Below are 55646 nucleotides of genomic sequence, written 5' to 3' on the forward strand. Positions count from 1 at the left end.
CAGGTGAGGACTTCCGGGCCGGAGCATTCCCCGAGGAAAGTCCAGCCGCGTATCCGCATCATGATGTCCAGCCCGGCGAACACCCGCAGGTCCGCTGAGGGCACGGAGTGACCGCAGGGGGTACCCAGCGCCTGCAGCACCGAGGACGGCGGGTATCGGCGATGCCAGATATGCGTGCGCATCGCCGCGATCCACCCCGCCTCACCGCGCGGTGAGACCAAAGACATGTCACCGCCGGATCGCCTGGCGCGGCGGCGGGCTGATTTCCTCTTCGCACCCGACATCGGCGTTCATGCTCGCAGCCGGGCCTACCCGCAACCCAGCAGACACGCCCGCCGCGTGTCGCCGGATCTTCCGGTGCGAGCACGATCCCTACGTGGCCAGTGGGTTCACCGGCCGGTCTGCTCGCTCGACGAGCGGGGTGGATACCTCGATGGTGATAACCGAGCCTTAAGGACTTCGTCAGCCCAACCAAAGATGATCACGGGGCAGAAACACGGCCGACGAACGGATCCCGATGTCGCACACCGAACACCCTGACAGCGCACAGCCAAGGCGTGGTGTCATGCCACGGACGGGCAAGCCACGCACACCGCGCCGTATCGTGTGGATCACCCTGCTGATTGCGGGAATCGTCGCGGTCGCCTTCATCGCGTTCGACTCGGTGTCCTCCGGCAAACTCCCCTGGACGAAGACGACCTACGCCGCGGAAAACGCGACGAATCCCTGCGGTCTCATCGACGGCTCGGTGCTGCGAAAATGGACCGACGCCGATTCGACCACGCGAGAACGCGACCACAACCCTGTTGTCGGCGATCGCCACCACGATTGCACCGCATCGAGCGCTATGCGCGGCCGGTATGCACAGGCCCCGGGAACGGCCATAGACGCAACGATCTCCGTCTCCGCCTCGGTATGGCCCTCACACCGCCGTGCCAGCACCCTCTATGAGAGCCAGGCGAACCCCGCGTGGGAGCCTCACATGGAGTACAGGTCGAGGGGGGACGTGCCGAATCTGGGGCAAAAGGCATACTACGAGCGCGAAGTCATCGAAATCGGGGAGACTACCTGGGTCAACTATCAGATCGGCGTCCTCGATGACAACCTCTATATCGAAGTGGCCATGAGGTTCGAATTCAGCCACTCCCATGGAGTCGCGCCCACAACCACCGCCGATATCGACGACATCCAGCGGACCACCGAACAGCAGGCCCGACGCGCAATGGACCACCTCCGGCGATAGTAGACGAATCGGGGACCCGCGAAGGCGCCTCGCCGAAGCGGGCAACGACCTGGCTTTGCTCGAGATTCTCGTCGTACCGAGCACATCGCATCGACAGACAGGACCTGGATGCCCTACCTGATACGGCCGACCCAGACCGTGGAGTGGATCGACCTCACGGTCGCCGGGAATCAGTCATGACCCGCGACGATGCTCCCGCCCTCCTGCGCGAACGCTTCGTCGTTGAAATCGGCATTCGGCAAGCGTGGCCGTACGTGACATTCGCCGATAATCGTGACGGAGCATCTCCGCGGGAAGTCCGGCTCTACATCGACAGCAGTTTTACTGTGATGCCGGACCCGGCTGTCGTGGTCTCAGCGGAATCGGACGACGAAAGACTAGCGCTGCTACGCCTGGCCGAAGTACTCGACCTGACCGTTCACGACGTCACCGTCGATGACGACGGGAGCTTGATGGTGAGTTTTCACGACAACGTCCGCTTACGCGTGTCTGGGCACAGCCCACCGTGGATTACACACGACGTCTGGTGGCTCACCCCGTACCCTGCCGGATAGCCGCCGCCGAGAACGCCGCGGCGAGCAGGATCGGCGCCACGCAGCAACCAACGCAGAGCAACGCGCCCGACCGATCGGCGCCACCAACGCCGCGAGCCGGTGGGTTCAGCAGTCGCAGTCGCCTCCAGCACCGGCGGCACTGTCGCGGTCGCGCCCTTCGCTGAAGGGCACCGGACAGCATGGGCTTTCACTGCACGCGATCAGGTCGTCGCACCCGGCCTCCAGTGCCGCGCGCAGGGTGTCGCGCACGGCGGTCAGCTCGGCGAGCCGCGCATCGACCTGCGCCAGCTTCGCCGCCGCGCGGGCCTGCAGTCCGGTGTCGGCTCGGCGGTGCCCGAAGTGGGTGACATCGAGCAGATCGGCGACCTCGTCGAGGGTGAATCCGAGCCGCTGGGCGGCCTTGATCACGCGCAGCACCGTCAACGCCTGCTCCGGATACAGCCGATGTCCCCCTAGCGAGCGGTCCGGTTCGGCGAGCAACCCGCGGCGTTCGTAATAGCGCAGCGTCTGGGCGTTCACTCCGGCGGCCGCGGCGAGCTGGCTGGTGCGCAGCCCGGTCAACGTCGGTTCCCGCCGATCGCGGCATCGACCCGGCTCGCGAGCGCGTCGAGGACTTCGACCTGGGTGTCGGGGACCTCGACGCGCAGCACAGGCCCGGTGGTGGTGGTTCGGAAGGTGAAGGCGAACAACGAGCAGCAGGCGGACTCGCGGGCGGCCAGATCGCGGCCGACAGGTTCGGCGTCGAGGTCCAACAGCAACTCCAGCCGCGTGCGTGTCGGCCGATCGGCGCGCCGCACCGACTCGGCGAAGAACCGGTCGAACTCCGCGACCCGCACCGGCTGCTCGGCGGTGGGCAGGGTGCACGAGTCCGGCACCCAGTCCCCGGCGGAGGGCGTGATCATCGTCATGACGCCACGGTAAGCCTGTACCCGGGTACCGGATGCAACCCCGGCCAGCAGCGATTCTCCGCACCTCATGTCGCCGCGGTGCGGGGGGCGGTGGTTTTCGTGGGCGAGCCGCGGGGGTATGTCGTGGACAAGGTGGTGCTGTCCGCATGGAGGCCGGTACCGCGGCGAGTGGAAGGAGGGGGTGCAAGGTGGGTGTTTCGACACTGGATCCGGTGCGCGCCGACGGCACTGTTGTCGAGTGGGATCTCGAGGTGGTGCCGTTGGGGCAGCTGCGGGCTGCGGTGCGGCGCCTGCTCGCGCCGCTCGCCGGTATCGGAGTCGAGGACGCCGTGCAGGTGTGTGACGAGTTGGCCAGCAACGCTGTCGTGCATGCCCGCGCGCCGCGTGGTTGCCGGTTGATGGTGGTCGACCGCGGCGACTGGTTGCGTGTGGAGGTCGACGACGCTTCGCCCGCGCCGGCACGGATCCGCCGACCGGATCACACCGGCGGGCGGGGGTTGATCCTGGTCGATCAGCTGGCCACCCGCTGGGGTGTGGGCTACCACGACCGCGGCAAGACGGTGTGGGCCGAACTGGGCACCCGCGGCCGCGGCTGATCGAAGCTCAGCTGTCGCGGTCCGGCCCGGGCGGGTCTTTCCGGGTGAGTTCGGCGTTGAGTTCGCGTGCTTGGGTGAGTTGGTCTTCCAGGACGATGATCCGGCACGCCGCCTCCAGCGGTGTGCCCGCGTCGACCAGCGCGCGGACCCGCGCGGCGATCCGCAACTGGGAGCGGGAGTAGCGGCGGTGCCCGCCCGGTGAGCGCTGCGGTGTCAGCAGTTCGGCGGCGTCGAGGCCGCGGAGGAAGGCGGGAGTGACGCCGAGGATTTCCGCGGCCCTGCCCATGCTGTAGGCGGGGTAGTTCTCGTCATCCAGCCGGTCGGCGGCACTGGAAGCGTCGGTCGGGTCAGCGGGGTCGATGGGGTCATTCGATTGCTGCACAACACCTCTGGGGTTCAACGTCGACAGGCCCCGGCGCGCGGTGCGCCGGGGCCTGGGATCGAGGGGGTTTCACGTCGATCCCGCCGGTCGGATGGTAGAGCCGACCGCGGGGACCGCGCCCGGCAACAGCCCGGGACGCGGAATCTGGGAAGAGCTGTTCAGTAACCACCTCCTGGGGCGCCGGACGTGTCTGCGGAGTTCGTCATCCCCTCCGGCGGCCCGGCCGACTGCACCGGATTCTCTTCTCCGCCGGAGGGGATGGTGGATCTTGCTTCCGGTGCAGTTCACCTGCCCGGCCAACCAGACTTCTCATCTCCAACACCAGTGAATGTACACCCCATCTTCCATAATGTCTACATCCTGCGATACAGATTTTTCCGTTTCGCGGGGAGGGGTTTTCTACACGCCGCACCTTGGGTAGGGGTGGGATGTGGACATCGAACAGCCCCTACCGCCCGGTGATGCCGATAGGTTCGCGTTCGAGGCCGGCCGCGCGGTGATCGAGCAGGCCAAAGGGATGCTGATGCTGGTGTACGGGATCGGCGAGCAGCAAGCGTTCGCGCTGCTACGGTCCTGCTCCCAGCACACCAACGTGCGACTACGCGAACTGGCTCAGCGGATCCTCACCGAACTACCGACCACGGGCGGGCAAGCCGCGCCAGCCCCGTTACGCGTCGATCTGAACCGCATCCTGGCCGGACATCCCCCGCCCTCCGCCCGATGAAGCCACTCGCGATCCTGCCCCAGCCGCGGCACCCGCCGCGCGGATCAGCCCGCCCGAGCTTGTGGACCCCACGCCCGAGCGGCGGAGCGCCCTACGACATCGAGCTCTTCTCGCGACGACGGTCACGATTTCCAGCAATCATGCGTACGACGTTCGCCTATGCGCACGTTGCTCTCACGTGTAATGAGCGTACGCACTGAGCGAACGACGTGCGCTATGGTGGCGGTCGACGGAAGGAGCGTTATGTCCGCGGAGAAACAGCAGGTGGCGTCGGTGTGGACACGCCCGAGGCGGGGCCGGGAGCAACCGGCCCTGAGCAGGGAACAGATCGTGGCCGAGGCCGTCGCGCTCCTGGACGCGGAGGGCATGGAGGCGCTGAGCATGCGCCAGCTCGGCGCGCGTCTGAACGCGGGCGCCACCTCGCTCTACCGCCACGTGGCCAATCGGGACGAGCTGATCGAGCTGGTGGTCGACGAGGTCTACGGCGAGATCAGCGTCCCGGAGATCGATGACCCGGCGAACTGGCGCAGCGCCACGCTGGAGTGCGCGCAGAGCCTGCGCGCGATGATTCTCCGGCATCCATGGATGGCCTCGACCCTCGGCCAGGTCGGGCTGTCGTACCTGGGTCCGAACGTGATGCGGCTCAACGACCGGATGGTGGGGTTGTTCGAAGCGGGCGGCTTCCCCACCGAGGAGGCGCCCGACGGCATCGGCGCCATGATCAGCTATGTGGTCGGCATGGGCATCACCGAAGCGGCTTATCTGACCATGCTGGCCCGCAGCGGGCAGACCGAGAAAGAGTGGCTGGACCGATTACGGCCTGCCGCCGAAGAAGCGGCGCGAGAGTTCCCCCGGATCGTGCAGGAGAACTGGGATCAAAACCCGGAACAGTTGCGCGAGCGAAAGTTCCGCTACGGGCTGGACCGGGTGCTGGACGGGCTGGCGGCGCGTCGCGATACCTGACCGCTACTTCACCTCCCCTGGTTGGCGACGAACGCCTGGACAGCGTCGAGGAACTCCGGGCCGCCCGCGGCGTATCCGCCGACGGTTCCACCGATCAGTACACCCACGGGGATGCTGACGCCCCAGATCAGAGGCATACACGCCCCGAGGAGGCCGCCCACGATGGCACCGCCGACGACGCCGGGCAGGTTCTTGTTGATCTGCTCCTTGAGCCGGTCGTAGGAGCTGATGTCTGCCGGTTGGGCGATATCCTCCGCCGTCGGAGTCGGTGTCAGGGTGCCGCCGTCCGCCTCGGTCTGCTGCGCGATCGCGATCGAACTACCGTCGACAGCGTCCCATTGCGGCACTTCGGTCGCCGTCGCTTCGGCGCCGGGCTCGAGCACCACCGCACCGTTGTCGATCACCGCAGTCGGCTGCTCCATTACGGACGGCTCTGCGTGGGCGGTCGCCGCCGTGATGACCACGGCCGAGAGGGCCATGACAACGGCGGCAGTGATTCTCTCGAACTTCATTCTTCGAATCCCTCCACTCAGCTGCCCCTGATGGGCGGACCGAGTCCGACCTTAGGCGTCGAATTCGGTGGCGTGTGGTACGCCACACGGACGGCTTCGGGATGAAGTCGTGGCCAATACACTCAGCCCATGCGACGACCGCGCGCCATGGTGCTCGATGAGGTGTGGCGCAAGCTCGGCGGTGTCGAACCGCTCAGCGGCCCGCACGGTGGTCCGCTGCGCCGGACCGTGAAGCTCCTGCTCGACCCGCTGGTGATCCGCCCGGTGCAGCATCCGCTGTGCGCCGGGCCGATCCTGACGGCGGACGGCGCGGTGTTGCTGGAGGCGCGGATCCATGCCGCGGCGGATGCGCTGCGGGCGACGGCGGCCTGGTTCACGGTGCTCAAGCAGGTGCGGCGCACCCTGCGGATCACCGAGGGGCATCCGCAGGATCTGTACTTCCAGCGCTGTTTCGAGCTGGCGACCACCTCGGGTATGCCGGACCCGGCGCGGGCTCGCGCGGTCGCGGAGGACGCGCTGCGCGAGATCCACGAGTACACCGCGGGACGCACCACGCAGGCGCTGAAGGAGTACCTCACCGACCACGACCGGGAACGGGAACTGGCCGGGCTGCTCGAGCTGGCCTGGCGACGGCGTCCGCTCACCGGTCCGCCGGGCGACCACGACGCCGAGGTGGACGGACTGCTGGAAGCCTGTGCGTCGGCACGGCTCGGCGCCGACGCCGACGGACAGCGGATCCTGGACCGGCTGGTCGCGACCCATGCCGGTACCCACATGGGAATCCGGTTGTGGCAGGACGCATCCGAGCAGTCCGCTCAGGAGCTGGGGTTGACCGCGCAGCCGGTGCCGCAGCGGCCCGCGATCGGCTCTTCGGCCTCGAAATCGACCCTCGGGCTCCCGTTCGATCGCACCGTGTACGAGCGGGTGTTCACGGTGTTGCAGGCGTCCACCGATCGTGCGGAGCTGCCGCCGATCCCCGAGTTGGTCGACGCCGAGATCGCCCGGAGTTGCGCACCGTGGGCGCTGCTGGACGAGTCGCTGCGGGTGACCGCGACGGCGGGAACCGCGCTGGCGAGCGGCTTGGCGCCCATCGAGCACCGCAGCGGACCCTCGACGGGACGACCGCGTCTGCGTCTGGCCGAAACCACACCCGAGACAACACGGTCCACGGCGCATCAGCTGGTCAACAGCCGGTGGCAGCGGGAAGCCTATGTGTTGCAGGCGCGGCGGCTGGTGGTGTCCGCCGAGCCGCGCACGGGCCCGTTGGCCGCCATCGCCGCCGAGCTGACCACGCCGTGGCGACCGTACCTGCGCCGATTGTGGGTGCGCCTGCACGGCAGGGATGTCCGGGAGTTCGCGATCTACGACCCGGACGAGTTGTGGGATCTGCTCGACGGGGTGGCGCGGTCGGTGATCCTGGACCATCGCACGCGGGTCAAGCGGGTGCTGAGCGTGCGGGCGAGCGCGGGTGAGCCGGACGCGGCGGAATCGAAGGCGAGCTGATGACCACCGTACGCATCCGCCGTCGAGACGGCCTGTGGATCATCGCGCCGGACGACGCGCCGACCGTCATGGACGACGCAGCCGGGGTGGACGTGCTCGTACTCGAGGTGGCGGGCGGCCACTTGACGTGGAGCCTGCTCAGCGAGCAGGTCACTCCGGCGGCCGTGATCGACGACTTGGCCCTCGCACAGGAGTGGGTCTGGGCGATGTACGGCGAGGAGGTCGCCCTCGCCCTCGATGAAACAGCGGGCGAAGGGGAATACCGGGCCGAGCCGGCGCTGCCGGATCTCGCCGCCCGCACGTGGCGGCTGGGTTACGCGCGCTGGGCGGCGCGCTGGTGGCCCGCGTCGGCGCTGGACGGCATCGCCCCACTGGACGAGCGCCTGCTCGAGGACGAGATCGCCACACTGAGCGAGGAATGCGACCTGATCGTCGACGGCGCCGACGCGGCTCCGGAAGAACGCGCGGCCGCCGAAACCCTCGGCCGCGCGGAGGATTACGCGCTGGCCGCCGGGCCCGCCACCCTCGCTGCGCCCGGCGCGCTCGTCCTGGCCAGGGGCACCGCGGGCTGGGATTGGCAGCGCTGCCCGCCCGGCCTGCTCGACGCCTCGGAACGCGCCGTGTCCTGGGAGGTGGTGCGCGAGGCCGGCGCGACGATCGTGCGGGTGAGCGCGGTCGCCGCCCCGCTCTCGGCCGAGGACGTTCCCGCGCACCTGCATCCCCGCGCCGGAATTCGCACCGCGACCGACGCCACCGAGGTGGCGTTGGTCCGCGAGGGCGAACTCTGGCGGGCCGAGACCGCGGCCCCAGCCGGTGCGGAAGCGGGCGTGAGCGTGCACGTCTACGTGCCGGGCGTCGGCGTGGACGAGCCGGAACCGGACGCCGAGAACCGGCGTGCACGGATTCGCGACCTGGTCACGGCACGGCTGCGCCGCACCGACGGCGCGCCCGACAACCCGGTGGACGCGCCGCTGCTGGCGGAGATAGCCGCCGCCGCGTCGGATTCGGACTTCTGACATGGCCGACGAGACACCGGACGACGGCCGGGAACTACTCGCCGCGGGCGCCGCCGCCTACACCGGCGGGGACCCGGCCGAGGCCAAGCGCCTGTTCGAGGACGCCGCCGAGCGCACCACCGGCGACATCCGGCTCGGCGCGATCATCAACGCCGCGAGCATGGCCGACGAGCTCGGCGACCACGCCGCCTCGCTCGCCCTCTACCGCTCGGCACTGGCCGAAATGCCCGTGGACGCCCCGCGATTGCGGCCGAACGCCCTGGTCAACATGTCGCAAGCGCTACAGCATCTCGGCGAGCTGGACGCGGCGCAGGCGGCGCTGGAACAGGCACGCGCCTTGCTCGCCGACAACACCGACACCGATCTGGGCGTGCTGCGCGTGGCCTGCCTGCTCTCGCTCACCGCCGTCGCGTTGCACCGCCAGAGCTGGGCCTACGCCGCCGAACTGGCCACCGAGTCACTCGCCGCGGCACGCCGTTTCGCACCGCAACTCGCCGGCCATCCACTGATGAACCTCGCGGCCACGTACTTCGAGACCGGCCGCCGTGACCTGGCGGTCGATTTCGCGCGGCAAGCCCTCGCCGCGTTCGAGTCCGCGGGCGATCGCAACGCGGTCGCGGAGACCGAACAGAACCTCGCCACCATGCTCGTCCGCCTCGAGCGTTACGACGAGGTGGAGGCGCCGCTGCGCTCCAGTCAGGCCTATTTCGAGCGAGCCGGGTTGGAGCACCGGGCCGGGATCGGTCTGAAGATCATGGGATTTCTCGCCGAGGGCCGCGGTGATCCGGCGAGTGCGCGGGACTGCTACGAGCGGAGCCTGGCGTATTTCGTGGCGTCCGGCGCGGTGCTCGATGCCGCAGACCTGCGCATTCGCACGGCGACCGTGGCGTTCAGGGCGGGGCAGGTCGACGAATGCGAGCAACTGCTCGCTGCGGCGTTCGCGATCTATGCCGAACGCGGCCTCGGCCTGCACTGCGCCCAGCTCGATTTCTGGCACGCGACGCTGCTGGAAGGCGCGATCAGCGCGACCGCGTCGCCGTCCGCGGAGTTGCTCGGGCGTGCGGTCGGCATCGCCGTTCCGGCCGCGCTGGCCATCGACGCCGTCCGTCACACATTGCCGAACGGCACGCAGCGCGAGCAGTGGAACCGGCAGATCGCCGACCCGGCGATGCGGTTGGCGTTCCGCTTCGCCTACCTTTCCGGCGATGGCGTCCTCGTCACCGACTTGATCGAAACACAGTGCGCTGGGACCGCTTTGGCGCTGGATCGGACGGAGCGGACCACTCCGACCCGGCTTCCGCTGGACTTGCCGGATCCGCCGGAGGACTTCATCGATCACCCCGGCAGCGCCGCCCTGCAGCTGGGCGCCGCCCTGGCCGAGGTCGCGGCGGGCGCGGGCCTGCCGGTCGCCCCGCCGCCGCGGCTGGCCCCGGCCGGGGAAGGACGGATCGCGCTCGCGCCGTTCATCGCCGCCGCCGAACAGCGCTACGGCCGGGTGATCCGCGACGACCGGGTGCTGACGGTATGACGCGACCGACGGTGCTCGTCCGCATGGCGGACGCGGGCGACATCTACGTGTCGTGGCGATGGGTCGACGACAGCGCACCCCGGGGCGCGGGCGTGCTTCCGGAAGACGCGGCGATGCGCGCGGTCGCCCTGCTGACCGGCGCGCTGCCGCACCCCGCCGAGCCCGGCGGCCTCGAGCGGGCTCTCACCACCGGCGCGTTCGCCGACTACGAGCGCGAATACTCCGTGGCGCAGGAGCTTTCCCGGGCGCTGCTGCCCTACGGCCTGGCCGCGCAGCTCTACGAGTTGTGGCAGCGCGGCGTGCGTCCGCATATCCGGCTGCAACCGTCACCGCGGGTCGCCCAGGTGCCGTGGGAAATCATCGCGCCGGACCGCGACGTCCGGTTGCTCGACATCGCCGACGTCAGCCTGCTCGCTGCGGCGAGCGTGGTGCAAGCGCCGGGCCGGATCGCGCGCACCTGGACGGACACCGCCGCGGGTCCGGTCGTCGCGGTGCTGGATCCGCGCGTTCCCGGCTTCCGCGCCGATTCGACGCTGGGCTCGGTGCTGGGCCGGATGACCGCCGAAGCCCCGCTCGCGCAACGCATGGCGGAGTACGCCGCGAACGGCCGATTGCGGCCCGCGGCACCGGACCCGGTGGCGGCTTTCCGGCGCACCGATGTCGATCGCCACTGGCTCGGCGCCGTCCTGCGCGCGGGCGCGAGCCGCTTGATCTACGTCGGGCACGTCTCCGCCGCCGCGCCCGAATCCGGTCGCAGCGAGGACGCCCAGTTGCACCTGGCCTGCACCGCCGACGCCGTCGGCTTCGCCGAACCGGCCCGCACACACCGGCCGCTCTCGGCCAAAGACCTGTTGCTCGGCACGCACACCCTGGACGCGGATCCCGTTGCCGGCGCGCGGCTGTGGCCGATGCCGAGCCGGGTCGCGCTGATCGCCTGTGAGAGCGGTGGCGACCTGCGGTTCAGCGAAGCGCTCGGCCTGACCGCCGCGATGATCACCGCCGGCGCGGAACTGGTCACCGCGGGCCGGTGGGCGCTGCCCACGGATTTCGCCTTCCAGCGCGTCGCGGGCGCGCCCGCGCACGCCCTCCCGCTGCAGGAAGCCGTCTGCGCCATCGACGCGGCGCACGAACAACCCGACCCGGTGACCGCCCTCGCCGCATGGCAGCGCGACCGCATGGCCGCATGGCGCGACACCGGCCGGATCGAGCACTCCCCGGTGCTCTGGGCAGCCTTCGCCACCGTGTGCGCCTGATTCGGGCAAACCATGCCCTCCGGTCTCCATATAGCTGTCTACGTGCGGCGATGCCGTGAGAACGAATCGGAAACGGGTAACGCTACTGATGCGCAAACCGACACTCAGCATCGAACGTGTGGATAAGCTCGAACGCCTCAGCCATCACGATTCGCGAGCAGGAGACGTAGTCAAACCAGTCGGATGACCGCCTCGACCGGCCTCTGAGGAGCCCACCACAATGCGCTACTACGCCGTCTACGACAACGACGGAAACATCGCCACCATCCTCGGACAACCCGACGACGCGCCGCCGTTGCGCCCCGCCGCCTTGCACCGGGGACAACGGCTCACCGAACTGGCCCTACCGGAAGGGGTCCTCGACCCTGCCGACCCGGACAACTTGACCGTTCTGCTCGACCTGGTCGCCGACCGGCGAGTGGACGCGACTGCCTGCGCTCGCTCCGACACGCACGCGAGCCGCTAGCCACCGGCAGGGCGACGCGCGGGTCGTCACGCCCGAGTCAGCGCGACCACCGGGATGATCCGGGAAGTCTGCATCTCGTGTTCGGCGAAGAACGGATAGGTGCTCTTCAGCATCGCCCAGGTGCGGGCACGGTCGTCGCCGGTCAGCGTGGTGCCCCGCGCCGGATAGTCCTCACCGCCCACCTCGACGGTGACGCGCGGGTCCGCGCGCAAGTTCAGGTACCAGTCGGGATGTTTCGGCGCGCCGATATTGGACGCGACGATCAACAGCCGATCGCCGTCGCGGTGGTACATCAGCGGAGTGGTGTACGAGACGCCGGTTCTGCGACCGGTCGTGGTCAGCAGGATCAGTCGGTCGCGTTGCATGCCGTCGATCGCGCCGCCCGCGCGGAATTGCGCGATGGTTCGCCGGTTGACTTCCTGGACGTCCACGGTTCACCTCCCTCGGCCTCGATGCACGAGCCTCAGCCTTCCCTCTGGTCGCAGCCCTGTCCGGGAAACGCCGGGATCGGCAGCGCACCAGCGCATTCAGTCCCGATGGGCGAGCAGGTGCTGGATCAGCAGCCGGGTCAGCGCCTCGGGCGCCTCCTCGGGAACCCAGTGCGAGACGTCCTCGAGCATCTCGAACCGGTACGGGCCGGACACGTATTTCCCGGTGGTCAGCGCCGCCGTGGGGCCGACGGTCGCGTCCTCGGTGCCCCAGACGTACAAGGTGGGCACGCACGCCGGACCGGTCGGACCCCCGAGATCCATGGCGCGATACCAGTTCAGCGCCGCGGTGAGCGCGCCCGGCCGCGCCAGCCTGCGCACGTACTCATCGACGCGTTCCTCCGGGATCTTCCACTCGAAGATCCGGCGCAATGCGGCGCAATCGTCGGCCAGCAGGGCCCGCTCCGCGGTCCGTGGCCGGCGCAGCTCGATCAGGTGGCGCGAGCGCTGCGCTTGGTCCTCGTCCTCGGCCATCGCCTGCTGGAGTGCGGCGGGATGCGGATGCGACACCGCGGCGAAGGTGCGGATCCGCTGTGGCAGTTCCGCCGCCACCGCCCATCCGACCAGCGCGCCGCAGTCGTGGCCGATCAAGTCGAAGCGGTCCCACCCCAGCGCGTCGGCCACGGCGATCACATCGCCGGCCAGCTCTTCGATCCGGTAATCGGCCGCACGTTCGGGCCGGACACCTGGGGAATACCCGCGCTGGTCCGGCGCGACGACGTGGCACCCGCCTCCGCCGAGCACACCGAGCTGGTACTCCCACTCGCGCGCTCCCTGCGGAAACCCGTGCAGCAGCAGCACCTCCCGGTCACCGGGAGCACCGGCGGCCAGTACGTCGAAGGTTCCCGCCGCGGTGCGAAGCTCGAGTTCGTCGATCACCCGCCCGACTCTAGAACCCGGTACCGACGCGACTCAGTGCTCGTCGAAGTGGCCGTCGTGCGGGGCGTGGCGGTGGCCGTCGTGCACGTAGTCGACGTGGTCCCCGTGCTGGACGGACTCGTGGCCGCAGTTGGGACCGTGCTGATGCGGATGGTCGCGGCATTCGGTGTGCTCGGAGTGCTCGCACTCGTCGTAGTGACCCTGATGTTCGCGATGCAGATGACCATCGTGGGCGTAGTCGATGTGATCGCCGTGCTGGAACGCCGTGTGCCCGCAGTCCGGGCCGTGGACATGGTCGTGGCCGGTGTGCTGCGCATGTGCTGTGGTCATCGAATTTCCCTCTTCCCTGATGCGGATAGCTGGAATCGTGATGACAAATACATTAGCAGATGCGCATCAATCAAGATTGCCTCGAGTGCGCTGTGGGCTCAGAGCACCTGGGCGAGGAACCTCTGCAAACGCGGCGTCTGCGCGTCGTCGAACAAGGCGTCGGGCGTACCGGTCTCCACGACCTGCCCGCGGTCCATGAACACCACGCTGTCGGACACCGTGCGGGCGAAGCCCATCTCGTGGGTCACCACGACCATCGACATGCCGCCGGAGGCGAGGTCGGCCATCAGCGCGAGCACCCCCTTCACCAGCTCGGGGTCCAGCGCCGAGGTGGCCTCGTCGAAGAACATGATCTCCGGCCGCATGGCCAGCGCCCGCGCGATGGCGACGCGCTGCTGTTGCCCGCCGGACAGGTTGGCCGGACGCGCGTCCGCTTTGTCGGCCAGGCCGACGATCTCCAACTGTTCGACGGCCAGCGCCCGCGCCTCGTCCTTGGACAGGCCGCGCAACTTGCGCGGACCCAGCGCGACATTCTCCGCGACCGTCTTGTGCGGGAACAGATTGAATTGCTGGAACACCATGCCGATGCGCTGGCGCAACCGGTCCGGGTTCTCGGTCAGCACGGACTTGCCGTCCAGCAGCACGTCGCCCTGATCGGGCTCGTAGAGCCGGTTCAGCACCCGCAGCAGGGTCGACTTACCCGACCCGGACGGCCCGATGACGGTGGCGGTCTTGCCCGCGTCGACGTGGATGTCGATCCCGCGCAGCACGTGGTTGTGCCCAAGCGTGAGATGCAGTCCGGTACCGGTGAGGGAGGCACTCATCTATCCGCGCCCTTCCGTGATCGTGGCCGCCTCCACCTGGTCGATCGGCCGGTCGGGTCGGCCGGTGCGCATCCGGCGGTCGATGTAGTTCACCAAGTGGGTGAGCGGGATGGTCAGGATCAGGTAGACCAGGCCCGCGGCCACCAGCGGCGAGAGATTGCCGGTCTGCGCGTTGAGATCGCGGCCGACGGCGAACAGCTCGCGCTGGGTGGCGAGCAGGCCGAGGAAGTAGATCAGCGAGGAATCCTTGATGAGGGCGATGAACTGGTTGACCAAAGCCGGGAGCACTCGGCGCACGCCCTGCGGGATCACCACCAGCGTCATCGCCTGGCGGTAGCCGAAACCGATGGCGCGCGCCGCTTCCAGCTGCCCGGTCTCGACCGACTGGATGCCGGAGCGGAAGATCTCGCCGATGTAGGCCGAGGCGAGCAGCGCCAGCGCCACCGCGCCGAGCCAGTAGGGGTTGTTGCCGGTGAGGTTGCGCACCACCGGGCCGACACCGAGACCGATCAGCAGGATGATGACCACGGCGGGCAGACCGCGGAAGATGTCGGTGTACACCCGCGCGGGCCAGCGCAACCAGCGAGTACGCGATATTCCGGCGACCGCGAGGAGCATGCCGAGGACGGTGCCGAGCGCACCCGAGACCACCGCCAGGATCAGCGTATTGGGCAGACCGGTCTGGAGCAGGTCGGGAAATGCCTTGCGGTACAGCGACCAGTCGAAGAACGTGTCCTTCAACTGCTGCACCGTGGATTTCGGCGCGTTCTGCGCGGTTTCGTCCTTCTGCTTGCCCGCGGCGAGCGCGGCGAAGTCCGGCAGCTGTGGCGCGGGGGCGGCCTTCGAGCCCGGCTTCCAGCCCGGCGGCAGCTGGCGGGGCACCCAGTCGGTGTACAGCTTGGCGTAGGTGCCATCGGCGATCACCGCGTCCAGGCCGCTGTTCAGCGCGTCGATCAGCGGCTGGTTGTTCTTGGCGACCGCGTAGCCGACGAAATTGTCCAGACTGAAGGTGTTCTGCGACACCGACGTTCCGTCACCGGGCTTGATCGCGCCCTCGGCTTGGGCGGAGGGGGCGACCCAGGCGTCCACCTGACCGGACTTCAGGTTGGCGTAGGCGGTGTTGTAGTCCGGGAACTTCACCGGGTCCAACCGCAGTTGGTTCACCACGAATTCGTCCTGCACGGTGCCCTGCACCACCGCGATCCGGGTGTTCCGGTTCAGGTCGGCGAATCCTTCGACCGCGCTACCGGTCGGCACCACCAGGGAGAAGTAGCCGAAGTCGTAGCCGTTGGTGAAGCCGACCAGCTGGCGGCGCGCGTCCGTGGTGGTGACGTTGGACGAACCCACGTCGAAGCGGCCGCCGGACACTTGAGCGAGCAGCCCGGCGAACTCGGTGCCGGAGAATTCCACCTGGAGGCCGAGCTTGGCCCCGATCGCCTTCAGCAGTTCGTTGTCGAAGCCGGTGAACGTGCCCTGCCGGTCGACGCAGATGCTCGGCGGCGCGTCCGACAGCGTGCCGACACTGAGCTTGCCCGGCGTGATCAACCCGAGTTTCGAGACGTCGATCGAGCTCAGCGGCACGGTGGCAGCGGTGGTATAGCGGTCGCTGCCCGCGGCGGCCGAGGAGGCCAGGTTGGTGGGCGCGGCGGAGGCCGCGGCCAGGCCGGGCGGTGCGCAGAGGTTGCGCTCGGTGACCGCGTCGTCGGAGCCGGAACCACACGCCGTCGCGCTGAGACCGACGGCAAGCAATATCACGGCGATCAACGCACGAGATCGCACAGCGGGCAGAACAGCCATGACGGACAACCCTAGCCGTGGAAATCTGCTATTCCACAGCTACCCCGAGGCGGTCACCTCCGAAACCATGTGCCCCCGGCGGTCCCAATTTTCGATCATCGTGATCGGAATTGCGGAACCCACCGGATCGACCCGCAGGCAATCCGGCTCAGGCCAGACCGCTGACCGGCTCCGGATTGACCTCGTCACGCCATCGCACGGCCTTCGCGACCTCGCTCAGGTCGTAGTCGGGCCCGCTGGCTCCGATGGTGAAGGTCGTCACGCCCGCCTCGACGAAGGCGGGCGCCTTCTCCAGACCCGGCCACTGCACCGAGCGCTCGATGCGCGCCTGATCGGTGCCGACGGCGGCGCAGTGCTCGGCGAGCACTTTGTTCTTGTGCGCGAGCACGTCCAGGTCGGCGAAGGTGTGCCACATGTCGGCGTACTGCGCGACCAGCCGCAAAGTCTTCTTCTCGCCACCCCCGCCGATGAGAATCGGCAGATCGCGGGTCGGTCGCGGGTTGAGCTTCGGCAACCGGGCGCTGATCCGGGCCAGGGCCTCCTTCAGCAGCTCCAGCCTGCTGCCCGCGGTGCCGAAGTCGTAGCCGTACTCGTCGTAGTCCCGCTCGAACCAGCCCGCGCCGATGCCGAGAATCAGCCGGCCGCCACTGATGTGGTCGACGGTGCGCGCCATGTCGGCCAGCAGATCCGGATTGCGATAGCCGCCGCCGGTCACCAGCGCGCCGATCTCCACCCGCTCGGTCTGCTCGGCGAACGCGCCCAGCATCGTCCAGCACTCGAAGTGCGCACCGTCGGGATCGCCGGTGAGCGGGTAGAAGTGGTCCCAGTTGAAGACGATGTCGACACCCGCGTCCTCGCAGCGCAGCACCGCGTCGCGGATGAGCCGGTATTCCGGCGCGTGCTGCGGCTGTAGCTGAACTCCGATACGCACTGGACGACTCATGGGCACTCTCCTCGTCGCTCGGTCCGCCTCGCCCCGCCCCGAGGCTACCGGGGCGGTGGGGTTCCCGCAGGCAGCCGCACCGGGCCTCCGGCGGGGGCTACGTTGGGGATGCGAACCGAGCCGGTGGATGGAGGTGTCGGCGTGGCCGGCGGCGAGAACGAGGTGGTTCGCGCGGTCGTCTCGACGATGCTGCGCGATCGCGACGACTTGATCGCCGAGTTGTCGGCGGTGATGCGCGCGCAAGTCGTGACGCTCGACTCCGACGCCCGGCTGCGGGGGTTGTTCGAAGCGGGCACCACCGACAACCTGATGTCCGTCCTGGACTTCGTGCAGAGCGACGCCGCCGAGGGCGACGTGCACGCGCCCGACCGGGCCTTGGTGTACGCGCGCACGCTCGCTCAGCGCGACGTCCCACTGCCCGTGCTGATTCGCGCCTATCGAGTGGGGCATGCCGGGTTCCTCGACATCGCGATGCGCTACGCCGTGGAACTGGGCGGTCCCGACAGTTCGGCGGCCATCATCCGGATCGTCAATCGCAGCGCCGTGTACATCGATCGGGTGTGCGAGCACGTCGGCGTGGCTTACCAACAGGAACGCGACCGGTGGGTGGGCAGCCGCGGCGCCCTGCGACAGGAATGGGTGGCGCGGGTGCTCGACGGCTCGGCCGACGACATCGGGCAGGCCGAGCAAGTGCTGCGCTATCCGCTGTCCGGCCGCCACATCGCGGTGAACGCCTGGACCGAGCCGCAGCTCTCGGCGCGGGCCGCGGTGGACGTGCTCGATGCCGTTCGGGCCGCACTTGTTTCGCTGTTCGGCAACCCGCGCCGGGCGCTGCTGGTGCCGACCGACGAACGCGAGGTCCGGCTGTGGTTCGCCGTCGCCAAGGACACGACGATCGATGCCGGCGCCATCGAGCGCACGCTGTCGGCCATGTCGTTGCCGGTGCGGGTGGCGGTCGGCGGGTGCGGCGCGGGCGTCGCGGGCTTCCGCCGGAGCCTGCGCCAAGCCGACCGGGTACGCGAACTCGTGCTGCTCGCCGGTCCCGCCGCGCCGCGCGTGGTGTCGCACGACCAGGTGGCGGCCGTCGCGCTCCTGGGCGGCGATATCGAGGAACTGCGCCGCTACGTGGCCGACTGCCTGGGTGAACTCGCCACCGACAACCAGCGCAATCTCTGGCTGCGCGAAACCCTGCGCGTCTTCCTGGCCAACAACCGCAGCTACGCGGCTGCCGCCGCGGAACTGGCGGTGCACCGCAACACCGTCCAGTACCGGGTGCGGCAGGCGCTCGAACTGGTCGGCGACGTCTTCGACGACCACGACCGCACGCTGCACCTGCACCTGGCCTTGCAAGCCGCGCGCTGGCTCGGACCGGCGGTGCTGCGACCGGTCTGAGCCGCTACCGCCGCGAGGTCGTTTCGTGCGCTCCGCACGAAAGTTGTACGAAGTTTCGGTGCCCGCGACTATGGCACAGCTCACATACTGGTTCGTAGCATTTCCGCAAACGCGCAGCTCAGATGAGGAGAATTCGCTGTGTCAATGCTGGAAACCATGCGCGGTCCGATCGATACCGCTGATCTCGGAGTGACTCTGATGCATGAGCACGTTTTCGTGCTCACCGGGGACGTCCAGCAGAACTATCCGGCCGAATGGGGGTCCGAAGAAGAACGTATCGCCGACGCCGTGCGGCGGCTGCGCGTCGCCTACGACGCGGGTGTGCGCACGATCGTCGACCCGACCGTGGTCGGGCTCGGCCGCTACATCCCCCGGATCCAGCGGATCGCCGAACAGGTGCCGTTGAACCTGGTGGTGGCCACCGGTATCTACACCTACGGCGATGTCCCGTTCTTCTTCCACTACCGCGGGCCCGGCTTGAACGAGATCGTCGGCGCGCAGGTCCCCGACCCGATGGTCGACATGTTCGTCGCCGACATCCGCGACGGCATCGCGGGCACCGGGGTGAAGGCGGGCATGCTCAAGTGCGCGATCGACCGGCAAGGGCTCACGACGGGCGTGGAACGGGTGATGCGGGCGGTCGCCGAGGCCCATCTCGAGACCGGCGTCCCGATCACGGTGCACACCCATCCGGAGTCGCGCGCCGGGCTCGACGTCAAGCGCGTGATGTGCGACGAGGAAGGCGTCGATCCCGGCCGCATCGTGCTCGGGCACAGCGGCGACACCACCGACTGCGATCACCTCGCCGAACTCGCCGACGCAGGTTTCGTGCTCGGCATGGACCGCTTCGGCATCAACCTCGACACCACTTTCGAAGCCCGCGCCGACACGCTGATCGAGATGGTGCGTCGCGGCTACGCCGAGCGGATGGTGCTCTCCCAGGACGCGAGCTGCTACATCGACTGGATCGAGCCCGCGGCCATGGCGGCTCTGCCGCAATGGCACTACACCCACCTGTTCCAGGACGTGTTCCCCTACGTGCTCGACCGCGGCGTCACCAAGGAGCAGATCGACACCATGCTCGTCGACGTGCCGCGCGCGTTCTTCGAGGCGCGCACACGCTGACGTGGCCCGTCCCCGGGCGGCCCGATAGGATCGCCGCACCCTTACTCGGATCGTCCGGCACGTTCCTGCCGGGATGGGATGTGAATTCGTCATGGCCACTGTGACCTTCGACAATGCGACGCGGCTCTACCCCGGCGCCGTCAAACCTGCGGTCGATCGGCTGAACCTGGAGATCGAGGACGGCGAGTTCCTCGTGCTGGTCGGCCCCTCTGGCTGCGGGAAGTCGACCTCGCTGCGCATGCTCGCCGGGCTCGAGGACGTCAACGGCGGCCGCATCCTGATCGGCGACAACGACGTGACGCACGCCGAGCCGAAGGAACGCGATATCGCCATGGTGTTCCAGAACTACGCGCTCTACCCGCACATGACCGTCGCGGAGAACATGGGCTTCGCGCTGAAGCTGGCCAAGGTCGCCAAGGCGGAGCAGCAGCAGCGGGTGCTGGAGGCGGCCAAACTGCTCGACCTGGAGCCCTACCTCGATCGCAAGCCGAAGGCGCTGTCCGGCGGTCAGCGCCAGCGCGTCGCGATGGGCCGCGCGATCGTGCGCCAGCCGCAGGTGTTCCTGATGGACGAGCCGCTGTCCAACCTGGACGCCAAACTGCGCGTGCAGACCCGTACCCAGATCGCGCAGTTGCAGCGCAGGCTCGCCACCACCACGGTGTACGTCACGCACGACCAGGTCGAAGCGATGACCATGGGCGATCGGGTCGCCGTGCTGAAGGACGGCCTGCTGCAGCAGTGCGCCACGCCGCGCGACCTCTACCGCGATCCGGCCAACGTGTTCGTCGCGGGGTTCATGGGCTCGCCTGCCATGAACCTGTTCACGCTGCCGGTCACCGACGGCCGGGTGGAACTGGGCGGGCACGCGATCGCGCTGCCGCGCACGGTCGCGGACGAGGCGGGCAACACGGTGACGGTCGGCATCCGTCCGGAACACTTCGAACTGGGCAACGGCTCCGGCATCGAGATGGAGGTCGACGTGGTCGAGGAACTGGGTTCCGACGCCTACATCTACGGCCGCACCATCGCCGAGGGCGGGACCGACGGCGCCGGGGCAACCATCGTCTCGCGGGCGGATTGGCGCAACCCGCCCGCCAAGGGAACCCGCCTGCGGCTGGCGACCGACGCCGAGCACGTCTACTTCTTCGACACCGAAGGACGCAGGCTCAACTGAGCGACCGAGGGGCGCGTTTCTCGGCCCTGCATCGAGGCGCGGGCCGCATGACTCCGGTTTCCGGCTCGATGCACGGCCGGCCCGCCCACCCTGGCATCGCTTGTTCGGTCGCGTCGTGCCGGTCGCCGGCGCGGCGCGGCGAGCGGGCATCAGTCCGTCGCGTCCGATCGACGGCGTGCGCGCCGTTGCCGCGCGTAGTCCTCGTTGAGCCGCACGCCGAGTTCCTCGAGTTCGATCTCGCGACCGGATTCGCTGCACACCTGCACCCGTACCGGAGCGCCGGTCGCCTCCTCGACCAAGAGCAGCGGAGCCGCCCCCGGCTGCAGGTAGGCGTCGCCCCACTGCATGAGCGCCAGCACGGCGGGTAGCAGATCGCGGCCCATCCGGGTGAGCACGTACTCGTGCCTGGTGCGCTTGCCTTCCTCCTGGTAGGGCTGTTTCGCCAGCAAACCCGCCGCGGTGAGCTTGCGCAACTGGGCCGCGGCCGCCGCGTCGGTGATGCCGACGCGGCTGGCGAAGCCGTCGAACCGCCGGGTGCCGTAGTACGCCTCGCGCAGGATGAGCACCGCCGAGCGCGTGCCGATGAGGTCCATCGCCTTCGCGATCGAGCATTCGTCGGCTTTCCAGGCGCTGAGATCGGCCAATGGCCCTTCCATCACTGCTGCCATGACCGACATCATACCGATGCTGACTTGTCTTAACTATTGCCAGGAGTAATCTGACTATGTGTTGATAGAGCCAGGCATGGTGGCCGGGCTCTCGGTCCGGAAGGAAGCACCATGAGAGACGCGGTGATTGTCGAGGCGGTACGCACCCCGATCGGCAAAGGCAAACCGAACGGCGCCCTGCACAACGTCAACGCGGTGGACCTGCTGGCCCACAGCCTGCGCGAGGTGGTGGACCGCAGCGGCATCGATCCCGCACTCATCGACGACGTGATCGGCGGCGTCGTCACCCAATTCGGCGAGCAGGGCGCGAACATGACCAGGCGGGCCGCGCTGGCCGCCGGATATCCCGAATCCGTCCCGGCGACCACCGTCGACCGGCAGTGCGGCAGCAGTCAGCAGGCCATCCACTTCGCCGCGCAAGGCGTGATCGCGGGCGCCTACGACATCGTGGTCGCCGCGGGTGTGGAGTCGATGGGACGGATTCCCATGGGCGCCAACCTGGTCGGTTCGGACGACATCTCCGGCGTCGGCTTCGCCGAGCGCTACCCGGAGGGCCTGGTACCGCAAGGCATCAGCGCCGAGCTCATCGCGGCCAAGTGGGGACTCACCCGCACCCAGCTGGACGAGTTCGCGCTCGCCAGCCACGAAAAGGCCGCGCTCGCCACCAAGAACGGCCTGTTCGCCGGCGAGCTGGCCCCGATCAACGGGCTCGCCACCGACGAGGGCATCCGGGTCGGCAGCACGCTGGAGACGCTGGCGGCACTGCGTCCCGCCTACTACGACCCCGCCATGGCCGCCCGCTTCCCGCAAATCGGCTGGGAGATCACGGCGGCGACCGCCAGCCAGGTCAGCGACGGCAGCGCGGCGGTGCTCATCATGACCAGCGAGCGCGCGAAGGAACTGGGTCTGAAGCCGCTCGCCCGGTTGCACAGTTTCGCGGTGGCAGGCGACGATCCGTTGCTGATGCTCACCGCGGTGATCCCGGCGACCAGGAAAGTCCTGCAACGCGCGGGTCTGCGCCTGTCCGACATCGACCTCGTCGAAATCAACGAGGCGTTCTCGCCGGTGGTGCTGGCCTGGGCTCACGACACCGGCGCGGACCTGGCGAAGGTCAACGTCAACGGCGGCGCGATCGCCATCGGGCACCCTCTCGGCGCCTCCGGCGCCCGCCTGATGACCACGCTCGTGCACGCCATGCAGGACCGCGGCGCCCGCTACGGCCTGCAAACCATGTGTGAGGCAGGCGGGCTGGCCAACGCCACCATCGTGGAGCGACTGGGCTGATCCACATCCCACCGGCGCTGCGTGTTCGCGGCTGTTGGATGCGAACACGCAGACGGGTGGGCTCGCCCGCCTGAACCACATCGGCCGGAGCACCTCCTCGAGTAAGGCCAGGCCAGTCGCGGTGGCGCTGGAAACGGCACAGCCTGACTCGAGCCGCGTGGCCGGAACGTAGAGCGGTCGATTCGTACAGCCGCCGCGTACGTGGCAAAGGTGCAGCGGCGGCCGCTCGAACCGACACAGCCGCTACACCGCGCGCATGATCAGCAAGCTTCTACTACCAACGCACCCCAACCACGTCTTCCGAGCGAAGCGAGACCCAGCATCCGCCGTCCGCGGCCCGGCTCGCGTTTGCGCGGCCGCCGCGTACGCGACCAAGGAACAAGCGACAGTCGCTCGAACCGACACAGCTACAACACCGCGCGCCCGACCAGCAAGCTGCACTACCCACGCCACCAGCGCGCCCCGACAACGACTTTCGAGCGAAGCGAGACCGACCATGCGCCGTTCGCGGCCCGGCTCGCGTTTGCGCGGCCGCCGCGTACGCGACGAAGGAGCAAGCGGCGGTCGCGCAAACGCGAACCACAAAGGGCCGCGAACACCCAGCGCCGCAGGCGCTGGAAAACAAGCACAGCGAATTCAATACGAGACCAGCACGGCTGCGATCAAGAAGCCGATCAGCCAGGATTCGAGGATCAAGGGGACCGCGATGAGCGGGGTCCAGGCGATCGGCCGTCGGTCGCGCACTTTCTCGACCACCGAGATAATCGCCGCGAGCACCGACGCCGCGATGCCTGCCCAGGCGACGACCTGCGCCCACGGCAGGTAGCCGACGCCGCGGCCGGCGCGGCCGTCGCGTGCGAGCACATCGTAGAGCGGCACGAAAGAGGCCATCAGCCAGCCGAATCCGAGCACGATGACCGTCCCCAGCGCGACGCGCAGGGCGTCGGTCGTTCGCTGCCGGATTGTGCGCGCCATGCGATCAGCATGACCGGCCGTCGGCCGCAGGGCATCTCAAGAGCCTGTGTAGACCTGGGAAGCCAATGCGAGGCCCCCGGCGAACGAGAGCACGATCAGCACTATCGCGAGCACCGGCCAGTACCACATGTACCAGCGCTTGACCGCGGCCAGGATGAGCATCCCCGTGACGCCGACGATCGCCAGCGCCGTTCCACCCCAGGACACCGCGAACGCCCAGCCCAGATAGTCGGTGCGGCAGTTGTCCGTCCCGCATGGATCGGTGGCGAAGGCGAAGAAGAGGGTGAAGTAGGCGGCGGCCGAGCCGAGGACGGCCGCGACGCAGTACAGCACGATGGCGAGCACGACGTCCCAGGTCCGCACCGGCCGCTGCCCGGCGGGCGACGATGCGGGCGCGCCGTGCGGCGGCCAAGGCTGCGGGGTGTGGATCATGCCGCCAACGATCCCGGGTCGAGCGCCTCGGCGGCTCCGGGAAACTACTCGAGTCCGTCTGCGCAATCCCGCGATGGGCCCCGGCGGCCGCCTAAGCTGGTCGGCGATGAGCGACTCCGCAGCGCACAACGTCGTCTACGCCATCCCGATGCGCACCCGCTTCCGTGGCATCACGGTGCGGGAAGGGATGCTGATCCAGGGGCCACTCGGGTGGGGCGAGTTCTGTCCGTTCCCCGAATACGACGACCGCGAAGCCGCCGCATGGCTGGCCACCGCTCTGGAGCAGGTGACGACGGGCTGGCCCGAGCCGGTCCGGGACCGCGTTCCGATCAATTGCACGGTGCCCGCCGTCGACCCGGAGCAGGCGCACGCGATCGTGGCCAGATCCGGCTGCCGCACCGCCAAGGTGAAGGTGGCCGACCATCCGGACTCGCTCGCCGAGGACATGGCCAGGGTCGAGGCGGTACGCGACGCACTCGGCCCGAACGGCGCGATCCGGGTCGACGCGAACGCGGTCTGGGATGTCGACACGGCCGTGCGCGATATCCAGCGGATCGATAAGGCCGCGGGTGGCCTGGAATACGTCGAACAGCCGTGCCGGACCATCGAGGAACTCGCCGCGGTGCGCCGCCGGGTGAACGTGCGCATCGCCGCCGACGAATCCATCCGCCGGGCCGAGGATCCCATGCGGGTCGCGGTCGCGGGCGCGGCCGATATCGCCGTGCTCAAGTGCACACCGCTCGGCGGCGTCCGCCGCGCCCTCCAGGTGGCCGAGGCGGCCGGACTGCCCTGCGTGGTCTCCTCCGCTCTGGAGACCAGTGTCGGCCTCGCGGCGCAACTGGCCCTGGCCGGCGCGCTCCCGGAACTGGATTTCGCCTGCGGTCTAGGCACTTTGAGCCTGCTCACCGGTGACGTGACCCGGGGATCCCTGCGTGCGGTCGACGGCTACCTCCCCGTCCTGCGCACCCCACCCGAGCCGGAACCGGAACTGCTGGAAAGCCATCGCCACCCCGACGCCGAGCGCACCGCATGGTGGCAGGATCGCTTGGCTCGCGTCAATGCGCTGATCCCGCCCGCGTAACAGCACGAGAACCGCAGTTCGCCGCCATCCGCTCGCGGACGACGCGGTCACCTCCCTCCGTTCGGAATTGGAAGTACTCGGACACGGTGGTGAATCCGTGCGGTAAGTAGTGCCGAAGAGGGGCAAGGATTGCAGCTGCCGTCGGTGTAGCGGTCGAATCGAGGCCACCGACCTGCACGCGCATCGGCACCTTGTCGCGTCCGAAGCCGTTGGGTGGAACGGCGGGGATGGCTTCACCAGGCGGCGGGCTCAGCCGATCCGGACGCCACAACCCAGCATCGTGGTGCGCAGCAGCAATGCCGCTTCGGGGCCGACGACGCCGTCCACGACTTCGACGTACCGGTCGCAGAATTCCGGGCCGTGCGCGGCCACCGACCCGGGCGCGGGCTCCAAGTGATGCGCCAGTTCGTGCAGGATCACCAGTTCCCGCAGCGCCCAGGCGGTGCCGCCGGTGTGCAGCGGGACCGCCAGGACGTTCCCGGCCGCCTCGTAATGCGCGGCGGTCGCCCCGGCGCGCGAGCGGACGCGCACCGCCACGGCGGCCCGCTCCCAACGCGCCCGCACCCAATTGAGCGCCAGCACTTTGTCCGTATAACTCTGTACGGATTCCACCGAGGCGAAGCGGCGCTCGATCGGCAACGTGAGCTGCGAACCGTACAGTTCGACGGTGCGCGCGCCGTGCTCGTCCGCACGATCGAACACCCCGCGTACCAGCTGCTCGGCGTCGTAGACCTTGGCGCGCTGGCTGTCGCGCACAGTCATCGCTGCGCGACCGGTCGCGCGGCGGCGAGCAGCAACCGATCGCCCGTTCGCGCCGACGGCACGCGGTTATGGCCGCCTCGCCCACCGCCCGTGCTGTTCACGCCGGTCAACTGCCGCCCTCGGCGGAGGTCAAGCTCGCGCGGGCAGCCGGGAGTTCGGGCGAGGTTCCGATCCGGGCGGCCCTGCCCGCGCGGTCCCCCGCCGCGCGCGCCGCCGCCGAATGCCCCGCCGAGGCCTGCGGCCCACGCCAGGTGCCGCGCGCCTCCGAGGTGTTCGCGTAGAAGTCGGTGAGCTCGATCTCCTTGTTCCGCAGGGCCAACGCGGTCCCGGCCGCATCGGCGGCCCGCGGCAACACCTCGGCTTCGACCTCCGCTTTCACCTCGGCCAGCCGCCGCCCGATCCGCGCGGCGAACGCCATCTGGAAATTCAGCCGCGCCGTCACACCCGCGACCGGCGCCTGCACCCGCCGCCGGACCTGGCGACCCCACCGCTTCTCCACCACGATCTTCTCGACCGTGGCCGATCGATACGCGCCCGATTTGATGTACTGGTCGGACGCGCGCACCATCTGCACGAGCAGACTGGCGTACAGGGCTTCGCAAGTGTCGATATCGGAGTCGAACCCGTAAGCGTAGACCTGCGTCGAGGTCCGGGCGACATCGCAGCGCACGTCGTTCGCCGCCGCGATCGCGACGAACAGCTGCACGTAGGTACGCAACCCGCGTTTGCCCGGCTCGCCGATCGGGATGATCCGCTGCACCGGCGTCGGCCTGCGCTCCCGTCCCGCGATATGCGCCCGCGCCACCGCGAGATCGATGGACGACTTCGTCGCCAGCCGCTGAGCCGCCGCGAGAAACGCCTCGGCCTCGTGCTCGTTGTCGGTCGATTCGGCCTTGCGCAGCAGCCCACCGATGCGGGTGAGCATCCGATCGGGAACCGCGTTCGGCGAAGACATCGCGCCCAGCCTAGTGGCTCACCCGAACAAAGCCCGACCGCGGCACCGCGCCGCCGCCCGTGCGCCGACAAGCAGCCGGAACCAGGCCGCTCTACCCCCGGCCCCAGCCACCGATTCGATCAGCTCGGCCACCGTCGGTTCAGCGTGCACACCCCCCTCCTGGAAAGCGAACACCGCGGGCGCCGCCCCGCGGGTGCGCGGGCTCGACTTCGCGCCACTGTCCCACACGCCGGATCGGCACCATGTATCTTGCCTTGTGCACCGGCAGGGTGTGCTGCCGCTCACGAACGATCCTGGAGTGTTTGCGATGGCTGTTGAGAAGGTGACGTCCCTACGTTCGTCGCTCGTGCCACGGGCCGCGGTGGCGGTCGCTTCGGTCGGGCTGCTGACCGCGACGTTCACCAGCGCCTGCTCCAGCGACAGCGGCGGCAGCCCGACCAGCCAGAACCTCACCGGGCGCGGCCCGATCACCTACGTCGAGGGCAAGGACACCACCGAGACCGGCGCGGTCAAGCAGCTGATCGAACGCTGGAACGCCGCGCACCCGGACGAACCGGTGACGTTCAAGGAGCAGTCGAACGACGCCTCGCAGCAGTACGACGACCTGGTCGAGCACATGCGCTCCAAGCAGTCGAACTACGACGTGGTCGCCCTCGACGTGCCGTGGACCGCCGAGTTCGCCGCCAAAGGCTGGATCCAGCCGTTGAAGGACTCCTTCACCATCGACACCAGCGCGCTGCTCTCCCCGCCGGTCGCCAGCGCCACCTACAACAACACCCTCTACGCCGCGCCTCGCAACACCAACGGCGGCCTGCTGTTCTACCGCAAGGACCTGGTGCCGAACCCGCCCAAGACCTGGAACGAACTGCTGGCCCAGTGCCCCATCGCGCGCCAGCAGAACATCGGTTGCTACGCGGGCCAGTTCGCCCCCTACGAGGGCCTGACCGTCAACGCGGCCGAGGTGATCAACGCCTACGGCGGCAGCTTCGTCGGCGCCGACGGCAAGACGCCCACGGTGAACAGCCCGCAGTCCCGCGCCGGACTGAAGGTCCTGGTCGACGCCTACAACAACGGCGACATCCCCAAAGAGGCCATCACCTTCAAGGAGCCGGAGTCCAGCAACGCCTTCGCACAGGGCAAGCTGATGTTCCTGCGCTCGTGGCCGTCCACCTTCGGTGACGTCGGCGGCGAGGCCTCCGCCGTGAAGGACAAGTTCGCGGTCGCCCCGCTGCCCGGCGAGAACGGCGTCGGCGCCTCCACGCTCGGCGGTTACAACGCGGCGATCAGCGCGTACTCCAAGAACAAGGCCACCGCGCTGGACTTCTTGCGCTTCCTGATCAGTGAGGACGCGCAGCACATCGTCGCCGCGGGCGCGCTGCCCTCGGTGCGCGCGTCGATGTACGACGACCCGGCGCTGATCGCGAAGATGCCGTACCTGCCCGCCCTCAAGGACTCCATCGCCAGCGCGGTGCCGCGCCCGGTGACGCCGTTCTATCCGGCGGTGTCCAAGGCCATCCAGGACAACGCTTATGCTGCGTTGAACGGAACCAAGTCCGTCGACGACGCGATCACCGGCATGCAAAAGGGCATCGAAACCGCCGGATCGTGAGCGGTTGAGCGCAACGGACCCGACGAACCCGCAGGAGAGAAACGGTGTCGGATCCTTCGGGAACGGCGACTAGCGTGCCGAAAGACGACGAGTTCGTTCCACCCGGACGCGGCTTTGCCGCGAAACTGGCGCTGGAACTGCGACGCGCCGGAAAAGCCTGGTTGTTCGTCACGCCCGTGCTGATCGCGCTCGCGGTCGTCATCGGGTACCCCGTGATCCGGGCGCTGTGGATGTCCTTCCAGAAGGACCCGGGGCTCGACCCGGCGACCGGCATGTTCGTCGAGGGCGGCAACGCCGGATTCGCCAACTACACGCACTGGCTGCTGCAACAGTGCCAGGTCGCGACCGGCGAGACGGTGGCCTGCCCGACCGGCAACCTCGGCTCGCAGTTCTGGTTGGCCATCGGCACCACCCTGTTCTTCACGGTGGTGACCGTCACGCTGGAAGCGACGCTCGGCCTCGGCATGGCCATGGTGATGGGCAAGACCTTCCGGGGCAGGGCGCTGCTGCGCGCGGCCGTGCTGATCCCGTGGGCTATCCCCACCGCCGTCACCGCGCGGTTGTGGGAGTTCATGTTCCAGTACGACGGCGTGGTGAACCGCGTCCTCGGCACGCACATCCTGTGGACCTCCGACGCGTGGCCGTCCCGGTTCGCGGTGATCGCGGCCGACGTCTGGAAGACCACGCCGTTCATGGCGCTGCTGCTGCTGGCCGGTCTGCAGGTGATCCCGGCCGACGTGTACGAGGCGGCGCGCGTCGACGGCGCGTCGGCCTGGCAGCGGTTCACCCAGATCACGCTGCCGCTGCTGAAACCGGCGCTGCTGGTCGCGGTGCTGTTCCGGACGATGGACGCGCTGCGGATGTTCGACCTGCCCGCGATCATGACGCTGGGCAACCCGTCCACTCGGACGGTGTCGATCCTGGTGGTCGATCAGGTCCGGCAAGGCCCCAACAGTGCGGCCGCGTTGTCCACGATCACCTTTCTTTTGATCTTCGCCGTGGCGTTCGTGCTGGTGAAGGTGCTGGGCGCCAACGCGGTTCGCACCCAGGAAGAACAGCGGGAGGCGCACTGATGTCCGTGCAGACGGTGCAGAAGCCGGTGACCGACGAGTCCGTCGCTCAGCCGGTCCCGTGGACCAAGCGCCTCGGCTCCGTGCGGGTCTACCTGGGCGCGCTGATCGTGCTGGTCTGGGGTCTCGCGCCGTTCTACTGGATGGCGGTCACCGCGTTTCGCGACCCCGACTACACCTTCGACAACACCCCGTGGCCGACGCACGTCACGCTGGAGAACTTCCGCAACGCGTTCGACACCAGCCGCGGCAACAACTTCGGCAAGGCGCTGGTCAACAGCATCGTCATCGGCTCCATCACGACGGTGATCGCGCTGGCGATCGGCGTGATGGCCGCGTACGCGCTGGCCCGGCTCACCTTCCGCGGCAAGTACGTGGTGTCCGGCCTGATCCTCAGCGCCTCGATGTTCCCGGTCGTCGTCCTGGTGACGCCGCTGTTCCAACTCTTCACCAACCTCGGCTGGATCGGCCGGTACCAGGCGATGATCATCCCGAACATCTCCTTCGTGCTGCCGATGACGGTCTACATCCTCGCGTCCTTCTTCACCGAGTTGCCCTGGGAACTCGAAGAAGCCGCGCGGATCGACGGCGCCACGAAACTGCAGGCCTTCCGCCTGGTGATGCTGCCATTGGCCGCTCCGGCCGTGTTCACCACCGCGATCCTGGCGTTCATCGCCGCGGTCAACGAATACCTGCTCGCCCGTTTGCTTTCCAGTGACAAGACCGAGCCGGTCACCGTCGCGATCGCCCGCTTCTCCGGCAACAACCCGCTGGTGCAGCCGTACGCCGCGATCATGGCGGCGGGCACGATCGTCACCATCCCGCTGGTCATCATGGTTCTGCTCTTCCAGCGCCGCATCATCTCCGGTCTCACCGCGGGCGGCGTCAAGAGCTGAAACTTCTGGCAGCGCCTGCGGCGCTGCGTGTTCGCGGCCCCTTGATGGCTCGTGTTCGGGCCGGGCCGCGAACGGCACATGCTCGGTCTCGCTTCGCTCGAAACCAGTAGTTGCGGACATCTGGTCGCGTCAGGTGCGAACCACTCGGCTGAAGGGTCGCGGTGGCGTCACGCCCTTCGGGAACTACCTGGTGGGAACGGCCTTGTCGAACTCGGCCACCGGGGAACGCGGTCGAGTACGGGCGTGTCGGTCGTCCGGAAAGTGGAAAGCCGGTAGGGAACGAGCGGGGTAAACTCTGCGTTCGACGCTCTTTTCCGTTCGTTCGTGCAGGTGAGTTCGTCCGACGCTCCGGGAGGAGATGATCGTGAGCTCGTTCCGCAGACCGCGAGAACGTAGACGCGGCGCCAAGGGGGGACCCAAGACCGCGCCGTATGCCTCGATCGCGGGCTGGACGGAGCGGCCGGGCGCGGCGCGACCGAACACGCGCAACCGGCGCGAACGCGCCGCGGCCCGCCGGAAATCGCGGCCGCCCACCGCACCCTCGGCGACCGAGCCGAACCGGCCGCCACGGAGCAGAGGCGAACGCTTTCGCCGCCTGCTGCTCGCCTTGTTCATCCTTTTCGGCGTGGTACCCGCGCTGCTGTCCGTCCTGGCGTACTGGAGCGCGGAGATACCGGATCCGAATGCGGTGCAGACGAACCAGATCGCCACGGTCCTCGCGGCCGACGGCAGCACAGTACTCGCGAAAATCGTTCCGCCGGACGGCAATCGGACGCCGGTTCCGTTGTCCGACGTGCCGCGGCCGGTGCGCGACGCGGTGCTGTCGGCGGAGGACCGCAACTTCTACAGCAACCCCGGCTATTCGACGTCCGGCTTCCTGCGCGCCGTGCGGGACAATCTGCTCGGGAAGGACAACGCCGGCGGCGGCTCCACGATCACCCAGCAATACGTCAAGAACGCGTTTCTCGGCTCCGAACGCACGGTCACCCGCAAGATGCGCGAGCTGATCATCGCGGCGAAGATGGCCCGGCAGTGGAGCAAGGACGACATCCTCGCCGCGTATCTGAACACCATCTACTACGGCCGCGGCTCCTACGGCATCGCCGCGGCGGCCAAGGTCTATTTCGACAAGCAGGTGAACCAGCTGACCCTCGCGGAGGGCGCGGTGCTCGCGGCGCTGATCCGGACGCCTTCGATCCTGGACCCGGAAACCCACCTCGCGGATCTGAAGGCGCGCTGGCGCTACGTGCTCGACGGCATGGTCGAGATGGGCGTGCTGGCGCCGGGCGACCGCGACGCCGCCACCTTTCCCCCGATCATTCCGCTGACCCGTATCCCGGACGAGGACGTGGCCCGCGGTCCGGAGGGCCTGATCCGCAACCAGGTGGTGCGCGAGTTGCGCGACTCCGGCATCAGCGAACGCGACTTGAACAAGGGCGCGTTGCAGATCACCACCACCATCGATACCCGGGCACAGCAGGCGGTCTTGGACGCGGTGCGCGACCGGCTCGGTGCGCAGCCACCCGAATTGCGCGCCGCGGTGGTGTCGATCGATCCGCGTTCCGGAGCGGTGCGCGCGTACTTCGGCGGCTATGACGGCCTCGGTTTCGACTTCGCGCAGGCGCCGTTGCAGACCGGTTCGGCGTTCAAGGTCTTCGCGGCGATCGCCGCGCAGCAGCAGAGCATCCCGTTGTCCCGCGTGCTGGACAGCTCCCCGGTGACCGACCGGGGCACCCGGATCACCAATGTCGACGGCGAGTCGTGCGGCAAGTGCACCATGGCCGAGGCGCTGAAACGCTCGCTGAACACCAGCTTCTACCGGTTGACCATGACGATGTCCGACGGTCCGCAGGCCATCGCGCAGGCGGCGCACGCGGCGGGCATCCCGGAAGAGCTGCCGGGCGTGCCGGGCAAGACCCTGACCGAAGACGGCGGGCGACCGCTGAACGGGATCGTGCTGGGGCAGTATTCGGTTCGCCCCATAGATATGGCCTCCGCCTACGCCACGATCGGCGCGTCGGGCGTCTACCACCAGCCCTATTTCGTGCAGCGAGTGGTGACCGGCGACGGGCGGGTGCTGCTGGATCGCGGCGGCGACAAGGTCGGCAAACAGCCGTCCGGGGGCGAGCAACGTATCTCCCGGACGATCGCGGAGAACACCGCCGAGGCAATGCTTCCCATCGCGGCCTACTCCAACGGGCACGCGCTGAAGAACAACCGTCCCTCGGCCGCGAAGACCGGTACCACGCAACTGGGCACCAGCGACCTGAACAAGGACGCGTGGATGATCGGCTTCACCCCGTCGCTGTCCACGGCGGTATGGATCGGCACCGAGCGGTCACAGGCGATCCGCACCGCCCGCGGAGCCGACATCTACGGTTCCGGCCTGCCCGCCGACATCTGGAAGCAAGTCATGGACGACGCGCTGGACGGCACCCCGATCGAACAGTTCCCCGGCACCCAGGCCCCGGGCAGGCCGAGTCCGAGCAAGCAGCCCTCGGGCGGGCCCTACGACATCCTGAATCCACCGCAGCGGTCTCCGCAGCGCGAACCCGTCGTCATCATCCCGTCCAGCCCTCAACCGCCCAGGGAGGTCGAGATTTTCCCGGGGCTGAGCATTCCGGTTCCTGGATAGCGATGATGCTGTGACCTTCCGTCGCCCGGAGGAACGCATGACATGGCAGCATCGTTTGCCAGAGTGAGAGCGAACAGCGAGTGCGTCGGAACGGGCCGACGCCGAAACCGCGGAAACGATGCGGAAGGATATGCGCTCGAGCGACGACAGCGCGGCGCGAGCGACGGGCCCGGAGGCGGTAGCCTGCGCACCACGGAGGGCACCGGGAGCGACGCCGATTGAGGACAGACGAGACATAGGGGCTACGCCGGTGGATTTCAATGTCGTTGACCAACCCGAGACGCTGGTGGCGGGAACAGTGCTTCGCAGCCCCGCGCTCGCGGTCGAAGGACCGCGCCGCGCGAAAGTAGAAGAGGCGTGGAAGCGCAACCTGGCCCGCAAGCTACCGGGGCCGCCGACCACGGCATATGTCGACCACGCGCCGGAGATCAATTCGTATCTGACCCACATCGTCGGCTACCGCTGTCACAGCTTGGCCGACCTGCAGCCCGGCGACGTGCTCGCCCGGGTGCCCGCAGGGCGCTTCGCCCGGTTCATCGCCAGCGGGGACAACCTCGGCGACACCATCGTGAGCATCTGGCGAGCGGTCTGGGACGCCGAGGCCGCGGGGCGGCTCGTGCGGGCCTATACCGGCGACTGGGAACACTATCCGGACGCACGGACGGTGGAAGTCTTCGTGGCATTGGCAGACGATCAGGGCAACGGGTAGGAACAGACAGTGGACTTCGAGATCGTCACTCTGCCGCAAAGCATGGTTGCCGGCCTGACCGTGCCGCTGGCCGGCCGCGAGGTGACCGCGCGTGACCTCGACCTGGTGAACTTCACGTGGGATCGGTACCTGGCGCGGGAGAAGAACGTGCCGCGGGTGGCCGCCTACATCGGCCAGAACGATCACGCCGTCGCCGTGCTCGGCTACGAGATCGGCGGGATGGGCGAATTGGACCCCGGCGACGTGCTCACCATCATCCCGCAGGGCCGCTACGCCAAGTTCGTCGTCGCCGACAAGCCCTACGACCTGCTGCGCACCGCCTGGGCCCAGGTGGCGAAGGCCGAGAGCGCGGGCACCATCACCCGCTCGCACACCGCTGAGGTCGAGCGCTACACCGGCCCGGCCTCGGTGGAGGTCTACGTCTCGCTCGACTGACATGAAGCCGATTGTGTACACGTCAGCGTGTACACTTTCGGTATGTCGGAGATCAGCATCCGGGAGTTGCGCGCCAACCTGGCCGCTCACGTCCGCGAAGCGGAAGCTGGGGAGCAGGTGATCATCCTGCGAGACGGCGCGCCCGCCGCCGCGCTGGTGCCGCTATCCATGGTGGAGGCCTTCGACGCGGCCGAGGACGAAATCCTCGCCCGCGAGGCCGACGCAAGGCTGGCGACCGCCGAGCCGACCTTCACCATGGCGGAGGTGCTGGCCGACCTCTTCGAAGACGACGCGAAGTGAAGTACCGCTTCCGATTCCTGGAGTCCGCGCGCCGAGAACTCCGAGCCATCGAGCGACCGGATGCGATGCGGATCCTCACCGCGCTCACGGCACTCGGCGACGATCCTTATGCGCCTGGCCTGGACGTGAAGAAACTGTCCGGCCACCACAACCTGTTCCGCCTGCGCGTCGGCAGGTACCGGGTCGCGTACCGGGTGGACAACGGCGTACTGGTGATCCTCGTGGTGAAGGGCGGCTGGCGGAAAGACGTCTACCGGAGCCTGTAGTCGACCAGCAGGTCGGCCGAGGGCATTCGCCGTCGGCCGACCTCTGCCGGTGCGGCGTCTACTCCGCGCCGATGATGAAAGCTTCCAGCTGGGCGCGCGCGATGTCGTCGGCGAGCTGCTGCGGCGGGGACTTCATCAGGTAGGCCGAGGCCGGGATGACCGGTCCGCCGATGCCGCGGTCCTTGGCGATCTTCGCCGCGCGCACCGCGTCGATGATGATGCCCGCCGAGTTCGGCGAGTCCCACACCTCGAGCTTGTACTCCAGGTTCAGCGGCACGTCACCGAAGGCGCGGCCCTCCAAGCGGACGTAGGCCCACTTGCGGTCGTCGAGCCAGCCCACGTGGTCGGACGGGCCGATGTGCACGTCGTTGGCACCGAGCTCCTTCTTGAGGTTGCTGGTGACGGCCTGGGTCTTGGAGATCTTCTTCGACTCCAGGCGCTCACGCTCGAGCATGTTCTTGAAGTCCATGTTGCCGCCGACGTTGAGCTGCATGGTGCGGTCGAGCTGCACACCGCGGTCCTCGAACAGCTTGGCCATCACGCGGTGGGTGATGGTCGCGCCGACCTGGCTCTTGATGTCGTCACCGACGATCGGGACACCGGCCTTGGTGAACTTCTCCGCCCAGACCGGATCGGAGGCGATGAACACCGGCAGCGCGTTGACGAACGCGACACCCGCGTCGATCGCGCACTGCGCGTAGAACTTGTCGGCTTCCTCCGAGCCCACCGGCAGGTAGGACACCAGCACGTCGACCTTGTTGTCCTTCAGCACCTGCACCACGTCGACCGGCTCGGCCTCGGACAGCTCGATGGTCTCCGCGTAGTACTTGCCGATGCCGTCGAGGGTCGGGCCACGCTGCACGACGACGTCGCTGGGCGGCACGTCGGAGATCTTGATCGTGTTGTTCTCGCTGGCGAAGATCGCCTCGGCCAGGTCGAAGCCGACCTTCTTGGCGTCCACGTCGAACGCGGCGACGAACTTGACGTCGCGGACGTGGTAGGGCCCGAACCGCACGTGCATCAGACCGGGAACGGTCGAGGACTCGTCCGCGTCCCGGTAGTATTGCACGCCCTGGACCAGCGAAGAGGCGCAGTTGCCCACACCTACGATGGCGACGCGAACCGCTGTGGCGTTGTCAGCCTTCTCGTTGTCACTCATGGCCGATATTTCCCTCTTTCTGTGGTGCCGCCTTCGTCGATTGCTCCGCCGCAATCAACTCGTTGAGCCAGCGCACTTCGCGCTCGCTTGATTCGAGTCCGAGTTGATGGAGCTGCCGGGTGTAGCGATCCAGTGACCCGCTGGCCTTCTTGATCGCCTCCCGGAGCCCCTCTCGGCGCTCCTCGACCTGGCGCCGCCTGCCCTCCAGGATCCGCATCCGCGCTTCCGCGGGAGTGCGACTGAAGAAAGCCAGATGTACGCCGAAGCCGTCGTCGGTGTAGTTCTGCGGTCCGGTGTCGGCGAGCAGCTCACTGAACCGCTCCCGACCGGCCGGGGTCAGTTGGTAGACCCGTCGCGCACGGCGTGTCGTCGCGCCCGCGGGGATCTCCTCGGCGATCAACCCGTCCGCCTGCATGCGGCGCAGCGTCGGGTAGAGCGATCCGTAGGAGAAGGCACGAAACGCCCCGAGCAGGCCGGTCAGCCGCTTGCGCAGCTCGTATCCGTGCATGGGCGCTTCCAGGAGCAGCCCGAGGATTGCCAGCTCGAGCACCGGGCTTCACCCCCTGACTGTGTTCAGACCTAACCGATGGATGCGACTATCCACTATATCGGAGCGATACATCTGTGCACAGGCGCTCCCCGGCGTAGACGACTTGCGGACTCAGCGCGGGAAGACCGCGAGCGGCTCGCCCGCGAAAGTGACCTTGGCGTATCCAGAAGCACCGCCTTGGCACTTCACATAGATATTCACCACGGGACCGGGGTCGACCGCGCCGGGCGAGTCGAACTGCAGGCTGACGTGACTTATCACGCCGTCCGGGCACCGCACCGTCTGCGGCGCACCGGCCAGCAGGCGGGCGATGGCGGGCACGTCGACGGCGGCGAGGTCGAAGGTGCGCGTCCCCGCTTTGCGCTCGGAGGCACGCGAGGTGTCGAAATCGCCGTCGTAGCGGTAGTCGCCGGTCTGGGCCGCATTGCCGGGCTTCTGCCGATCCACCAGGGCATACTTCGGGTACAGGGTGACATCGTCGGCGATCAGGTCCCCGAACTCGGCTTTGTATTCCGCGAGGAAATAGGACAAGCCCGCCCCGGTGGTCATGTCGGGAACCTTCTCCGACGAACCCGGCAGATCGACACCGCAACGGCTGATCCCGCCCACCATCGCGCCCGCGACCAGGGCGGCCGCGATCATCGAGACGGACGCCGGCCAGCGCCGTGGTCGCCGCCGGTCCACGCGGACCACCGGGGCGTTCGCGAGGTCGTCGGGAATCTGTAGATCATCGATCAACGCGTCGAGCTCGCCGAAGGATTTGGCGCGCATCGCTTCGGTGGTGCGCGCGGAATGCTCGCCCGCGGTCAGCTGTCCGTCGGCCAGCGCGGCGTCGAGCAGGCCGCACACGTCGGCGCGGTCGGTATCGCGGGCGCGGATTCCGCTGTATCGGGTGGTCGCCATCGTCCTACCCCTTGAACGGCGAGACACGGCGAATCTCGCCCGCCGGAGTCATGGTGAAGTATCCGCTCTCCCTGACCGAGTTGCTCACGTAGACGGTGACGAGGGGTTCGGCGTTGGTCCTGGTATCGGGCATGCTCACGGAGAAATGCGTCACCACGCCGCCCGGCACCCGGACGATCGTGGCCGCGTCGGCGAGTGCCCGGCCGATCGCCTCCGGATTCAACGCGCCGAGATCCACCGACGGCGTGTCGGCCTTGCGCGTCTCGATCTGCCGGGACTGCGTGAAACCACCGCGGTAGTCGTAGGCGACCTTCCGGTTCGCCTGCCCGGGCACCGCCCGGACGAGCGAGGCGTAGTCCTCGTGCATATACAGCTCATCGACCTGGAGGTCACCGAATTTCCGCTGGTAATTACGCAGGAACGTGGCGATTCCCTCGGTGGTGTGCGGGCTCGGCGTAGGGATGGCCAACGGTTGCACCGTCGCTTGGTCCAGCACGGGCATGGCCTGCGCCTTCGGGTGGGGTTCCTCCGCTTCCCGGGTGACCGCGAGAAACCCGGCGCAGGCGGCCAGGACCGCGGCCACGGTCACCGCAGCTGTGTACCACCCGCGGCGCGATCGCGGCGGCCGCGGCGCCGGGGCGATATCGCCGGACCGCTGCAAGTCCGAGACCAGATCCCGCAGATCACCCACGGTGCGCGCCTCCCGAGCGAGTTCGGCGAGGGTGTCGTGCTCCTCTTCGGACAGCTGGCCCTCGACCCGGGCGGCGTCGAGCAGCTCGCGAGTAGTGGCGCGATCGGCATCGCGCGCCCGGGTGTGATCGGGATAACTTGCTCCGGATGCCGAGCGGCGCAGGCGTTTTCGCGTGCTCGCCGAGCGCTGCGGAGCGAACCCCCGCACCGTGGCCTGGCTTTGCAGATCGGCGGTGAGCGCGGCCAGATCGCCGAGCGTTTTCGCCGCCGCGGCCTGCGCGATTCGGTCGTGGTACTCGTCGGCCCCGAGTTGCCCCTCCGCGTAGGCGGCGTCCAGCAAGCCGGACGCGGCGGCGCGGTCGAGGTCACGCGCTCGCGTGCGCCCGGATGATGCGGTGGACACAGACGGATGGTAGCCCGGGGTGCGGCCGCGCCGCGCTGGATCGCAGCCGGTCGGGACCGGTCAATCCGCACAGCCCGGGGCGGGGCGATTCCAACACCGCTACTCTGGTTCTCGTGCGAATTCAGCGGCAAGTTGTCGACTACGCCCTCCGGCGCCGGTCGCTGCTGGCTGACGTCTATGCGGGCCGGGTCGATGTCGCCGAGGTGTGTGATGCGAATCCTTATCTTCTGCGTGCGGCGAAGTTTCACGGCCGGGGTAGCGAAGTCACCTGCCCCATCTGCCGGAAGGAACAACTGACCCTCGTATCCTGGGTCTTCGGCGACGGCCTCGGGCCGGTCGCCGGGTCGGCTCGCACACCCGAGGAGCTTGCGCGACTCGCCGAGACGCGGGAAGAATTCTCGGTTCATGTCGTCGAGGTATGCCGGACGTGCAGCTGGAATCATCTGGTGCAGTCCTATGTGCTCGGCTCCGCGCCGGCGCCGCCGCGCCGCCGCACCGGGACACGCGCGAACCGGCGCACAGCCGCCGAATGAAGTGCCTGGGTCATCCCCGTCGGCTGACTCGGGGAGCAGGCACGCGTCCGCCGCGGTGACGACTACCGCTGATAGCCACCTGGACCGCTACGAGTTATGGAGATCTTGTCAGTGAATTCGCCCTACGAGCCCTACGGCGATGAGCCACATGGCGGTCGTCCTCCGCAGAGTTCACGTCCAAGTCCCAACCCGTACCAGAATCCCCGTCCAGGGCCGCCGCCCGGCGCCCGTCCGGGTCAGCCGTCGGGTGGGCGTCCCCTCCCCGGCGAGCCGCGTGGTCCGCAGCCGCCGCGCCGTCCCGGCCCCCCGCCGAACGGGCGACCCCCGCAGGGCGGTCGCCCGCCCCAGCCGGGCCGTCCGCCGCAGCCGAACCGCGGCGTGCCCAACGGCGGCGCGTCCGGCCCCCAGCAGACCCAGCGAATCCAGCGGCCGGGCTCGCTGACCGAGGCGGTGGCCGAGCGCGACCGGCGCGGTCCCAGCACCGGCCCGCGTCCGGCCACCGGTGGGCGTCCCGCGGTGGATCGCGACGGACGTCGCGTCCCCGGCGGCGGCCCGCCGTCCGGCCCGCCGCCGCGCCGTGGCGGCGGCAACGGCTCCGACGGACCGGGACGCCGCCAGCCCGCGCAGAAGAAGAAGTTCCCGTGGCGGATCGTGCGCCGCACGCTCTACGTCATGATCGCGCTGGCCATCCTGGTGCCCAGCGGCATCTTCCTGGCCGCGTACACCACGGTGTCGGTGCCGCAACCGGGCGACCTGAAGACCAACCAGGTGGCGACGATTCTCGCCTCCGACGGCACGTCGGTGATCAGTAAGGTCGTCCCGCCGGAAGGCAACCGGACCGACGTCACCATCGACCAGATCCCACCGCATGTGCGCAACGCGGTGATGGCGGCCGAGGACCGGGACTTCTACACCAACCCCGGCTTCTCGATCTCCGGCTTCGCGCGCGCGGCCAGGGACAACATCCTCGGCAAGGAAAGCGCGGGCGGTGGCTCGACGATCACCCAGCAGTATGTGAAGAACGCGCTGGTCGGTGACGAACGCTCGCTGACCCGCAAAATGCACGAGCTGGTCATCTCGGCCAAGATGGCGCGGCAGTGGAGCAAGGACGAGATCCTCGCCGCGTACCTGAACACCATCTACTTCGGCCGCGGCGCGTACGGCATCGACGCGGCGTCCAAGGCGTACTTCGGCAAGCCGGTGCAGGAGCTGACCATCGCCGAGGGCGCGGTACTGGCCGCCACCATCCAGCTGCCGTCCAGCCTGGACCCGGAGAAGAACCCGGAAGGCGCGAAGACCCGCTGGAACTACGTACTCGACGGCATGGTCTCGCTCGGCAGCCTGAACACCGCCGAGCGGCAGGGCCTGCAGTACCCGCAAGTCGTTCCGCTCGCGTCGACGCGCGACAAGGAACAGGACTCCGGTCCCGAAGGCTTGATCAAGACGCAGGTGCTCAAGGAACTCGCCGCCGCGGGCATCAGCGAGCAGCAACTGAACACCTCCGGCCTGCAGATCACCACCACGATCGACCCGAAGGCTCAGCAGGCGGCCGTGGACGCGGCGACTTCGAAGATGCAAGGCGAGCCGGAGCAGCTGCGCACCGCGGTGGTCTCCATCGATCCGCGCACCGGCGCGGTGCGCGCGTACTACGGCGGCAGCGACGGCCAGGGTTACGACTTCGCCAACGCCGGCCTGCAAACCGGTTCGTCGTTCAAGGTCATCGGCCTCGCGGCCAATCTGGAGCAGGGCATCCCGCTGTCGCAGATGTACGACAGCTCACCGCTCACCGTGAACGGCATCAAGATCACCAACGTCGAAGGCGAACAGTGCGGCATGTGCACCATCGCCGAGGCGCTGAAACGATCGCTGAACACCAGCTTCTATCGGATGCAGCTGGACATGCAGAACGGCCCGCAGAAGATCGCCGACATGGGTCACAGGCTGGGCATTCCGGAGACCATCCCGGGCGTGGGCAAGACACTCACCGAGTCGGACGGCTCCGGGCCCAACAACGGCATCGTGCTCGGCCAGTACCAGGCCCGCCCGCTGGACATGGCCTCCGCCTACGCCACGCTGGCCGCCTCCGGCGTCTACCACGCGCCGCATTTCGTGACGAAGGTCGTGACCGCCGACGGGCAGGTCCTGCTCGATCGTGGTGAAGTGGCCGGTGAGCAGCGCGTCTCGGCCGCGGTGGCCGACAACGTCACCGCCGCGATGAAGCCGATCGCCGGCTACTCCCGCAATCACGGGCTGGCGAACGGACGGGAATCGGCTTCGAAAACCGGTACGGCGCAGCTGCTCGACACGGGCGAAAACAAGGACGCCTGGATGGTCGGCTACACCCCCTCGCTGTCCACCGCCGTGTGGGTCGGCAGCGTCGACAACTCTCCGCTGCGCAACTACAGCGGCGGCATGATCTACGGTTCGGGCCTGCCTTCCGACATATGGAAGGCGACCATGGACGGCGCGCTTTCGGGCACCCGCAACGAGACGTTCCCCAAGCCCGCCCCGATCAAGGGCCAGGCCGGTGTCCCCGAGTGGTCGGCGCCCTACACCCCGCCGTCCACCGTCGACTCCCCCTTGCTGCCACCGGTCGTGGTTGCGCCGACCCAGGTGGAGATCCTGCCCGGTATCACCATCCCGGTGCCCGGCGTCCAGCCCGCACCGCAGCAGCAGCGCCCGCAACAGCAACGTGAGTCGGACGCGGGCCCGCTGCCCGGCCAGCCGGTCGCACCGACCGACGGCTCGTCCCCCACAGCCACGAACGCACCCCGCGCGGGCAACAACGGCAATGGCAACGACGCAGGGACGACCGGGGCACCCCCGACCCGGGGCCGATAGCTCGGCAGTCATGATCGATCGGCAGTCGGCGAAAGACCGAATGGAATTCGTCGACTGCCGAATCTTCAGGTCAGCCAATCAATACAGCCAACCTTGCTCCCGAGGCGATCAGATACTCACCCACCTTCGGTGGCACTTTCTTCGTAATCATGCCGCTCGGTAAAACAGCGCTATCACTAGTTCTACGCAGACACACGCCCCAGCCAACGTATAACGCAGCTGATGATAGCGGTTTCCCACGATCGGAATCCCGCACTCATTTGATATAACCCTGCCCGGCGCATTTCCCAGCCGAAGGTAAGAGAAATAATCAGATCAAAATGTTGTGCTCGAGTGGCGTCCGGACGAGCCACCCGACCCGTTACAGCCCTGGCCGATCTAGCAATCGCTGGCCAGGGCTGGCGCGGAGCAGGAATCAAGCCGGAGTGATGTACCAGAAACCATTTGGGTCCTGGTAGCACTTCTCCCTGACACCCGCCCAGCTCAGACATTCAGTGAACTTATGATATCCCCGCAGGACAACATACGTTCCATCCGATATCTGCACACACTTGTCCGGAATACCCTTCCACCCCAGGCACTCCGAGTAGGACGAATACCCAGCGGTGGCGTTTCCGGCAAGCCCGACCAGCACCGCTCCAGCGACAGTCAGCGAGACGAATAATCTTTTGAACATGCCCACCCCGTTTCGAAGTAGACGCGTCAGCATTGCGCGCCAAACCTATCGGAATCATAACACCCACGCCATTACCGAGGAAGAGAATTAACTTCTTTCGCAGCTTAGTGTGTGACCCGCGGGTGGCAACGCCTAGACCGGAGAGACGAGTCGATCCGGACCGCGCGGCGCACTCCGGGTAGCCTCGGGATCCGTGACCGATCAGCAGCTGGTGGAGCCACGGAGGAATGGGAGGGCACCGCTGTCGGACCAGGTGAAGCCCGGTGGGGCGTACTACGCGGCCCCGGCTCCGCTCGCATCCGATCTGCGATCGGCGGATGGCCGAGACCGGCCGAGTCGCAACGACTCCCTCGCCGCGCAACTGTCCACGGTGATCGGCGGGCCGGTCGGTGATCACGCGCTGATCGGGCGGGTGCGGTTCTGGACGCCCATGCGGGTGCTGCTGGCGTTCACGGTGGTGTTCCTGGCGCTGGGCTGGTTCGGCAAAGCAGGTTGCATTCAGCAGACCGACGGCGCGGACGGTCCGACTCTCGACTGGAACAACGGCCGCCAGTACGTGGCGATGTGCTACTCGGACACCGTCCCGCTGTACGGCGCGGAAAGACTGAACGAAGGTGCTTTCCCGTACAAGAAGCAGTGGACCGAGCAGACTCCCGACGGTGGCCGGGAGACGCGATACATGGAGTATCCGGTGCTCTCGGGCCTGTACCAGTATCTCGCGATGCGGATCGCGAAGAGCTGGGACGCCGCGCCGCTGCCCGGTGCGCTGCAGGTGGTGATCTACTTCAACGTCGTCGCGTTCGGTCTGGCGATCGCCTGGCTGATCACCGTCTGGGCGTCGGCCCTGCTGTCCGGCCGCCGGATCTGGGACGCGGCGCTGATCGCCTGTTCACCGCTGGTGATCGTGCACGCGTTCACCAATTTCGACGCGCTCGCGACGGCCTTCGCCGCGACCGGCCTGCTCGCCTGGGCGCGGCGCAGACCGGTGGTCGCGGGCGTGCTGCTCGGTCTGGGCGGCGCGGCGAAACTGTATCCGCTGCTGCTGCTCGGTCCCATCGTCGTGTTGTGCCTGCGTACCGAGACCACGCAGCGCACCCCGCGCACGCACCTCGGCCTGCGGATTCGCGACATCGACGGCTGGCACACCTTTCTGGCGTGGGTGCGTGAAACGCCCTACCGCATCCAATTCCTCAGCGCCCGTCCGCTCGGCGCCGCGTCCGTCACGGTGTGCGCCACGCTGGCCACCTGGCTGGCGGTCAATCTGCCGATCGCCGCACTGTTCCCGAACGGCTGGCGAGAATTCTTCCGCCTCAACACCACCCGGCACGCCGACCCGGATTCCATCTACAACGTGATCTCGTCGTTCACCGGCTGGCCCGGCTTCGACGGCGTGCTGACCCACGGGGAGCAGCCCGCCATCCTGAACGCCGTCTCGCTGCTGGCCTTCGTCGCGGCCTGCGCGGTGATCGCCTACATCGGCCTCACCGCACCGCGGCGGCCGCGGCTGGCACAACTGTGCTTCCTCGTGGTCGCGGCGTTCCTGCTGACGAACAAGGTGTGGAGTCCGCAGTATTCGCTGTGGTTGGTGCCGCTCGCCGTCCTGGCACTTCCGCACCGGCGCATCCTGCTGGCCTGGATGACCATCGATGCCCTGGTCTGGGTCCCGCGCATGTTCTACTACCTCGGTCTGGACCGCAAGGGCCTGCCCGAACAGTGGTTCACCGGCACCGTCGCACTGCGCGACCTGGCGGTACTCGGGCTGTGCGCGCTGATCGTGCGGCAGATCTATCGCCCGGAGGAGGACCTGGTGCGGCGCGACTTCGTCGACGACCCGGTCGGCGGCATCGTCGACCGCATGCCGGACCCGCAGCCGGCCTGGCTGCCGGAGCCGCTGCGACCGCGACCGGCGGTCGCCCGCGGCTGACCGGCCGCGGGCTCGGACGCTCACCTGGTGCGCAGGAAGCGCGCCTGCCGCTCCGGTTCCTGCGGCAACATGTCCAGATCGAGCTGCCACGCGCTACCGGTCCACGGATCGAACAGTGGCGTGCCGTCGACGGTCGGCAGGTGGCGGCACGACTGCGACAGCATCGCGACGGTGGTGTCGGCCGAATCGGATTCGTTCGCGCCGACGATCACGATGGACAGTCCGATCAACTCGCCCCGCGTGATCAACGCGCCGATCCGCTGGGCGTCCGAACTCTGGTATCCGTGCGGGAAATCCGCCGCCAACAGCACCCGATGCTCGGCGGGTGGCGTGAAGGCGCCGCTCGTGTAGGCCAATTCGGCGAGTTCGGCCGCGTCGACCAGCGCCTGCAACCGCTCCGAGATGTCGGCGTGGTCGGTGATCGGCGGGCCGTTCAGCACCGGAGCGAGCAGGCCGGTGAAGCCGCTGAACGCGTCGGTGAGATCGATGATGTCGACCAGCGTCCGCCGTTGCGGCGCCGTGGCGAGCAACCGCGCCAGCAGCGCGCCCACGACGGGCGCGACCGCGCGGGTCGATTCGGCATCGATCCACAGCGGCCGGTTCAGTGGCACCGGAACGCAATACGGGATGCGCAGCGATCCCCGGTCGAGGGCGTACAGCTCACCGAGCCGGATGCCGTCGCTCGGCGCAGGCGGCTTGTCCCAGGCAGGCGAGTCCCACGACGCCAAAGCCGGCGGCAGCACCCGGTCGGCCTCGGCGAGTTCGCCCTTCAGCTGTTCGGCGTCGCGCTGGTGGTTGTGCTCTGCGGTGCCGACGAGCTCGTCGTGCCGTTGCTGCGCGACGCGACGCGCCTGCTCGGCTTCGGGAGTGTTCCTGGTCGCGGGATCGGAGACGGCGAGCGACAGTTCGTTGTCCAGCCGCTTGGCCGCGTACTCCCGCGCCGAGACCAGCGCGGCGGCCGACCGCGCGGCGTCCTCGAACACCATCCACAGCCGCTCCAAGCCGTGACCGACTTCCAGCGGCGCACCGGCGGCGGCGATCTGCGCGTCACCGGCCAGTGGGCCGGTCATGGTGTGCGTGCCGGGTTGCCCCGGCTCCGGGGACGCACCGTCGACCTCGACGCCGTGCGCCGTGAGCAGCACGGCCAGCCCGCCCGCGTAGCCCTGGCCCACCGCGCGCAGTTTCCAGGCCGGGCCGCGCCGGTACACCTCCAGACAGATCAGCGCCGTCTCACCGGACGACGGCGTGATCGCGAACTCCGCGGTCGCGCTGCCGTTCTCGGACAACGTGGCGGTGACCGGCCCGAGGCCGTCCGCCCGCGCGGGGGCGGACGGGTCGGCGCTCACCACCAGCAGCACGGCCTTCGCGTCGGCGCGTACCTCGGTGAGCGTGATCGTGACGCCGTCGGCGGCCAAGGCGACCCCCGGCGTGGCGGGCTGGTTGTAGAAGACGAAATCGTCGCTGGAGAAAACCTTCAGGTTCTCGGCGACCACCAGCGCGGAAACATCGAGGGCAGCCTCGGCTTTCGCGCTGAAACGAACGACCTCACCGGTCAATGGGATGTTCTGACCGGCCTGCAGTTGAATCACCGTATCCGCCCCGCTGTCCGCCGCCGGTCAACCGTTGACGAGGAACCGGCCGAGCTGCGGCACCGCCTCACCCGGATGCTTGGCCTGGAAGCCCTCACCGAGCGCCTGCAATTTCCAGTCGTTGCCCACCCGGTACAGCTTGGACATCGCCATCGCGGTGAACGGCATGCCGCCGGCGAGGGTGTACCTGGCCAGTTCGCCGTTGTTCGTCCCGTCGACCAAGCGGCAGAACGCGTTCTGCACCTGCTCGAAGGTGTGCCCCTTGTAGGAGGTGACGACGAAGACCAGCGTGGTGATGTGCGCCGGGATGCGGGTCAGGTCGACCAGGATCATCTCGTCGTCGCCCTCGCCCTCGCCGGTGAGGTTGTCACCCTGGTGGCGGACCGAGCCGTCCTTGGAGGTCAACTGGCCGTAGTAGGCGACGTCGACCGGGTTCATGTCGGCGAACATGATGACCGACGCGTCGAGGTCGATGTCGACCGTGCGGTTGCCGAACATGCCGCGGCTGCGCACCGGATCCCAGCCGAGGCCCATCTTGACGAAGGTCAGCGCGGCGCCTTCCTTGCGCAACGTCACCCGCTGGCCCTTGACCAGGCTGACCGGGCGGTCCTTGCTCAGGCTGACCTCGGCGGGTTGTTGCGGCGGCTGGCCGGGCTGCTGGTAGCCGGGGGCGGGCGGCGGCGGGTAGCCGGGACCGGGCGGCGGGTAGCCGGGTCCGCCCTGCGGCGGCTGACCGGGGCCGGGCGGCGGGTAGCCGGGCCCGCCCTGCGGCGGCTGACCGGGACCAGGAGGCGGGTAACCGGGCCCGGGCGGCGCGTACTGCGGCGACTGCTCCTGGGTCGGGTACGCCGGGGTGGTCGGCGGCGGGTAGTTCGGCGGCTGCTGGACCGGCTGCTGCGGAGGCGGTGGCGGGGCCTGCGGCGCCTGGGCCGGCTGGGCTGGGGCGTCGTCGACCGTCACACCGTGATCGGTGACCAGCGCGGCGAAACCGCCAGCGTACCCCTGCCCGACCGCGCGCACTTTCCACGCACCCTGGCGGCGGTAGAGCTCGAGCGCGATCACGATCGACTCGGTGTTCAGTCCTTCGATGCGGTACTCGTACAACTGGTTACCGGCCCCGTCCGACACGATCGCGGTGGGGGCGGGGAACCTGCCGAAGTTGCTGTTCGCGTCGTCCAGCGTGATCACCGCGCGAATCTGGTCGATGTCGGCGGGCACCGCGTGCAACGACACCGCCAGCGACGCGGGCTGTCCCGCGGGGGCGGGCTGCAGGTTGACGCCGGGACCGCTGGGCTGGTTGAAGAAGACGAAGTCGGCGTCGGAACGGACCTTGCCCCGCTCGGTGACCAGTAGTGCCGACAGATCCGCCGGCGCCGAGAGCTGGACGGAAATCACCACGTCGTTGGTGGCCAGCGGACCGTTCTGGCCCTTGGCGAGTGTTGCGGACAAGTTCGACCCTTCGCTTGTCGGTGCGTTCGCCTGACACTCTACGAGAAACGCGTTGCGCGCCGCTCGTACTGAACGGCCGCGCTGGCCCGACACCCGCGAATGCATCGGTTAGGGTGACGGCACGCAGATGGAATACGGCGGTCACATCGTGTTCCCGATCGAGACAGCAGGCAAACACCGCATGGCGCAACTGTTCGAACAATCGAAGAAGGTGATCGAGGCTCACCTGTCCGGGACCAGCCTCCGCGCGATCTCCGGTTCGATGATCGCCTACGAAGGAAACGTGCAGTTCAAAGCGGCCGGTTTCGGCGGGGGCGACGGCGTGCTCGCCGGGCTGAAGCGCCGGGCCACCGGCGAGAAACTGTCGCTGATGGAATGCGCCGGGCACGGCAGGGTGTTCTTCGCGGTCAACGGCCAGCACGTCACCGTGGTCAACCTGAACAACGAGACGCTGCAGGTGGAGTCGCAGCAGTTGCTCGCCTTCGCCGGAAACCTGCGCACCGACGTACGCTTCGCCGGGTTGCGCGGTGCGTCCACCGGGCAGGGCCTGTTCACCACGACCGTCTCCGGCCAGGGTCAGGTCGCGTTGCTCTCGGCCGGTGGCCCGCTCATCCATCTGGAGGTCTCCCCGCAGTATCCACTGGTGGTGGATCCGGACGCGTTCGTCGCGGCACGCGGGAACCTCAACCAGTCCTTCGTCACCGACGTGTCGTGGCGCAATTTCGTCGGCCAGGACGCGGGCGAGGCGTTCTCGTTGCGCTGGGACGGCCAGGGCGTGGTGTCGATCCAACCGGCGGAACGGTAGGGCGAGCGGTGTTCGAGAAGGTCAACGGCAAAGTCGTCAAGGTCGATGTCGGCATGGCGGGCGGGGTGGTCGCTCGCAACGGCGCGATGCTGTTCTATACCGGCGCTGTGTCTTTCGCGCCCCATCAGATCCCGGGCGCCCAGGGCATGGGCGGCATGGGCGGGCTGATGGGTCTCGCGGGCCGCGCGATGGCGGGTGAGCACGAGCGCACCATGCTCGCACAGGGCAACGGCGTGGTCCATTACGGATTCGCCGGCCTGGAGGTTCACGTGGTAAACCTGCAGCCGGGTGCGACGCTGCGCGTCGAGGCATCTCGGCTGCTCGCCAACACCGCCGGGTTGCAGAGTTCGGTCGTCTCCGTCATGAGTTCGGGCGGAGGGGGCGGAGGCGGCGGCCTGATGGGCGCGCTGCGCGGCGCGGCCTCGGGCGCGTTGACCGGCCAGGGCATGTTCACCACCCAGCTGTCCGGGCACGGCGCCGCGGTGCTGCTCGGGCACGGTGGATTCCTGGAACTGCAAGTGGGCGGGCCGAATCCGATCGTGGTCGACCCGCAAGCCTTCGTCGCCGCCTACGGCAACGTGCAGACCGAGCTCAAGTCGGCGCTGAGCTGGCGCGATGCCGTCGGCCGTGGCTCCGGGGAGGCGATGCAGCTGCATTGCGTCGGGCAGGGCGTCGTCTACGTGCAGGCCTCCGAAGAGAAGTTGTGAGCAGGGTATGTCCCAGATCCTCAACCCCATGAATCTCGGTGAGAGCGACAACATCCCGGGAAACAGCTACGCGTACAGCATCGACCTGAACAAACCGTGGTTCATGCGCAAGGGCGCGATGATCGCCTACTACGGCGACATGCGGTTCCAGATGCTCACGCACGGATTGCAGGGCGGTCTGCTGCATATGGTGTCGCAGCAGTTCTCCGCGCCGTTGTTCACCGGCGATTACGTCGTCGCGGAGGGGCACGGCAAGCTGATCATCGGCGACCGCGGCTACGACATCAATTCCTACGATCTCGAGGACAACGGCAACCTGACCATCCGGGCGGCGAACCTGCTGGCCTTCGAGCCGGGCCTGTCGCTCAACCAGTCCATCGTGCCCGGGTTCCTCACTCTCATCGGCACCGGCAAGTTCCTCGCATCGTCCAACGGCCCGGTCATGTTCGCGGAGCCGCCGCTGCGCGTCGACCCGGAATCACTGGTCGGATGGGCGGATTGTCCCTCCCCCAGCCACCACTACGACGAAGGATGGATCTCGAACTTCCTGGCCGCCGGTGCGGCGCGCTTCGGCGTGAACTCCGGTGAGGAGCGCCAGTTCGAGTTCACGGGTGCGGGGACCGTGCTGATCCAGTCCAGCGAGAAGGTGCTCAGCGATTCGATGCTGGTGCGGACCATCGAGGGACAGATCCAGAGCGGCATCACCGTCGGCGGCCTGCAAAGACTGCAAGGACTCATCGCGCAGCAGTTGGCCGGGCACCAGCAGTACTGAGCGACGGAGTGCTTGGACGGGTTTCCGGGTCGCGCGTGATTCCGGGCGCGCGTAATCACTCGTGTGGGGGATTCGCGGCTCGCCGGACACGGATACCGTTCACTCGTGTTTCACATCCTCTCCTCCCAGGTTCTGCGTGCGGCGCTGCCCGCGACAATCCTCGCCGCAGTAGCGGTGCCCGCCGCCGCGGCGCCGATTCCTTCGCTCCCGGCCGTGCCGGAACCGCCGCGATTCGTCGGTGCTGCCGCGAGCGGTGACCCGATCACCGGTATCCGCGCGGTCCCGCAGAACCCGCACCTGGCGCCGAACGGGAACTCGGGCGTCCACAACGACGGATGGATGAGCGACACCTATACCCGGCCCGGGCCGCTCGGCCGGGCGCCGCGGACGGATTCCCTACTGCTCGGCAGCGAATGCGGCTCGATAGCGTTCGACCGCGCCGGCCGTATCGTCACCACGTGCCTGGGGCTGCAACCGGGCCTCTACCTCATCGATCCCACGACGATGAGCGTGCTCGGCAAACATCCCCTGCCCGGCAAGAGTCCCATCGATACGTTGCAACCCGGCGCATTCAACAATTTCGTCGGCGGCGGGTACTTCTACCTCGACGACGAGGACCGCGCGATCGTGGGCACCAGCACCGGGCATATTCAGGTATTCGCCCAAACTCCCGCTGCCGACGGTTTCTCGCTCGTGCGTGATTACGATCTGACCGGCGTGCTGCGCCCGGGCGAGACGTTGAACTCCGCGTTGCCGGACTCCAACGGCCGGATCTGGTTCGTGGCCAAAACGAACGGAGTGGTCGGCACCCTCGATCCGGATACCGGCGCGCCGCAGGTGGTCCGGCTCGGAGCCGGCACGGAGAACCAGATCGAGAATTCGTTCGCGGTCGGCGCGGCCGGTGAGGTCTACCTCGCCACCAACCGGCAACTTCTGCGTCTCGACGCCGGACCCGACGGGGCACCGCAGATCACATGGCAGACCACCTACGCCAACAGCAACCAGCACAAGCCGGGCCAGGTGGACGACGGAACCGGCACCACGCCCACCGTCCTGCCCGACGGCTATGTCGCCATTACCGACAATGCCGATCCGATGAACGTCGTCGTCTACCGCACGGCGCCGTCGGTCGCCGAACGTCAGGTCTGCGCGGTGCCGGTGTTCGAGCCCGGCCGCGGCGCCACGGAGAATTCGTTGATCGGGGCGGGGCGTTCACTCATCGTCGAGAACAACTACGGGTATTCGCATCCCGACGCGGTCGCGTCCGGAAAGACCACCACTCCCGGATTCGCCCGTGTCGACATCGACGCCGACGGTTGCCATCTGACCTGGACGAACTCGGTCGAAGCCGCGCCAACGGTGGTACCGAAGCTGTCCCTGGCCACCGGGTTGATCTATACCTACACGAAAGGCGCCGAGCCGAGCGATCCTTGGTACTGGACCGCCCTCGACTACCGCACCGGCGCGACCGTGTGGAAACAGTTGTCCGGCAACGGTCTCGGCTTCAACAACAACTACGCCGGAATCGCCATCGGCCCCGACGGGGCCGCCTACCTCGGCACGCTCGGCGGACTGGTGTCGATCCGCGACGGCGAGTAGGCCGGCAGGCGAATCGCGTCGGCGTAACTCGGGCCGGTAGGCAAATCCTCAACGGCGAGCAAAGGATTCACGACGGTCCGGTGAAATCGACCCGATGCTCCCCGGCGCCCGGTGACGGGCGTCGGAGAATCGGGGAATGGCTGACTTGGCGCTTTCGCCGCAGCGTCGCACGGCGCTGACGGACCTGGTCCAGGACGAATCCAGTTTCGCGACAACGTATCCGCGGGTCGCCGACTATTGGGCCACCGCAGGCCGGTTGCCCGGTACCGGTGACGACATCGCCGATGCCAGGTTCGACCTACACCTGCTGCACTACATGACCGGTGGCGCGAGCACGAACCCGTACTGGGACATCGTGGCCGCGGCGGTGTCGCCCGGGCCGAGGGAGCGCGGGAACCGTGCGGAGGTGAACGGAGGAAACCCGAAAGGCAGCGCACGGCTCGCCTATGCGCAGATCCTCCTGCAAGCGGCCTACGCCTACGCGATCCCCTCCCCCGCGACGCTGCGGTGGGTGGCGGATGTAGCGCAAGGCAGGCCGATCCTCGAGGTCGGAGCCGGACGCGGTTACTGGGCGCATCAGCTCACTCGAATCGGGTCACCCACCAGCGCTTTCGACTCACATCCCCCCGATCGTACGGTCAACCCCGCGTTCCCGGCCGCAGCGGGACAAACCGCGACCTGGCATCCCACCGCCGTGCCGCCGTCCGCCGCGACCGAGCTGGTCGCCACGCACGCCGACCACGCGCTGTTCCTCTGCTGGCCGCCCGGCTGGGAGAACCCGATGGCCTCCAGCACCCTCGTCGCCTACCAGGAGGCGGGCGGCTCGTTGCTGATCTACGTCGGTGAACCGCGCGGCGGGCGCACGGCCGACAGCGCGTTCTTCGACACGCTGGAGGCCGGATGGACGGTGCTCGACCAGGACCCGGATTACGTCTCCTGGTGGAATCTCGGCGATCGGGCGCAGTGCTGGCAGCGTCGGTGAGTCAGCGCGCGCGCTGGAACTCCCAGGGGTCGTGCGCGCTGATCAGCGTGACCTCGTGACCGTGATCTCGGTGTAGTTCGCGCAGCCGTGCCTGGGTGCCCAGCCGCAGGTCGTGGTGGACCTCGGAGCTGGTCTGCACGATGTCGAGCACCGGGTGCGGCTGCGGAGCCGGGTCGAGTTCGCGATGGTAGTAGTACGCGTCGCCGCAGTGCAGCAGCCAGGTGTCGCCATCGCGGACGGCGACACCGGTGTGGCCCGCGGTGTGCCCGCCCAGCGGGATCAGTTGGAATTCGTCGGGCAGGTCCTTCGGCTGGATCGCGTCGAAGCCGAACCACTTCCCGGTCGGGTCCGACGGATAGCTCACCCAGTGCGGGTCGTGCGCCCAGTGCGCGGGGCGGTAGCGGAAACTCGGGGCTTCGGCCTGTGCCGCCATCAACTCCGCGGCGAGCACATGGACCCGCGCGTGCGGGAAGTCGGGCAGTCCGCCGCAGTGATCCACGTCGAGGTGGGTGAGGATGATGTGCCGGACGTCGGCGGGGTCGTAGCCGAGCCGCTCGACCTGCCGGATCGCGGTCTCGTCTTCGGCGAGCACGGGCTGGGCCATCGTGACCCAGTCCGCCCCGAGGGTGCCCGCCGGGTCGCGCACGTCATCGAGTCCGATGCCCGTCTCGATCAGGACCAGTCCGTCGGACGCCGTCTCGACCAGCAGGCAGTGGTTCACGGCATGAGCGGGGGTGGGGCCGTCGTAGGTGGCTTCGATCTGCCGTACCGAGCCGCAATTGAGGTGGTGGATTGTCATGCGAGCTAGTCTGTGACTTGAAGTGCGGTTCAAGTCAAGGAGACGAGATGACCGACCTGCTCGATATCGCCGAAGTCGCCGGCCACGCCGGCCTCGCCCCCTCCGCACTGCGCTTCTACGAGAAGCGCGGTCTCATCAGCGCGACCGGCCGCAACGGCCTGCGCCGCCTCTACCACCCCGACGTTCTCGGCCGCCTCGCCCTCATCACCTGCGCCAGAGGCGCCGGTTTCACCCTCGCCGAGATCGCCCGCTTCCTGCGCGCCTCCCCCACCGACGCCGAACTCCGCACCCGCATGGCGGAAAAAGCACGAGAACTCGACAACGACATAGCCCGCCTCATCCGCATGCGCGACAGCCTCCGCCACGCCTCCACCTGCACCCACGACCCCCTGGTCGAATGTCCGGACTTCAAATCCACCTTCGAGCCGACCCCCAGCGCCGTGTAGCAGGCGAATCCATCCCGATCGGCCGATGGGCGGGCACGACTATTCGCTGGTCGAGTCGATCGGGAATGCCTTTCCGTCGATGACTAGGAAAGGTTCGCTGGCGAATCCGTACTCATCTACGACCGACCACGTCCCATCGGCGTGCTGCATCCAGGCGGCGGGACCGCCCTATTGGTTCCTTCCCTGCCCGTCCACGGCTAATCCTCCGACAATCCGAAGCTGTAGGCCGAGGCGGACAAGTACTGCTTGCAGCCAGGACCGTGGCCGCAGTGGACATTCGCAACGAAGCGCTTGCTCCAGGGATCGGAAGGAGCCATCGACCGCGCAGTTTCGGTGCATCCTGCGCCACTGCTCGGCGTCGGCGAGCGAGATGCTCATCGGTCCGTCTCCTGCTCGATGCGCTGGATGATGTCGTACGCATCGACCGATTCATCGGTTTCGTCCTCGCGATCGATGAGCCACGGCAGCACGAACCAAACAATCCACAGACCGAACAGGACTGCGACAACAACGACACTCGTAGTAACGAGATCGGCGGGCATCACACACAACCTCTCGACGGACTCGATAGTTGCCGCCAACTCGCCATAGGTACAGGCAGAGCGGCGATTACAGAGAAATTGTGGTTTCGGCGCTGCCCTCCACTCGATACCTCAGCAGGTATCTCATTGTGAGATACCTGCTGGGCGCAATGGAGACCGAATACGGGGGAATCGAGGTCCCTGCGGCGGTCTGGCACAAGCCCGAGGTGGGCGCGCTCCTGCGGCGACGCGATGTAGCGGCGCTACTCCGCTCGGTTCAGCGGTACACCGGGGCGAGCCAAGCACGCATCGCAGCGGCAGTAGGGCTGGGCCAGGGCCGAGTCAACGAGATCATCAATAGCAGAAGAACTGTCACACGCTTCGAAGTATTCGAACGGATCGCGGATGGCATCTCGATGCCGGACCACGCGCGTGTCTTGTTCGGCCTCGCTCCACGACACGCGCATACACTTACCGGCCACGCCGAGATCGCGCAAGCGTTCACCGTGCAGTCCGAGGCCGATGCCGAACTGCGCCGACAAGCGCTGATCGCAGATCGAATCGACCTGTTGGCGGTACGCGGTCTGGGGCTGCTGGCGCTCAACGACTCGCTGCTGCGCAGCACACTGCTGCGACGGACGAAGAGCGTCGCTGTCCGAGCTCTGCTCTTGGATCCAGATTCAGAGGCCACAGGCATCCGCGCAGCAGAAATCGGCGAATCGAGACAGTCCTTCGCTGCGGGCATCGAGCTCGCCTTGGCACGGGTGTCCGAGTTTCACGAGCATCCCTCTGTCGAACTACAAGTCGCTGTCTACGACACGCTGCCGACCTGGCGGATGCTGGTTTTCGACCAAACTTTGTATCTGTCCGCCTTCGGCGCGGCCGCCGAGGGCCATCGCTCAGGGATGTACAAGCTCACGGCAGCGACCAATGGAGTGCTGCATGCCGGATTTTTGCGGCAGTTCGAGCAGATGTGGCGCCAAGCCCGTCCGATCGAGGGACGATCGGTCACATGATCGAGGCCGAACTCAAGGCTCGAGTCCGTGACGTCGAGTCAGTGCAGGCTGCGTTGGCGGCGCGGAGCGCAGGCCAGCGCGCGAAGTATGAGGACACTTACTACGACCTGGCGGACGAGCGATTGTCTTCGGAGGGCCGTGAGCTGCGGTTGCGGACGATCACTACGGGCAATGGAAGGCGATCCATGCTGACCTACAAGGAACCCGCGGTCGACGCGAGCAGTGGATCGAAGCCGGAATACGAAACCGAGGTGGCCGACCCCGCGGTGATCGACTCCGCGCTACGTGGTATCGGCCTGAAAGAGCTGGTCCGCTTCGAGAAGCATTGCGTCAATTATCAATTCGCATCCGCAGGCCGCGATCTGCTGGCCACGCTGGTAACAGTCCCCGAGCTGGACGGCACGTTCATCGAGCTCGAGACCGTGGTGTCCGAATCGGAGCTGGCGGAAGCGCTGGAGGTAGTCCGGTCCACCCTCCGTCAACTCGGAATCGCGGACAGCGATCTCACCGCCGGGCAGTACACGGATGCCGTGCTCGCTACTCGGCGGAAGCCGGCGCTCCCTTGATGAACCAGTTGATGATCTCCTCGCCCGCGAGGATGCCGG

At 68.1% G+C, this 55646-nt stretch carries 59 protein-coding genes (1 of these 59 running past the window's edge); 34 read left to right on the plus strand and 25 right to left on the minus strand.

Features of this window, described 5'->3' with window-relative positions; genetic code table 11:
* Window positions 1-227 (minus strand): hypothetical protein (locus ACWEKR_RS25990; RefSeq protein ID WP_452356687.1); only part of this gene is annotated, 227 nt, incomplete at its 3' end.
* Window positions 228-517: 290 nt separating this feature from the next.
* Here ACWEKR_RS25990 and ACWEKR_RS25995 point away from each other — a divergent pair.
* Complete coding sequence (locus ACWEKR_RS25995; protein ID WP_452356688.1) at window positions 518-1243, plus strand: hypothetical protein; 726 nt, start codon at window positions 518-520, stop codon at window positions 1241-1243.
* A 176-nt stretch (window positions 1244-1419) separates the two neighbouring features.
* Window positions 1420-1797 carry a hypothetical protein gene (locus tag ACWEKR_RS26000; protein ID WP_452356689.1) on the plus strand — a complete coding sequence of 126 codons (378 nt, stop codon included), beginning with the start codon at window positions 1420-1422 and terminating at the stop codon, window positions 1795-1797.
* 105 nt (window positions 1798-1902) lie between these two features.
* Here the strand turns inward: ACWEKR_RS26000 and ACWEKR_RS26005 are convergent, their stop codons facing one another.
* On the minus strand, window positions 1903-2358 hold the full coding sequence (locus tag ACWEKR_RS26005; RefSeq protein WP_452356690.1) for a MerR family transcriptional regulator: 456 nt from the start codon (window positions 2356-2358) through the stop codon (window positions 1903-1905).
* Entirely contained in the window at window positions 2355-2705 is a 351-nt protein-coding gene (locus ACWEKR_RS26010) for a hypothetical protein (RefSeq protein ID WP_452356691.1), read from the minus strand. The genes ACWEKR_RS26005 and ACWEKR_RS26010 overlap by 4 nt, the downstream gene beginning before the upstream one ends.
* Window positions 2706-2893: 188 nt before the next feature.
* Here ACWEKR_RS26010 and ACWEKR_RS26015 point away from each other — a divergent pair, with 188 nt between their 5' ends.
* Window positions 2894-3301 carry an ATP-binding protein gene (locus ACWEKR_RS26015; protein WP_452356692.1) on the plus strand — a complete coding sequence of 136 codons (408 nt, stop codon included), beginning with the start codon at window positions 2894-2896 and terminating at the stop codon, window positions 3299-3301.
* A gap of 7 nt (window positions 3302-3308) precedes the next feature.
* Here the strand turns inward: ACWEKR_RS26015 and ACWEKR_RS26020 are convergent, their stop codons facing one another.
* Window positions 3309-3683 (minus strand): MerR family transcriptional regulator, encoded by a 375-nt coding sequence (locus ACWEKR_RS26020; protein ID WP_452356693.1) that lies wholly within the window; start codon window positions 3681-3683, stop codon window positions 3309-3311.
* Window positions 3684-4113: 430 nt separating this feature from the next.
* Between ACWEKR_RS26020 and ACWEKR_RS26025 the strand changes: the two genes are divergently transcribed.
* Together ACWEKR_RS26025 and ACWEKR_RS26030 are read left to right on the plus strand one after the other, a co-directional pair.
* Window positions 4114-4407, plus strand: coding sequence for an ANTAR domain-containing protein (locus ACWEKR_RS26025; protein WP_452356694.1), 294 nt, complete (start codon window positions 4114-4116; stop codon window positions 4405-4407).
* Between the two features lie 243 nt (window positions 4408-4650).
* Window positions 4651-5370 (plus strand): TetR/AcrR family transcriptional regulator, encoded by a 720-nt coding sequence (locus ACWEKR_RS26030; protein ID WP_452356695.1) that lies wholly within the window; start codon window positions 4651-4653, stop codon window positions 5368-5370.
* An 8-nt stretch (window positions 5371-5378) separates the two neighbouring features.
* Here ACWEKR_RS26030 and ACWEKR_RS26035 read toward each other — a convergent pair whose 3' ends face one another.
* Window positions 5379-5882: a hypothetical protein gene (locus tag ACWEKR_RS26035; RefSeq protein WP_452356696.1), complete on the minus strand. Its 504-nt coding sequence runs from the start codon at window positions 5880-5882 to the stop codon at window positions 5379-5381.
* A 147-nt stretch (window positions 5883-6029) separates the two neighbouring features.
* Here ACWEKR_RS26035 and ACWEKR_RS26040 point away from each other — a divergent pair, with 147 nt between their 5' ends.
* The 5 genes from ACWEKR_RS26040 (at window position 6030) to ACWEKR_RS26060 (ending at window position 11648) form a co-directional block, all read left to right on the plus strand.
* Window positions 6030-7385 carry a hypothetical protein gene (locus tag ACWEKR_RS26040; protein ID WP_452356792.1) on the plus strand — a complete coding sequence of 452 codons (1356 nt, stop codon included), beginning with the start codon at window positions 6030-6032 and terminating at the stop codon, window positions 7383-7385.
* Window positions 7385-8401, plus strand: coding sequence for a hypothetical protein (locus ACWEKR_RS26045; protein WP_452356697.1), 1017 nt, complete (start codon window positions 7385-7387; stop codon window positions 8399-8401). The genes ACWEKR_RS26040 and ACWEKR_RS26045 overlap by 1 nt, the downstream gene beginning before the upstream one ends.
* A gap of 1 nt (window position 8402) precedes the next feature.
* A complete protein-coding gene (locus tag ACWEKR_RS26050; RefSeq protein WP_452356698.1) occupies window positions 8403-9929 on the plus strand; it encodes a tetratricopeptide repeat protein in 1527 nt (508 codons plus the stop codon).
* Window positions 9926-11182: a CHAT domain-containing protein gene (locus ACWEKR_RS26055; protein WP_452356699.1), complete on the plus strand. Its 1257-nt coding sequence runs from the start codon at window positions 9926-9928 to the stop codon at window positions 11180-11182. Before ACWEKR_RS26050 ends, ACWEKR_RS26055 begins: the two co-directional genes overlap by 4 nt.
* Before the next feature lie 220 nt (window positions 11183-11402).
* Window positions 11403-11648 (plus strand): hypothetical protein, encoded by a 246-nt coding sequence (locus ACWEKR_RS26060; RefSeq protein ID WP_452356700.1) that lies wholly within the window; start codon window positions 11403-11405, stop codon window positions 11646-11648.
* A 26-nt stretch (window positions 11649-11674) separates the two neighbouring features.
* Here the strand turns inward: ACWEKR_RS26060 and ACWEKR_RS26065 are convergent, their stop codons facing one another.
* The 6 genes from ACWEKR_RS26065 to ACWEKR_RS26090 all read right to left on the minus strand — a co-directional run bounded on the left by ACWEKR_RS26065 (window position 11675) and on the right by ACWEKR_RS26090 (window position 16909).
* Window positions 11675-12079 (minus strand): nitroreductase family deazaflavin-dependent oxidoreductase, encoded by a 405-nt coding sequence (locus ACWEKR_RS26065; RefSeq protein ID WP_452356701.1) that lies wholly within the window; start codon window positions 12077-12079, stop codon window positions 11675-11677.
* A 96-nt stretch (window positions 12080-12175) separates the two neighbouring features.
* The gene (locus ACWEKR_RS26070; protein WP_452356702.1) at window positions 12176-13015 is read right to left on the minus strand and encodes an alpha/beta fold hydrolase; all 840 of its coding nucleotides are present in this window, start codon (window positions 13013-13015) and stop codon (window positions 12176-12178) included.
* A gap of 33 nt (window positions 13016-13048) precedes the next feature.
* Window positions 13049-13345 carry a hypothetical protein gene (locus tag ACWEKR_RS26075; protein ID WP_159846497.1) on the minus strand — a complete coding sequence of 99 codons (297 nt, stop codon included), beginning with the start codon at window positions 13343-13345 and terminating at the stop codon, window positions 13049-13051.
* A gap of 98 nt (window positions 13346-13443) precedes the next feature.
* Window positions 13444-14169, minus strand: a complete 726-nt coding sequence (locus ACWEKR_RS26080) for an amino acid ABC transporter ATP-binding protein (protein WP_452356703.1) — start codon at window positions 14167-14169, stop codon at window positions 13444-13446.
* On the minus strand, window positions 14170-15966 hold the full coding sequence (locus ACWEKR_RS26085; RefSeq protein WP_452356704.1) for an ABC transporter substrate-binding protein/permease: 1797 nt from the start codon (window positions 15964-15966) through the stop codon (window positions 14170-14172).
* Between the two features lie 148 nt (window positions 15967-16114).
* A complete protein-coding gene (locus tag ACWEKR_RS26090) occupies window positions 16115-16909 on the minus strand; it encodes an LLM class F420-dependent oxidoreductase (protein WP_195092174.1) in 795 nt (264 codons plus the stop codon).
* A 141-nt stretch (window positions 16910-17050) separates the two neighbouring features.
* Here ACWEKR_RS26090 and ACWEKR_RS26095 point away from each other — a divergent pair, with 141 nt between their 5' ends.
* The 3 genes from ACWEKR_RS26095 (at window position 17051) to ACWEKR_RS26105 (ending at window position 20600) form a co-directional block, all read left to right on the plus strand.
* Window positions 17051-18301 carry a PucR family transcriptional regulator gene (locus ACWEKR_RS26095; protein WP_452356705.1) on the plus strand — a complete coding sequence of 417 codons (1251 nt, stop codon included), beginning with the start codon at window positions 17051-17053 and terminating at the stop codon, window positions 18299-18301.
* A gap of 144 nt (window positions 18302-18445) precedes the next feature.
* Window positions 18446-19426 (plus strand): phosphotriesterase family protein, encoded by a 981-nt coding sequence (locus ACWEKR_RS26100; RefSeq protein ID WP_452356793.1) that lies wholly within the window; start codon window positions 18446-18448, stop codon window positions 19424-19426.
* Window positions 19427-19517: 91 nt separating this feature from the next.
* On the plus strand, window positions 19518-20600 hold the full coding sequence (locus tag ACWEKR_RS26105) for an ABC transporter ATP-binding protein (RefSeq protein WP_452356706.1): 1083 nt from the start codon (window positions 19518-19520) through the stop codon (window positions 20598-20600).
* A gap of 149 nt (window positions 20601-20749) precedes the next feature.
* Here the strand turns inward: ACWEKR_RS26105 and ACWEKR_RS26110 are convergent, their stop codons facing one another.
* Window positions 20750-21280 carry a winged helix-turn-helix transcriptional regulator gene (locus tag ACWEKR_RS26110; RefSeq protein WP_452356707.1) on the minus strand — a complete coding sequence of 177 codons (531 nt, stop codon included), beginning with the start codon at window positions 21278-21280 and terminating at the stop codon, window positions 20750-20752.
* A 99-nt stretch (window positions 21281-21379) separates the two neighbouring features.
* Here ACWEKR_RS26110 and ACWEKR_RS26115 point away from each other — a divergent pair, with 99 nt between their 5' ends.
* Window positions 21380-22552 (plus strand): thiolase family protein, encoded by a 1173-nt coding sequence (locus tag ACWEKR_RS26115; RefSeq protein ID WP_452356708.1) that lies wholly within the window; start codon window positions 21380-21382, stop codon window positions 22550-22552.
* Between the two features lie 636 nt (window positions 22553-23188).
* Here ACWEKR_RS26115 and ACWEKR_RS26120 read toward each other — a convergent pair.
* Both ACWEKR_RS26120 and ACWEKR_RS26125 read right to left on the minus strand, forming a co-directional pair.
* The gene (locus ACWEKR_RS26120) at window positions 23189-23527 is read right to left on the minus strand and encodes a hypothetical protein (RefSeq protein WP_452356709.1); all 339 of its coding nucleotides are present in this window, start codon (window positions 23525-23527) and stop codon (window positions 23189-23191) included.
* Window positions 23528-23563: 36 nt separating this feature from the next.
* Window positions 23564-23959, minus strand: a complete 396-nt coding sequence (locus tag ACWEKR_RS26125; protein ID WP_452356710.1) for a hypothetical protein — start codon at window positions 23957-23959, stop codon at window positions 23564-23566.
* Between the two features lie 106 nt (window positions 23960-24065).
* On the opposite strand from ACWEKR_RS26125, the gene ACWEKR_RS26130 reads away from it, so the two are divergent.
* On the plus strand, window positions 24066-25040 hold the full coding sequence (locus tag ACWEKR_RS26130; protein ID WP_452356711.1) for an o-succinylbenzoate synthase: 975 nt from the start codon (window positions 24066-24068) through the stop codon (window positions 25038-25040).
* Window positions 25041-25289: 249 nt separating this feature from the next.
* Here ACWEKR_RS26130 and ACWEKR_RS26135 read toward each other — a convergent pair whose 3' ends face one another.
* Entirely contained in the window at window positions 25290-25802 is a 513-nt protein-coding gene (locus ACWEKR_RS26135; RefSeq protein ID WP_452356712.1) for a TIGR04338 family metallohydrolase, read from the minus strand.
* Window positions 25803-25908: 106 nt separating this feature from the next.
* Window positions 25909-26757, minus strand: a complete 849-nt coding sequence (locus tag ACWEKR_RS26140; protein WP_452356713.1) for a DUF2786 domain-containing protein — start codon at window positions 26755-26757, stop codon at window positions 25909-25911.
* A 307-nt stretch (window positions 26758-27064) separates the two neighbouring features.
* Here ACWEKR_RS26140 and ACWEKR_RS26145 point away from each other — a divergent pair, with 307 nt between their 5' ends.
* From ACWEKR_RS26145 to ACWEKR_RS26180, 8 genes are all read left to right on the plus strand, one after another.
* Window positions 27065-28366: an ABC transporter substrate-binding protein gene (locus ACWEKR_RS26145; RefSeq protein WP_452356714.1), complete on the plus strand. Its 1302-nt coding sequence runs from the start codon at window positions 27065-27067 to the stop codon at window positions 28364-28366.
* A gap of 44 nt (window positions 28367-28410) precedes the next feature.
* Window positions 28411-29439 carry a carbohydrate ABC transporter permease gene (locus ACWEKR_RS26150; protein ID WP_452356715.1) on the plus strand — a complete coding sequence of 343 codons (1029 nt, stop codon included), beginning with the start codon at window positions 28411-28413 and terminating at the stop codon, window positions 29437-29439.
* A complete protein-coding gene (locus ACWEKR_RS26155; protein WP_452356716.1) occupies window positions 29439-30332 on the plus strand; it encodes a carbohydrate ABC transporter permease in 894 nt (297 codons plus the stop codon). Before ACWEKR_RS26150 ends, ACWEKR_RS26155 begins: the two co-directional genes overlap by 1 nt.
* A 358-nt stretch (window positions 30333-30690) precedes the next feature.
* Complete coding sequence (locus ACWEKR_RS26160; RefSeq protein ID WP_452356717.1) at window positions 30691-32967, plus strand: transglycosylase domain-containing protein; 2277 nt, start codon at window positions 30691-30693, stop codon at window positions 32965-32967.
* Window positions 32968-33217: 250 nt separating this feature from the next.
* The gene (locus tag ACWEKR_RS26165) at window positions 33218-33676 is read left to right on the plus strand and encodes a GyrI-like domain-containing protein (RefSeq protein WP_159841243.1); all 459 of its coding nucleotides are present in this window, start codon (window positions 33218-33220) and stop codon (window positions 33674-33676) included.
* Between the two features lie 9 nt (window positions 33677-33685).
* Window positions 33686-34111: a GyrI-like domain-containing protein gene (locus tag ACWEKR_RS26170; protein WP_452356718.1), complete on the plus strand. Its 426-nt coding sequence runs from the start codon at window positions 33686-33688 to the stop codon at window positions 34109-34111.
* Window positions 34112-34153: 42 nt separating this feature from the next.
* Window positions 34154-34411 carry a type II toxin-antitoxin system Phd/YefM family antitoxin gene (locus ACWEKR_RS26175; RefSeq protein ID WP_452356719.1) on the plus strand — a complete coding sequence of 86 codons (258 nt, stop codon included), beginning with the start codon at window positions 34154-34156 and terminating at the stop codon, window positions 34409-34411.
* A complete protein-coding gene (locus ACWEKR_RS26180; RefSeq protein ID WP_452356720.1) occupies window positions 34408-34677 on the plus strand; it encodes a type II toxin-antitoxin system RelE family toxin in 270 nt (89 codons plus the stop codon). The genes ACWEKR_RS26175 and ACWEKR_RS26180 overlap by 4 nt, the downstream gene beginning before the upstream one ends.
* Window positions 34678-34735: 58 nt before the next feature.
* Here the strand turns inward: ACWEKR_RS26180 and ACWEKR_RS26185 are convergent, their stop codons facing one another.
* The 4 genes from ACWEKR_RS26185 to ACWEKR_RS26200 form a co-directional block, all read right to left on the minus strand.
* Window positions 34736-35836, minus strand: coding sequence for an inositol-3-phosphate synthase (locus ACWEKR_RS26185; RefSeq protein WP_159841241.1), 1101 nt, complete (start codon window positions 35834-35836; stop codon window positions 34736-34738).
* Window positions 35829-36386 (minus strand): PadR family transcriptional regulator, encoded by a 558-nt coding sequence (locus ACWEKR_RS26190; protein ID WP_039803160.1) that lies wholly within the window; start codon window positions 36384-36386, stop codon window positions 35829-35831. Before ACWEKR_RS26190 ends, ACWEKR_RS26185 begins: the two co-directional genes overlap by 8 nt.
* 111 nt (window positions 36387-36497) lie before the next feature.
* Window positions 36498-37289: a DUF1707 SHOCT-like domain-containing protein gene (locus tag ACWEKR_RS26195; protein WP_452356721.1), complete on the minus strand. Its 792-nt coding sequence runs from the start codon at window positions 37287-37289 to the stop codon at window positions 36498-36500.
* A gap of 4 nt (window positions 37290-37293) precedes the next feature.
* A complete protein-coding gene (locus ACWEKR_RS26200; RefSeq protein ID WP_452356722.1) occupies window positions 37294-38382 on the minus strand; it encodes a DUF1707 SHOCT-like domain-containing protein in 1089 nt (362 codons plus the stop codon).
* Window positions 38383-38495: 113 nt separating this feature from the next.
* Between ACWEKR_RS26200 and ACWEKR_RS26205 the strand changes: the two genes are divergently transcribed.
* The 3 genes from ACWEKR_RS26205 to ACWEKR_RS26215 all read left to right on the plus strand — a co-directional run bounded on the left by ACWEKR_RS26205 (window position 38496) and on the right by ACWEKR_RS26215 (window position 44356).
* Window positions 38496-38915: a DUF5318 domain-containing protein gene (locus ACWEKR_RS26205; protein WP_063016743.1), complete on the plus strand. Its 420-nt coding sequence runs from the start codon at window positions 38496-38498 to the stop codon at window positions 38913-38915.
* Window positions 38916-39587: 672 nt separating this feature from the next.
* Window positions 39588-41756, plus strand: a complete 2169-nt coding sequence (locus tag ACWEKR_RS26210; protein ID WP_452356794.1) for a transglycosylase domain-containing protein — start codon at window positions 39588-39590, stop codon at window positions 41754-41756.
* Between the two features lie 917 nt (window positions 41757-42673).
* Entirely contained in the window at window positions 42674-44356 is a 1683-nt protein-coding gene (locus tag ACWEKR_RS26215; RefSeq protein ID WP_452356795.1) for a glycosyltransferase family 87 protein, read from the plus strand.
* Window positions 44357-44376: 20 nt separating this feature from the next.
* On the opposite strand, the gene ACWEKR_RS26220 is transcribed toward ACWEKR_RS26215, so the two are convergent.
* Window positions 44377-45945 (minus strand): TerD family protein, encoded by a 1569-nt coding sequence (locus ACWEKR_RS26220; RefSeq protein WP_452356723.1) that lies wholly within the window; start codon window positions 45943-45945, stop codon window positions 44377-44379.
* Between the two features lie 27 nt (window positions 45946-45972).
* Window positions 45973-47394, minus strand: coding sequence for a TerD family protein (locus ACWEKR_RS26225; protein ID WP_452356724.1), 1422 nt, complete (start codon window positions 47392-47394; stop codon window positions 45973-45975).
* 181 nt (window positions 47395-47575) lie between these two features.
* Between ACWEKR_RS26225 and ACWEKR_RS26230 the strand changes: the two genes are divergently transcribed.
* The 5 genes from ACWEKR_RS26230 (at window position 47576) to ACWEKR_RS26250 (ending at window position 52259) form a co-directional block, all read left to right on the plus strand.
* Window positions 47576-48199 carry an AIM24 family protein gene (locus tag ACWEKR_RS26230; protein WP_452356796.1) on the plus strand — a complete coding sequence of 208 codons (624 nt, stop codon included), beginning with the start codon at window positions 47576-47578 and terminating at the stop codon, window positions 48197-48199.
* An 8-nt stretch (window positions 48200-48207) separates the two neighbouring features.
* Window positions 48208-48906, plus strand: a complete 699-nt coding sequence (locus ACWEKR_RS26235) for an AIM24 family protein (RefSeq protein WP_452356725.1) — start codon at window positions 48208-48210, stop codon at window positions 48904-48906.
* Between the two features lie 7 nt (window positions 48907-48913).
* Window positions 48914-49678: an AIM24 family protein gene (locus tag ACWEKR_RS26240; RefSeq protein ID WP_195092376.1), complete on the plus strand. Its 765-nt coding sequence runs from the start codon at window positions 48914-48916 to the stop codon at window positions 49676-49678.
* Window positions 49679-49783: 105 nt separating this feature from the next.
* Window positions 49784-51277: a hypothetical protein gene (locus ACWEKR_RS26245; RefSeq protein ID WP_452356726.1), complete on the plus strand. Its 1494-nt coding sequence runs from the start codon at window positions 49784-49786 to the stop codon at window positions 51275-51277.
* Between the two features lie 136 nt (window positions 51278-51413).
* Entirely contained in the window at window positions 51414-52259 is an 846-nt protein-coding gene (locus tag ACWEKR_RS26250; RefSeq protein WP_452356727.1) for a hypothetical protein, read from the plus strand.
* A gap of 1 nt (window position 52260) precedes the next feature.
* Here the strand turns inward: ACWEKR_RS26250 and ACWEKR_RS26255 are convergent, their stop codons facing one another.
* A complete protein-coding gene (locus ACWEKR_RS26255) occupies window positions 52261-53058 on the minus strand; it encodes an MBL fold metallo-hydrolase (protein ID WP_452356728.1) in 798 nt (265 codons plus the stop codon).
* Between the two features lie 47 nt (window positions 53059-53105).
* On the opposite strand from ACWEKR_RS26255, the gene ACWEKR_RS26260 reads away from it, so the two are divergent.
* On the plus strand, window positions 53106-53504 hold the full coding sequence (locus ACWEKR_RS26260; protein WP_452356729.1) for a MerR family transcriptional regulator: 399 nt from the start codon (window positions 53106-53108) through the stop codon (window positions 53502-53504).
* A 374-nt stretch (window positions 53505-53878) separates the two neighbouring features.
* Here ACWEKR_RS26260 and ACWEKR_RS26265 read toward each other — a convergent pair whose 3' ends face one another.
* Complete coding sequence (locus ACWEKR_RS26265) at window positions 53879-54046, minus strand: hypothetical protein (protein WP_452356730.1); 168 nt, start codon at window positions 54044-54046, stop codon at window positions 53879-53881.
* Window positions 54047-54174: 128 nt separating this feature from the next.
* On the opposite strand from ACWEKR_RS26265, the gene ACWEKR_RS26270 reads away from it, so the two are divergent.
* Window positions 54175-55041, plus strand: a complete 867-nt coding sequence (locus tag ACWEKR_RS26270; protein WP_452356731.1) for a helix-turn-helix domain-containing protein — start codon at window positions 54175-54177, stop codon at window positions 55039-55041.
* Window positions 55038-55607: a class IV adenylate cyclase gene (locus tag ACWEKR_RS26275; protein ID WP_452356732.1), complete on the plus strand. Its 570-nt coding sequence runs from the start codon at window positions 55038-55040 to the stop codon at window positions 55605-55607. Before ACWEKR_RS26270 ends, ACWEKR_RS26275 begins: the two co-directional genes overlap by 4 nt.
* Here the strand turns inward: ACWEKR_RS26275 and ACWEKR_RS26280 are convergent.
* Window positions 55579-55646, minus strand: the 3' end of a protein-coding gene (locus tag ACWEKR_RS26280) for an HAD family hydrolase (protein WP_195090733.1). It continues 721 nt past the right edge of the window; only the last 68 of its 789 coding nucleotides appear in the window; the start codon falls outside the window, past its right edge; the stop codon is at window positions 55579-55581. The genes ACWEKR_RS26275 and ACWEKR_RS26280 overlap by 29 nt on opposite strands.

Source organism: Nocardia sp. NPDC004573 (assembly GCF_053602135.1).

Bases quoted from the DNA above. Each gene is read 5' to 3' on its own strand.
- ACWEKR_RS26010 (WP_452356691.1), bottom strand. From the start codon at position 2,705: ATGACGATGATCACGCCCTCCGCCGGGGACTGGGTGCCGGACTCGTGC.
- ACWEKR_RS26085 (WP_452356704.1), bottom strand. From the start codon at position 15,966: ATGGCTGTTCTGCCCGCTGTGCGATCTCGTGCGTTGATCGCCGTGATA.
- ACWEKR_RS26110 (WP_452356707.1), bottom strand. From the start codon at position 21,280: ATGATGTCGGTCATGGCAGCAGTGATGGAAGGGCCATTGGCCGATCTC.
- ACWEKR_RS26045 (WP_452356697.1), top strand. From the start codon at position 7,385: ATGACCACCGTACGCATCCGCCGTCGAGACGGCCTGTGGATCATCGCG.
- ACWEKR_RS26055 (WP_452356699.1), top strand. From the start codon at position 9,926: ATGACGCGACCGACGGTGCTCGTCCGCATGGCGGACGCGGGCGACATC.
- ACWEKR_RS26105 (WP_452356706.1), top strand. From the start codon at position 19,518: ATGGCCACTGTGACCTTCGACAATGCGACGCGGCTCTACCCCGGCGCC.
- ACWEKR_RS26050 (WP_452356698.1), top strand. From the start codon at position 8,403: ATGGCCGACGAGACACCGGACGACGGCCGGGAACTACTCGCCGCGGGC.
- ACWEKR_RS26030 (WP_452356695.1), top strand. From the start codon at position 4,651: ATGTCCGCGGAGAAACAGCAGGTGGCGTCGGTGTGGACACGCCCGAGG.
- ACWEKR_RS26115 (WP_452356708.1), top strand. From the start codon at position 21,380: ATGAGAGACGCGGTGATTGTCGAGGCGGTACGCACCCCGATCGGCAAA.
- ACWEKR_RS26255 (WP_452356728.1), bottom strand. From the start codon at position 53,058: ATGACAATCCACCACCTCAATTGCGGCTCGGTACGGCAGATCGAAGCC.
- ACWEKR_RS26155 (WP_452356716.1), top strand. From the start codon at position 29,439: ATGTCCGTGCAGACGGTGCAGAAGCCGGTGACCGACGAGTCCGTCGCT.
- ACWEKR_RS26135 (WP_452356712.1), bottom strand. From the start codon at position 25,802: ATGACTGTGCGCGACAGCCAGCGCGCCAAGGTCTACGACGCCGAGCAG.
- ACWEKR_RS26035 (WP_452356696.1), bottom strand. From the start codon at position 5,882: ATGAAGTTCGAGAGAATCACTGCCGCCGTTGTCATGGCCCTCTCGGCC.
- ACWEKR_RS26140 (WP_452356713.1), bottom strand. From the start codon at position 26,757: ATGTCTTCGCCGAACGCGGTTCCCGATCGGATGCTCACCCGCATCGGT.
- ACWEKR_RS26185 (WP_159841241.1), bottom strand. From the start codon at position 35,836: ATGAGTGACAACGAGAAGGCTGACAACGCCACAGCGGTTCGCGTCGCC.
- ACWEKR_RS26125 (WP_452356710.1), bottom strand. From the start codon at position 23,959: ATGATCCACACCCCGCAGCCTTGGCCGCCGCACGGCGCGCCCGCATCG.
- ACWEKR_RS26195 (WP_452356721.1), bottom strand. From the start codon at position 37,289: ATGGCGACCACCCGATACAGCGGAATCCGCGCCCGCGATACCGACCGC.
- ACWEKR_RS26240 (WP_195092376.1), top strand. From the start codon at position 48,914: ATGTCCCAGATCCTCAACCCCATGAATCTCGGTGAGAGCGACAACATC.
- ACWEKR_RS26080 (WP_452356703.1), bottom strand. From the start codon at position 14,169: ATGAGTGCCTCCCTCACCGGTACCGGACTGCATCTCACGCTTGGGCAC.
- ACWEKR_RS26075 (WP_159846497.1), bottom strand. From the start codon at position 13,345: ATGACCACAGCACATGCGCAGCACACCGGCCACGACCATGTCCACGGC.
- ACWEKR_RS26120 (WP_452356709.1), bottom strand. From the start codon at position 23,527: ATGGCGCGCACAATCCGGCAGCGAACGACCGACGCCCTGCGCGTCGCG.
- ACWEKR_RS26260 (WP_452356729.1), top strand. From the start codon at position 53,106: ATGACCGACCTGCTCGATATCGCCGAAGTCGCCGGCCACGCCGGCCTC.
- ACWEKR_RS26090 (WP_195092174.1), bottom strand. From the start codon at position 16,909: ATGAGTCGTCCAGTGCGTATCGGAGTTCAGCTACAGCCGCAGCACGCG.
- ACWEKR_RS26250 (WP_452356727.1), top strand. From the start codon at position 51,414: ATGGCTGACTTGGCGCTTTCGCCGCAGCGTCGCACGGCGCTGACGGAC.
- ACWEKR_RS26100 (WP_452356793.1), top strand. From the start codon at position 18,446: ATGCTGGAAACCATGCGCGGTCCGATCGATACCGCTGATCTCGGAGTG.
- ACWEKR_RS26130 (WP_452356711.1), top strand. From the start codon at position 24,066: ATGAGCGACTCCGCAGCGCACAACGTCGTCTACGCCATCCCGATGCGC.
- ACWEKR_RS26160 (WP_452356717.1), top strand. From the start codon at position 30,691: ATGATCGTGAGCTCGTTCCGCAGACCGCGAGAACGTAGACGCGGCGCC.
- ACWEKR_RS25995 (WP_452356688.1), top strand. From the start codon at position 518: ATGTCGCACACCGAACACCCTGACAGCGCACAGCCAAGGCGTGGTGTC.
- ACWEKR_RS26145 (WP_452356714.1), top strand. From the start codon at position 27,065: ATGGCTGTTGAGAAGGTGACGTCCCTACGTTCGTCGCTCGTGCCACGG.
- ACWEKR_RS26275 (WP_452356732.1), top strand. From the start codon at position 55,038: ATGATCGAGGCCGAACTCAAGGCTCGAGTCCGTGACGTCGAGTCAGTG.
- ACWEKR_RS26040 (WP_452356792.1), top strand. From the start codon at position 6,030: ATGGTGCTCGATGAGGTGTGGCGCAAGCTCGGCGGTGTCGAACCGCTC.
- ACWEKR_RS26000 (WP_452356689.1), top strand. From the start codon at position 1,420: ATGACCCGCGACGATGCTCCCGCCCTCCTGCGCGAACGCTTCGTCGTT.
- ACWEKR_RS26230 (WP_452356796.1), top strand. From the start codon at position 47,576: ATGGCGCAACTGTTCGAACAATCGAAGAAGGTGATCGAGGCTCACCTG.
- ACWEKR_RS26060 (WP_452356700.1), top strand. From the start codon at position 11,403: ATGCGCTACTACGCCGTCTACGACAACGACGGAAACATCGCCACCATC.
- ACWEKR_RS26175 (WP_452356719.1), top strand. From the start codon at position 34,154: ATGTCGGAGATCAGCATCCGGGAGTTGCGCGCCAACCTGGCCGCTCAC.
- ACWEKR_RS26210 (WP_452356794.1), top strand. From the start codon at position 39,588: ATGATCGCGCTGGCCATCCTGGTGCCCAGCGGCATCTTCCTGGCCGCG.
- ACWEKR_RS26265 (WP_452356730.1), bottom strand. From the start codon at position 54,046: ATGCCCGCCGATCTCGTTACTACGAGTGTCGTTGTTGTCGCAGTCCTG.